62 protein-coding genes (2 of these 62 cut by a window edge) are annotated in these 55,004 nt (G+C 53.7%); 53 read left to right on the plus strand and 9 right to left on the minus strand.

The window, feature by feature from the left end:
* From ACL2XQ_RS09000 to pilV, 23 genes are all read left to right on the plus strand, one after another.
* Positions 1-1,608 carry the 3' portion of a ParB family protein gene (locus ACL2XQ_RS09000; protein WP_187514545.1) on the plus strand. It extends 129 nt beyond the left edge of the window, so 1,608 of the gene's 1,737 nt are visible here — the last part of the coding sequence; the start codon falls outside the window, past its left edge; its stop codon occupies positions 1,606-1,608.
* Positions 1,598-1,849 carry a TraR/DksA C4-type zinc finger protein gene (locus ACL2XQ_RS09005; RefSeq protein WP_072270529.1) on the plus strand — a complete coding sequence of 84 codons (252 nt, stop codon included), beginning with the start codon at positions 1,598-1,600 and terminating at the stop codon, positions 1,847-1,849. Before ACL2XQ_RS09000 ends, ACL2XQ_RS09005 begins: the two co-directional genes overlap by 11 nt.
* Positions 1,833-2,591, plus strand: coding sequence for a DUF2786 domain-containing protein (locus ACL2XQ_RS09010; protein WP_187514544.1), 759 nt, complete (start codon positions 1,833-1,835; stop codon positions 2,589-2,591). The genes ACL2XQ_RS09005 and ACL2XQ_RS09010 overlap by 17 nt, the downstream gene beginning before the upstream one ends.
* A gap of 84 nt (positions 2,592-2,675) precedes the next feature.
* Entirely contained in the window at positions 2,676-3,257 is a 582-nt protein-coding gene (locus tag ACL2XQ_RS09015) for a DUF2857 domain-containing protein (protein WP_060435768.1), read from the plus strand.
* On the plus strand, positions 3,254-3,487 hold the full coding sequence (locus ACL2XQ_RS09020) for a hypothetical protein (protein WP_187514543.1): 234 nt from the start codon (positions 3,254-3,256) through the stop codon (positions 3,485-3,487). Before ACL2XQ_RS09015 ends, ACL2XQ_RS09020 begins: the two co-directional genes overlap by 4 nt.
* A gap of 101 nt (positions 3,488-3,588) precedes the next feature.
* The gene (locus ACL2XQ_RS09025; RefSeq protein ID WP_413740298.1) at positions 3,589-4,848 is read left to right on the plus strand and encodes an STY4528 family pathogenicity island replication protein; all 1,260 of its coding nucleotides are present in this window, start codon (positions 3,589-3,591) and stop codon (positions 4,846-4,848) included.
* A 266-nt stretch (positions 4,849-5,114) separates the two neighbouring features.
* On the plus strand, positions 5,115-5,855 hold the full coding sequence (locus tag ACL2XQ_RS09030; protein ID WP_047609017.1) for a PFL_4669 family integrating conjugative element protein: 741 nt from the start codon (positions 5,115-5,117) through the stop codon (positions 5,853-5,855).
* A 10-nt stretch (positions 5,856-5,865) separates the two neighbouring features.
* The gene (locus tag ACL2XQ_RS09035) at positions 5,866-7,878 is read left to right on the plus strand and encodes a DNA topoisomerase III (RefSeq protein ID WP_187514541.1); all 2,013 of its coding nucleotides are present in this window, start codon (positions 5,866-5,868) and stop codon (positions 7,876-7,878) included.
* Positions 7,879-8,503: 625 nt separating this feature from the next.
* On the plus strand, positions 8,504-9,004 hold the full coding sequence (locus tag ACL2XQ_RS09040) for an STY4534 family ICE replication protein (RefSeq protein ID WP_047609019.1): 501 nt from the start codon (positions 8,504-8,506) through the stop codon (positions 9,002-9,004).
* 75 nt (positions 9,005-9,079) lie between these two features.
* Positions 9,080-9,628 carry a single-stranded DNA-binding protein gene (locus ACL2XQ_RS09045; RefSeq protein WP_187514540.1) on the plus strand — a complete coding sequence of 183 codons (549 nt, stop codon included), beginning with the start codon at positions 9,080-9,082 and terminating at the stop codon, positions 9,626-9,628.
* Positions 9,629-9,715: 87 nt separating this feature from the next.
* Positions 9,716-10,351, plus strand: coding sequence for a hypothetical protein (locus ACL2XQ_RS09050; protein ID WP_187514539.1), 636 nt, complete (start codon positions 9,716-9,718; stop codon positions 10,349-10,351).
* Positions 10,352-10,450: 99 nt separating this feature from the next.
* Positions 10,451-10,882: a DUF29 domain-containing protein gene (locus ACL2XQ_RS09055; protein WP_047609022.1), complete on the plus strand. Its 432-nt coding sequence runs from the start codon at positions 10,451-10,453 to the stop codon at positions 10,880-10,882.
* A gap of 235 nt (positions 10,883-11,117) precedes the next feature.
* The gene (locus ACL2XQ_RS09060; RefSeq protein WP_187514538.1) at positions 11,118-12,368 is read left to right on the plus strand and encodes a TcpQ domain-containing protein; all 1,251 of its coding nucleotides are present in this window, start codon (positions 11,118-11,120) and stop codon (positions 12,366-12,368) included.
* Positions 12,368-12,805 (plus strand): type IV pilus biogenesis protein PilM, encoded by a 438-nt coding sequence (gene pilM / locus ACL2XQ_RS09065; protein ID WP_187514537.1) that lies wholly within the window; start codon positions 12,368-12,370, stop codon positions 12,803-12,805. Before ACL2XQ_RS09060 ends, pilM begins: the two co-directional genes overlap by 1 nt.
* Before the next feature lie 11 nt (positions 12,806-12,816).
* Entirely contained in the window at positions 12,817-14,505 is a 1,689-nt protein-coding gene (locus ACL2XQ_RS09070) for a PilN family type IVB pilus formation outer membrane protein (RefSeq protein ID WP_187514536.1), read from the plus strand.
* The gene (pilO2, locus tag ACL2XQ_RS09075) at positions 14,505-15,797 is read left to right on the plus strand and encodes a type 4b pilus protein PilO2 (RefSeq protein ID WP_413725608.1); all 1,293 of its coding nucleotides are present in this window, start codon (positions 14,505-14,507) and stop codon (positions 15,795-15,797) included. The genes ACL2XQ_RS09070 and pilO2 overlap by 1 nt, the downstream gene beginning before the upstream one ends.
* Positions 15,784-16,305 carry a type IV pilus biogenesis protein PilP gene (gene pilP, locus ACL2XQ_RS09080; protein WP_187514534.1) on the plus strand — a complete coding sequence of 174 codons (522 nt, stop codon included), beginning with the start codon at positions 15,784-15,786 and terminating at the stop codon, positions 16,303-16,305. Before pilO2 ends, pilP begins: the two co-directional genes overlap by 14 nt.
* A gap of 13 nt (positions 16,306-16,318) precedes the next feature.
* Positions 16,319-17,887, plus strand: coding sequence for an ATPase, T2SS/T4P/T4SS family (locus ACL2XQ_RS09085; RefSeq protein ID WP_187514533.1), 1,569 nt, complete (start codon positions 16,319-16,321; stop codon positions 17,885-17,887).
* On the plus strand, positions 17,880-18,998 hold the full coding sequence (locus tag ACL2XQ_RS09090; protein WP_187514532.1) for a type II secretion system F family protein: 1,119 nt from the start codon (positions 17,880-17,882) through the stop codon (positions 18,996-18,998). Before ACL2XQ_RS09085 ends, ACL2XQ_RS09090 begins: the two co-directional genes overlap by 8 nt.
* A gap of 10 nt (positions 18,999-19,008) precedes the next feature.
* On the plus strand, positions 19,009-19,599 hold the full coding sequence (locus tag ACL2XQ_RS09095; RefSeq protein ID WP_187514531.1) for a type 4 pilus major pilin: 591 nt from the start codon (positions 19,009-19,011) through the stop codon (positions 19,597-19,599).
* 6 nt (positions 19,600-19,605) lie between these two features.
* A complete protein-coding gene (locus tag ACL2XQ_RS09100) occupies positions 19,606-20,082 on the plus strand; it encodes a lytic transglycosylase domain-containing protein (protein ID WP_047609031.1) in 477 nt (158 codons plus the stop codon).
* Positions 20,079-20,759, plus strand: a complete 681-nt coding sequence (locus tag ACL2XQ_RS09105) for a prepilin peptidase (RefSeq protein WP_413725607.1) — start codon at positions 20,079-20,081, stop codon at positions 20,757-20,759. Before ACL2XQ_RS09100 ends, ACL2XQ_RS09105 begins: the two co-directional genes overlap by 4 nt.
* 3 nt (positions 20,760-20,762) lie before the next feature.
* Positions 20,763-22,145, plus strand: a complete 1,383-nt coding sequence (gene pilV, locus ACL2XQ_RS09110) for a shufflon system plasmid conjugative transfer pilus tip adhesin PilV (protein ID WP_187514529.1) — start codon at positions 20,763-20,765, stop codon at positions 22,143-22,145.
* A 49-nt stretch (positions 22,146-22,194) separates the two neighbouring features.
* Here the strand turns inward: pilV and ACL2XQ_RS09115 are convergent, their stop codons facing one another.
* The gene (locus tag ACL2XQ_RS09115; protein ID WP_187514528.1) at positions 22,195-23,295 is read right to left on the minus strand and encodes an acyltransferase family protein; all 1,101 of its coding nucleotides are present in this window, start codon (positions 23,293-23,295) and stop codon (positions 22,195-22,197) included.
* A gap of 233 nt (positions 23,296-23,528) precedes the next feature.
* Here ACL2XQ_RS09115 and ACL2XQ_RS09120 point away from each other — a divergent pair, with 233 nt between their 5' ends.
* From ACL2XQ_RS09120 to ACL2XQ_RS09160, 9 genes are all read left to right on the plus strand, one after another.
* Positions 23,529-24,374, plus strand: coding sequence for a hypothetical protein (locus tag ACL2XQ_RS09120; RefSeq protein ID WP_187514527.1), 846 nt, complete (start codon positions 23,529-23,531; stop codon positions 24,372-24,374).
* Between the two features lie 12 nt (positions 24,375-24,386).
* On the plus strand, positions 24,387-25,106 hold the full coding sequence (locus ACL2XQ_RS09125) for a TIGR03759 family integrating conjugative element protein (RefSeq protein WP_187514526.1): 720 nt from the start codon (positions 24,387-24,389) through the stop codon (positions 25,104-25,106).
* A complete protein-coding gene (locus ACL2XQ_RS09130) occupies positions 25,085-25,720 on the plus strand; it encodes a transglycosylase SLT domain-containing protein (RefSeq protein ID WP_187514525.1) in 636 nt (211 codons plus the stop codon). The genes ACL2XQ_RS09125 and ACL2XQ_RS09130 overlap by 22 nt, the downstream gene beginning before the upstream one ends.
* The gene (locus ACL2XQ_RS09135; RefSeq protein ID WP_413725602.1) at positions 25,717-26,235 is read left to right on the plus strand and encodes an integrating conjugative element protein; all 519 of its coding nucleotides are present in this window, start codon (positions 25,717-25,719) and stop codon (positions 26,233-26,235) included. Before ACL2XQ_RS09130 ends, ACL2XQ_RS09135 begins: the two co-directional genes overlap by 4 nt.
* The gene (locus tag ACL2XQ_RS09140; RefSeq protein WP_187514523.1) at positions 26,232-26,819 is read left to right on the plus strand and encodes a restriction endonuclease; all 588 of its coding nucleotides are present in this window, start codon (positions 26,232-26,234) and stop codon (positions 26,817-26,819) included. Before ACL2XQ_RS09135 ends, ACL2XQ_RS09140 begins: the two co-directional genes overlap by 4 nt.
* Before the next feature lie 10 nt (positions 26,820-26,829).
* On the plus strand, positions 26,830-27,231 hold the full coding sequence (locus tag ACL2XQ_RS09145) for a hypothetical protein (protein WP_187514522.1): 402 nt from the start codon (positions 26,830-26,832) through the stop codon (positions 27,229-27,231).
* Positions 27,228-29,330: a type IV conjugative transfer system coupling protein TraD gene (gene traD / locus ACL2XQ_RS09150; RefSeq protein WP_187514521.1), complete on the plus strand. Its 2,103-nt coding sequence runs from the start codon at positions 27,228-27,230 to the stop codon at positions 29,328-29,330. The genes ACL2XQ_RS09145 and traD overlap by 4 nt, the downstream gene beginning before the upstream one ends.
* On the plus strand, positions 29,330-30,082 hold the full coding sequence (locus tag ACL2XQ_RS09155; RefSeq protein WP_187514520.1) for a TIGR03747 family integrating conjugative element membrane protein: 753 nt from the start codon (positions 29,330-29,332) through the stop codon (positions 30,080-30,082). The genes traD and ACL2XQ_RS09155 overlap by 1 nt, the downstream gene beginning before the upstream one ends.
* 116 nt (positions 30,083-30,198) lie before the next feature.
* Entirely contained in the window at positions 30,199-30,432 is a 234-nt protein-coding gene (locus tag ACL2XQ_RS09160; protein WP_187514519.1) for a PerC family transcriptional regulator, read from the plus strand.
* 1 nt (position 30,433) lies between these two features.
* Here ACL2XQ_RS09160 and ACL2XQ_RS09165 read toward each other — a convergent pair whose 3' ends face one another.
* Positions 30,434-30,631, minus strand: coding sequence for a DUF4113 domain-containing protein (locus ACL2XQ_RS09165; RefSeq protein ID WP_187514518.1), 198 nt, complete (start codon positions 30,629-30,631; stop codon positions 30,434-30,436).
* Between the two features lie 83 nt (positions 30,632-30,714).
* On the opposite strand from ACL2XQ_RS09165, the gene ACL2XQ_RS09170 reads away from it, so the two are divergent.
* The 3 genes from ACL2XQ_RS09170 to ACL2XQ_RS09180 all read left to right on the plus strand — a co-directional run bounded on the left by ACL2XQ_RS09170 (position 30,715) and on the right by ACL2XQ_RS09180 (position 33,078).
* Positions 30,715-31,014, plus strand: a complete 300-nt coding sequence (locus ACL2XQ_RS09170) for an ArsR/SmtB family transcription factor (protein WP_187514517.1) — start codon at positions 30,715-30,717, stop codon at positions 31,012-31,014.
* A 35-nt stretch (positions 31,015-31,049) separates the two neighbouring features.
* Complete coding sequence (arsH, locus tag ACL2XQ_RS09175; protein WP_187514553.1) at positions 31,050-31,760, plus strand: arsenical resistance protein ArsH; 711 nt, start codon at positions 31,050-31,052, stop codon at positions 31,758-31,760.
* A 136-nt stretch (positions 31,761-31,896) separates the two neighbouring features.
* Positions 31,897-33,078: an MFS transporter gene (locus ACL2XQ_RS09180; RefSeq protein WP_187514516.1), complete on the plus strand. Its 1,182-nt coding sequence runs from the start codon at positions 31,897-31,899 to the stop codon at positions 33,076-33,078.
* Positions 33,079-33,143: 65 nt separating this feature from the next.
* Here ACL2XQ_RS09180 and ACL2XQ_RS09185 read toward each other — a convergent pair whose 3' ends face one another.
* The 6 genes from ACL2XQ_RS09185 to ACL2XQ_RS09210 all read right to left on the minus strand — a co-directional run bounded on the left by ACL2XQ_RS09185 (position 33,144) and on the right by ACL2XQ_RS09210 (position 38,151).
* On the minus strand, positions 33,144-33,641 hold the full coding sequence (locus tag ACL2XQ_RS09185; protein WP_187514515.1) for an arsenate reductase ArsC: 498 nt from the start codon (positions 33,639-33,641) through the stop codon (positions 33,144-33,146).
* A gap of 63 nt (positions 33,642-33,704) precedes the next feature.
* The gene (gene arsC, locus ACL2XQ_RS09190) at positions 33,705-34,133 is read right to left on the minus strand and encodes a glutaredoxin-dependent arsenate reductase (protein ID WP_187514514.1); all 429 of its coding nucleotides are present in this window, start codon (positions 34,131-34,133) and stop codon (positions 33,705-33,707) included.
* A gap of 64 nt (positions 34,134-34,197) precedes the next feature.
* Positions 34,198-35,487 (minus strand): arsenic transporter, encoded by a 1,290-nt coding sequence (locus tag ACL2XQ_RS09195; protein ID WP_187514513.1) that lies wholly within the window; start codon positions 35,485-35,487, stop codon positions 34,198-34,200.
* A 48-nt stretch (positions 35,488-35,535) separates the two neighbouring features.
* Positions 35,536-37,293: an arsenical pump-driving ATPase gene (arsA, locus tag ACL2XQ_RS09200; RefSeq protein WP_187514512.1), complete on the minus strand. Its 1,758-nt coding sequence runs from the start codon at positions 37,291-37,293 to the stop codon at positions 35,536-35,538.
* Positions 37,294-37,322: 29 nt separating this feature from the next.
* On the minus strand, positions 37,323-37,688 hold the full coding sequence (arsD, locus tag ACL2XQ_RS09205) for an arsenite efflux transporter metallochaperone ArsD (RefSeq protein WP_187514511.1): 366 nt from the start codon (positions 37,686-37,688) through the stop codon (positions 37,323-37,325).
* A gap of 109 nt (positions 37,689-37,797) precedes the next feature.
* Positions 37,798-38,151: a metalloregulator ArsR/SmtB family transcription factor gene (locus ACL2XQ_RS09210; protein ID WP_187514510.1), complete on the minus strand. Its 354-nt coding sequence runs from the start codon at positions 38,149-38,151 to the stop codon at positions 37,798-37,800.
* Positions 38,152-38,717: 566 nt separating this feature from the next.
* On the opposite strand from ACL2XQ_RS09210, the gene ACL2XQ_RS09215 reads away from it, so the two are divergent.
* Genes ACL2XQ_RS09215 through ACL2XQ_RS09265 form a run of 11 tightly spaced genes read left to right on the plus strand, consistent with a single transcriptional unit; the run spans position 38,718 to position 47,126 of the window.
* Positions 38,718-39,035 carry an RAQPRD family integrative conjugative element protein gene (locus tag ACL2XQ_RS09215; protein WP_187514509.1) on the plus strand — a complete coding sequence of 106 codons (318 nt, stop codon included), beginning with the start codon at positions 38,718-38,720 and terminating at the stop codon, positions 39,033-39,035.
* Entirely contained in the window at positions 39,035-39,280 is a 246-nt protein-coding gene (locus tag ACL2XQ_RS09220; RefSeq protein WP_060435735.1) for a TIGR03758 family integrating conjugative element protein, read from the plus strand. The genes ACL2XQ_RS09215 and ACL2XQ_RS09220 overlap by 1 nt, the downstream gene beginning before the upstream one ends.
* Positions 39,281-39,295: 15 nt before the next feature.
* The gene (locus ACL2XQ_RS09225) at positions 39,296-39,646 is read left to right on the plus strand and encodes a TIGR03745 family integrating conjugative element membrane protein (RefSeq protein WP_061552882.1); all 351 of its coding nucleotides are present in this window, start codon (positions 39,296-39,298) and stop codon (positions 39,644-39,646) included.
* A gap of 9 nt (positions 39,647-39,655) precedes the next feature.
* Positions 39,656-40,030 (plus strand): TIGR03750 family conjugal transfer protein, encoded by a 375-nt coding sequence (locus ACL2XQ_RS09230; RefSeq protein ID WP_187514508.1) that lies wholly within the window; start codon positions 39,656-39,658, stop codon positions 40,028-40,030.
* Positions 40,027-40,686 (plus strand): PFL_4703 family integrating conjugative element protein, encoded by a 660-nt coding sequence (locus ACL2XQ_RS09235; RefSeq protein WP_187514507.1) that lies wholly within the window; start codon positions 40,027-40,029, stop codon positions 40,684-40,686. Before ACL2XQ_RS09230 ends, ACL2XQ_RS09235 begins: the two co-directional genes overlap by 4 nt.
* Positions 40,683-41,576, plus strand: a complete 894-nt coding sequence (locus ACL2XQ_RS09240; protein ID WP_321187218.1) for a TIGR03749 family integrating conjugative element protein — start codon at positions 40,683-40,685, stop codon at positions 41,574-41,576. The genes ACL2XQ_RS09235 and ACL2XQ_RS09240 overlap by 4 nt, the downstream gene beginning before the upstream one ends.
* Positions 41,573-43,099 (plus strand): TIGR03752 family integrating conjugative element protein, encoded by a 1,527-nt coding sequence (locus ACL2XQ_RS09245; protein WP_187514506.1) that lies wholly within the window; start codon positions 41,573-41,575, stop codon positions 43,097-43,099. Before ACL2XQ_RS09240 ends, ACL2XQ_RS09245 begins: the two co-directional genes overlap by 4 nt.
* A gap of 14 nt (positions 43,100-43,113) precedes the next feature.
* Positions 43,114-43,500, plus strand: coding sequence for a hypothetical protein (locus ACL2XQ_RS09250; protein WP_187514505.1), 387 nt, complete (start codon positions 43,114-43,116; stop codon positions 43,498-43,500).
* Between the two features lie 4 nt (positions 43,501-43,504).
* Positions 43,505-43,912: a TIGR03751 family conjugal transfer lipoprotein gene (locus ACL2XQ_RS09255; RefSeq protein WP_187514504.1), complete on the plus strand. Its 408-nt coding sequence runs from the start codon at positions 43,505-43,507 to the stop codon at positions 43,910-43,912.
* On the plus strand, positions 43,912-46,731 hold the full coding sequence (locus ACL2XQ_RS09260) for a conjugative transfer ATPase (protein WP_187514503.1): 2,820 nt from the start codon (positions 43,912-43,914) through the stop codon (positions 46,729-46,731). Before ACL2XQ_RS09255 ends, ACL2XQ_RS09260 begins: the two co-directional genes overlap by 1 nt.
* The gene (locus ACL2XQ_RS09265; protein ID WP_187514502.1) at positions 46,728-47,126 is read left to right on the plus strand and encodes a hypothetical protein; all 399 of its coding nucleotides are present in this window, start codon (positions 46,728-46,730) and stop codon (positions 47,124-47,126) included. Before ACL2XQ_RS09260 ends, ACL2XQ_RS09265 begins: the two co-directional genes overlap by 4 nt.
* A 747-nt stretch (positions 47,127-47,873) precedes the next feature.
* Here ACL2XQ_RS09265 and ACL2XQ_RS09270 read toward each other — a convergent pair.
* Positions 47,874-48,194, minus strand: coding sequence for a metalloregulator ArsR/SmtB family transcription factor (locus tag ACL2XQ_RS09270; RefSeq protein WP_187514501.1), 321 nt, complete (start codon positions 48,192-48,194; stop codon positions 47,874-47,876).
* Positions 48,195-48,654: 460 nt separating this feature from the next.
* On the opposite strand from ACL2XQ_RS09270, the gene arsL reads away from it, so the two are divergent.
* The 7 genes in view from arsL to ACL2XQ_RS09305 are tightly spaced (at most 13 nt apart) and all read left to right on the plus strand, a layout consistent with a single transcriptional unit that may run on beyond the window.
* Complete coding sequence (gene arsL / locus ACL2XQ_RS09275; protein WP_187514500.1) at positions 48,655-49,926, plus strand: arsinothricin biosynthesis radical SAM protein ArsL; 1,272 nt, start codon at positions 48,655-48,657, stop codon at positions 49,924-49,926.
* 13 nt (positions 49,927-49,939) lie between these two features.
* A complete protein-coding gene (locus tag ACL2XQ_RS09280) occupies positions 49,940-50,215 on the plus strand; it encodes a hypothetical protein (RefSeq protein WP_187514499.1) in 276 nt (91 codons plus the stop codon).
* Positions 50,216-50,225: 10 nt separating this feature from the next.
* Positions 50,226-51,431, plus strand: coding sequence for an ATP-grasp domain-containing protein (locus tag ACL2XQ_RS09285; RefSeq protein WP_187514498.1), 1,206 nt, complete (start codon positions 50,226-50,228; stop codon positions 51,429-51,431).
* Positions 51,400-52,620: an MFS transporter gene (locus ACL2XQ_RS09290; RefSeq protein ID WP_187514497.1), complete on the plus strand. Its 1,221-nt coding sequence runs from the start codon at positions 51,400-51,402 to the stop codon at positions 52,618-52,620. The genes ACL2XQ_RS09285 and ACL2XQ_RS09290 overlap by 32 nt, the downstream gene beginning before the upstream one ends.
* On the plus strand, positions 52,607-53,398 hold the full coding sequence (gene arsM, locus ACL2XQ_RS09295) for a putative arsinothricin biosynthesis methyltransferase ArsM (protein WP_187514496.1): 792 nt from the start codon (positions 52,607-52,609) through the stop codon (positions 53,396-53,398). Before ACL2XQ_RS09290 ends, arsM begins: the two co-directional genes overlap by 14 nt.
* Positions 53,399-53,408: 10 nt before the next feature.
* Entirely contained in the window at positions 53,409-54,506 is a 1,098-nt protein-coding gene (locus tag ACL2XQ_RS09300; protein ID WP_187514495.1) for a GTP-binding protein, read from the plus strand.
* A 3-nt stretch (positions 54,507-54,509) separates the two neighbouring features.
* Positions 54,510-55,004 carry the 5' portion of an aquaporin gene (locus tag ACL2XQ_RS09305; protein ID WP_187514494.1) on the plus strand. 168 nt of this gene lie beyond the right edge of the window, so the window shows 495 of its 663 coding nt (coding positions 1-495); it begins with the start codon at positions 54,510-54,512; its stop codon lies beyond the right edge, outside the window.

A 55,004-nucleotide genomic window follows, 5' to 3' on the forward strand; every position in this document is an offset into this window, starting at 1 on the left:
ACATTAGATCAGTTGCGTCCAAATCCTGATAATCCGCGCACGTCGCGCAACCCCCGTTTCGATGATATCAAAACCTCTATTCGCTCGCGTGGATTGGACTCTATTCCCAAAGTAACGTGCGATCCGGATGGTGAAGAAGTGTATATCTTCAGCGATGGTGGGAACACCCGTTATCAGATCCTTTGCGAACTTTGGCAGGAGACAGGGGACGATCGTTTCTATCGAATCCAGACCATTGTTAAGCCATGGCCTGGACGTCTCCAGTGCGTGATTGGGCATCTTGCTGAAAACGAAGTTCGCGGTGATCTTACCTACATCGAAAAGGCCTTTGGTATCCATAAAGCCCGGACAATCTGGGAGGAACAGCTCGGCAAGAGTGTAACATTGCGTGAGCTTTCCGATTTGCTTAATCAGCAGGGCTATCCGATACATTTCTCAGGGATTAGCCGGATGGAAGATACCCTGACCTATTTATACCCTTCTATGCCGATTCTTCTTGATTCAGGGCTAAGTCGGTCTCAGGTAACCCCTTTACTTAGTCTGCGTTCGACAGCTGAGAAAACGTGGAAAATATTTGCTCCTGACGTATCGGCTAAACGTGATTTTCATGAGGTTTTCGCCAATACCTGCTGTTTGTTCAATAACCCAGAACTGTACTCCTTTGAGATGTTTCGCGATGAGCTCATTGGCGAGCTTCTCAAAGCATTACCTCACCCATCTCTGAACTATGACCGCTGGCTGATTGAGCTTGACCCGAAAGAGCAGCAGCGTCGAGAGATGTTTGGTGAACCGCCAGCACCGCCCGTAATGAGCCCAGTTCAGGATACGTCCCTCTCAGTATTACAAGAAAAAGAAGTGAGGCAGTTACCACCGCAGCCTGATGATAAAACGCACTTAACCGGGCTGCGCTCCGGCACGCTGACAGGAACGCATAACCGACCTGAACCTGCTCCGGATAACAATGCTGAAGTAGAGGTTCCAACATTACCGGCTTCTTTGCAGTCTCTTACAGATGGTAGTCAGCTGCGCCCTGCGGAACGAACGGAGACACAGCCAGATCTTTATGGTGGGCCCGCTGTTCTCAGCGGTGAGCCGAGTGGGCAATCAGCATTTAATGATATTAGTTTGTTTTCCGCGTTGTCTGAGTCATCTGATGAGTCTGCTCAGTCGGTGGTTCATGAGTCATCTGTTGCTTTTGCCGCGACGGGGCTTGAGCCGGTCACTGATATCTGGCACATCCCGGTACTACAGGATGATATCGAGCACCTGCAGGACATGGCCTACCGTCTGGCCTTTGAACTCGCAGAGGCTATGGGATGTGAAGAGAGCATTTATGAAGATAAATCTAATCAATCAGCGGGTTACAACGCTTCCGAACAGAGCAGCAATGAGTTCGTCCTGTTCTTGGCGGGCATGACGGGTGATCTTCCGAAGCAGCCCTTCAATATGTTTATGTTCTGCCTGAATTTTTTCGGCTCACCGGTTATCAGCGACCAGCCCGTTTTTACCGATCAGCACGTCGTTAAAGTTATGCGCCTGATCCGCGTTTTACGTCGCCTGCGTGAGTTACAGCGTGATGCAGCGAAGGGAGGTTCCCATGACCTTTGATCTCAATGATGAAATGGCACAGGCAGTCACTGAGCAGCAGCTCAGGGCAAGTCTGAGTCTTATTCTTGACGAAGTCCGTTCTGATAAACCGTCACATCACTTTTGTGAGGACTGTGGAGCAGCCATCCCAGAAGCGCGCCGTCAGGCGGTTCGTGGCGTCCGTTTTTGCATCGGCTGTCAGGAAGTCCGGGAACATTATCAGCACATTGGTACGGGGAAACGCTATGACAGCCGGAGATAATGAAAAGCTCTTGCGCCGTATCCGTAAGCTTATGGCTTTAGGAACCCGCAATAACAACGCTTATGAGGCCGCGCGCGCCGTGCGTCTTGCACAGGTTCTTATGCAGCGACACAACCTCTCGCCAGAGGATTTAGCACTCGGCGACGTCCAGGAAGCGGTCAGTTATCAAATCTATTCCGATGCCATCAGTATCCCGGGGTGGCTGAATGCACTGGCTGCCGTGGTATGCATGGCAACGGGATGCCGTTGCTGGTTTAGCTGGCATCACTCCGCCACCCGAACCGGCCAGGCCCGCCGCCGGCGCTCACTGCACTTTTATGGACTGAATGAACGTCCTGAGGTGGGGTTGTACGTGTTCACTGTCCTCTCCCGCCAGCTCAGGGAGGCCACCGATTTGCACATGCACTCAGCCTACCGGCTTAAGCGCCTCAAGGTACAAACAAAGCGAAACCGGGCTGACCAGTTTCGTGAGGGCTGGGTAGTGGGAGTTTGGAACGTTCTTGAGTCGTTCGAACCCTCAGAGAAAGAATCGGGAGTTTTGCGGAACTGGTTGACACAGCGATGCGGAAATCAGGCGCTGTCTGAGCTTAATGTAAGGGAGGCACGCAGTTGCCGCGGTGACTCAAAAGCCCGCGAATCAGGGTGGATGGCCGGGCGGCAAGCCCAGCTGAGTCGGGGGCTTAATGGTCAGGCGTCGCATTTGAAAGCCTTGTCCGTGATCGGAGGAAAAGATGATGAGTAATGCGCTGATTTTCATAGCATGTACTGCCTGCTGGATGACGGATGCTTGGTTACTTGCGGATTTGGGGATGAACGGGGGGTTACTGTGAGCCAAAACTTATCTCAGGCAACGAATGCCATATTGACACACCTCCTTATGGAGCTGAAATCAGGGAATATTCGCCGGTGCGAGTCGTTAGGGATGACAATCGAAGAAGTGCGTCAGTTGAGTCAATTGACCGTCGACGACCTGCATTACCTGATGCAAAGCAGCGTGTCGGTACTGAATCTTAGCATCAATCATGACAATTTCTGGATCATCGTTCAGCAGTCCAGAACTGAGCAGAAGCGCATGCAGCGCATTGACCGGGCGTTAGCGCTCGGCGGTTCCATCGAGCTGATGCAGACTTACTTTGGCCTCAGTGCGGCAGAGGTCAGCGCCCGGCGTCGTCTCAAAGGGATTGATACCGCCCGTGGGCGGACGCAGGCACCGGATGAAGAGGCGGATGCCGGCATCTGGACGCAGTGGGACGCATCGGGTCTTAACTCGCCAGACTCTCATGACGCACTGGATGTAATGATGCTCGCCGCCGAACTCCATAATGTCTCACTGACTGCCGTCTGGACGCGCGTAACCACATGGTGTCGTGAACGTGAACGTAAGGGCAATAAACGGGAGGCGGTATGACTGAGCTTCTCGATTTCAACCCGCGTCAGCACATCACCCCTGCGGTGCGTCGTAAAGCCATAGGGATGGTGAACTCTCTTGAGAGCGGCCAAAAGGTATGCAAGCGTCTGGATGTAAAAGGCTATCTCAAAATTGATATCGGTCCATTCTGGCGGATGCTTAGCAAAGACGGCGGGCACCGCTGGTTCCTGATGAATCACGAGACCTATAACCGTGAAATCAAGAAATAACGCAGAAGGTTAAGCACAGTTTTACGATGACGCACACATCCAGAAACGGGGCCTTTATGGCCCCGCAGTGCTGTCACTGTCATGTATCAAGAGGACGCGAGATGGGATTACCGCCAGACAGTATCGTAGAGTTTACGCTGTCACGAATGCAGAACAGCCTTGCCAGCAGAACGCCGGAAAATGACGTCACCAGCGAACGCAGCGGCCTGCTTTTCCTGGGAAACGTGCATGATGCTTTTCCACGTCAGCTGTTTATGGATACGCGTCTTTCGCCGCTGGATAAAACGGCGTGGGTAATGATCCGCCTCTATGCGCAGCAAAATGAGGGCGCGGTGTTTCCTACCTACGATGAATTGCAACTCCAGCTCGCTTCGCCTCATGCGGAAAAGGCGTCCCGCGAAACCATCAGCAGAGTGCTTCTCATGCTGAGGATAACCGGCTGGCTGAGCCTGTGTAAGCGCGTCCGTGATGCGCGCGGTCGCGTAAGGGGAAACATTTATGCCCAGCACGATGAACCGCTCAGTTGCCGTGATGCGGAAACCTTTGATCCCGGTTGGCTTGACCTTGTTGCATCGAGTTGCCAGCACCGTAATAAGGCAGTCCGCTTGACAGCCATGGCCGTGCTTGCCGACATTAAGAATGACCCCACCATGCGTCACCGTCATTCGCGTTTGGCCATGATTGAAAGTCGGCTCGGTTCGCCATCAGCGCCGCGGGAGATGGCTAGCCTACGCCGTGCTTATCAGCCGGGTTCGGTTCCCGAACTAAGTATAAAAAACGCAGAAAAGCATTATGAGATACCGGGTTCGGATACCGAACTCAGTAAAAAAGAGGGAAGTGTTGAACCGGGTTCTGATACCGAACTCAGTCTAAAATCAGCAAGTTACGCCGGAGTTCGGAAATCGAACTGTAACGTACGTATTTTCACACAAGGTGTGAATAAAAAAACGTACGTACCGGATGAGAACGGTGGTAAGGGCTTGTCGGTACCGGAACTGCCTGAGTCGCTGACCAGCAAGATATCAACTGAGGATGCGGCAGCGCTGTCTGCTCAGCTGGCTGCCTTGCCTGAGCCGGAGTCTTCTGCGCTTATGGGTATGCTGAAAAAACAGCTGCGTAAGGGCCAGTTAACCAACCCTATGGGCTGGATGCTGGCCATGCTCAAACGGGCCCGTGATGGACACCTTGTGATGCCCGACGCTGTCACTTCGTCCCAGACTATCGGACAGGCAAACGCCGCCTTATCACCGATGCCAGTATTTCAACGGCCTGCACAACGGGCCTCTGCCGAAAGTGTTTCAAGCGTTATCGCTGACATTCGGAATGCGATGTTGCGGGGCACAGAGGTGGTTAAAAAGTAATCTTGTTGCGGCCCGCAACAAGATTAAAAAATAGCCAGATATTTTAGTGGTTCCATAAAGTGATTATTAATTATCGCTGGTTGCCTAAAAAATAACCTTGTTGCGGGGCGCAACAAGGTCAAAAAATGCACATTAACCTATTTCGCAACCGGCTTTGGGATAGTGTGGCCTTATATTCAGAAAATGAATGAAGACTTTTACGTTGTTGGGACCTCTGTATTTTCAGGACTATCAGCTCCTTCTTAACTGATAAGACGGTGACAACGATGGCGGATAATACCGAGAAAAGAACGGGTGCATTGCACTCAGAGTTGAAAATTGAACTCCACAGCCACTATGCGATTGGGTTATGGCAGGGCAGGCGAGCAGAGAAAGGAGTAGAGGGGAGTAAAGGCAAGCCTGCCATCATGGGAATGCCGCGTTTTCTCAGTCTGGCATCCAAAATCAATCAGGACTCTCTTAAGAATAATCCTTGGGCAGATGCCACAATGTGGACGATGGAGGTGAAGCTCAATGCCGCGAATAAAAAGATGCAATCGCTGATCGAAGGTCTTGAAAAAGACATGCAATGGTTACCGAAAGGGGCAACGTTAAGTGAGGCTTCCGTTTCTGAACCCCTTGATATCCGGGTGTTCAGTAATACCCCCCTTGGTTACCGCTGTGTTTTTCTGCTTCTTGGTTTTGATCAGTTTGCCAAGCAGGTCCTTCAGGCTTCGCACTATGGAATGATTTCACGTCAACAACGTTACGACATGTTAAGTGAAGGAAGTCGCCTCCTTCGTGAGATTTATGGTACTGCGATGAGTTATCGCTCAGTAAATGTTTCCAGGCAGGACGCAGTCGAAAATAACCCTGTTTGGAAGCAGGCCGTTTTGGAGCTTGGTGAACCTGATGTTGACGTGCTGCTGGGTAACCATCGGTCTGCTTTCTCCCCGCCCGTTAATGAGGCCAGTGTTAACCTCCTGCGGATCCGCTACCGGGCTAATAATAGCGATAATGCTAAATAAAGGAGGGAGAATGCGCCTATTCCTTTGTGAAAAACCCTCTCAGGGGAGGGACATCGCTGCCATAGTCGGTGCCACGAAAAGAGGCACCGGCTTCCTTCAGGGGCCTGGGGTGACGGTCACCTGGGCAGTTGGCCATTTACTAGAAAACGCCTCTCCGGAGGCGTATGGTCCTCAGTTCGGGAAACCCTGGAACATTTCAGCCCTCCCGGTATTGCCAGCACAGTGGCAAATGACAGTGAAGAAGGACACGGAAGATCAGTTTAAGACGATCGCAAAATTATTGAAGCAGGTTGATGAAGTGGTGATAGCCACCGACGCAGACCGGGAAGGCGAAGTCATTGCCCGGGAGTTGCTGGACTTTTGCCAGTGGCGGGGACCGGTAAATCGGCTATGGCTATCAGCGCTGGATGAACAGAGTATTCGTGATGGGCTCAATCACATCAAACCCGGTAACGAGACTCAGGCTTTATACTATGCGGGACTGGGGCGCGCCCGTGCTGACTGGTTGACGGGTATGAATCTTACCCGCCTTTATACATTAAAGGCCCGTGAAAAAGGGTTTGATGGGGTGCTGTCGGTAGGTCGGGTACAGACACCGACGCTGGCACTTCTGGTAACCCGGGACAGAGAGATTGCCGCTTTTGTCCCGAAACCCTACTGGCAGGTCAGTGCGGTTTTGCATGCGGGTGATGTGACGTTTGCTGCCCAGTGGGTAGCTGCGAAAATGTACACCGACGAGGAAAAACGCTGTGTCCATCAGGGCATTGCCCAGCAGGTGGCCCAGCTGTGCCGTCAGACGGGGCAGGCTCAGGTTCTTGAGCAGGAGAAAAAGCGTGAGACACAAGCGGCTCCGCTGGCCTTTTCATTAGGTGCTTTGCAGCAGGCCTGTGGGAAACTCTGGGAAATGTCACCTCAGCAGGTGCTTGATACCGCCCAAAGTTTGTATGAGACCCATAAGGCCACGACCTACCCCCGTACCGACTGTGGTTTTTTGCCGGAGTCGATGCGTGAAGAAATCCCTCAGGTACTTGCCGCCCTGACCAAAACTGACCCTTCCCTCACACCTGTGATTGCAACCCTGGATCCCCGTTTTGCTTCACGTATCTGGAATGATAAAAAGCTCACGGCTCACCACGGGATCATTCCGACTAAGCATGCCTGCGACCTGGGAAAAATGAATGACGCAGAGAAGCGGGTGTATGAACTCATTCGTCGCCACTACCTCGCCCAGTTCCTTCCTTTGCACGAGAGCGATGTGACACGCCTGGACCTCAGCATCGGGGGACAGCTTTTTCGCACAACTGGCCGGGTGGTCGTAGTGCCCGGTTGGAAAATATTGTTTAACTCAGTCACTGACGGGAAAGAGAACACCGGGGACGAGCAGGACAACGCGCTCCCCGCGCTGAACAAAGGTGATGTGTGCACAGTGACGGCTGCTGAGGTCAAGAGTCTTAAAACGAAAGCACCGCTGCATTTCACGTTCGATACGCTGATAGCCGCGATGATGAACGCGGCGTCTTACGTGACAGATTTGCAGTTAAAAAAGGTCCTGAAAGAGAATGCGGGTCTGGGAACAGAAGCGACCCGCGCCGGTATCATCGACACGCTCCTGAAGCGGGGATATATCGTCATTAAGGGCCGCTATCTGCGGGCCACCGAAGTGGCGATGGATCTGATAGATGCCTTGCCTGCCCCTTTGAAAGAGCCGGGTATGACAGCACTATGGGAGCAGGCGCTCGATGAGGTTGCTGCAGGTCGGATGCGACTGGAAGACTTTATGGCGCGACAGACGGGCTGGACTCGACAACTCGTTGCTCAGGGGCAGGTTCAAAATGTCACTATCCGCGTGCCCCCGACCCCGCAATGCCCCCTTTGTGGCAGTAAAACCCGGCTGAGGCACGGCGAGAAAGGGACGTTTTACAGCTGTGAGAAATACCCGGCCTGCAAAGGCGTCGTCAACGCCACTGACCAGGCGAAGAAAAAGCCTTCTAAGCCTAAGTCACGTAAGTCAAAGCAGAATTAACCGATTGCGGGTGGGGCATGTATTTTGCTATGTTTCTCGTGGCTCTGAAGCCGCACCCCGTGACTGCGGTCTGCCAGAATGCTACATGCATTGCGTTCTGGCCGAACAGTCTGACAGACCGCTCCCACACCTGAGAGAAGAGTCTGTAAGGCACATAACCTCCGTGAAAACCGTGCCGGGTCCTGAACATGCCCCGGAGCTGCTGTGCAAACAGCTTAACCTCAGATCGATGGTGCAGATCGCAATGGCGGTACCTTAGGGTGCCGCTGTTTATTTATGCCTCTCCATTTTCAATTTTTTAGACCCGCTATATTGACTTCTCCCCGCCGCGGTTTAAAACTGAACAGGCCAATCGTTGTCTCTGACAACTGCCAATGTTCCGGTGATTTGAGAGGAACGCCTTCGGGTAATCACATGCCAATGCCATCACAACCTGAGAGATGGCGCTTTCGGGCGGTTACGTTAAATCTGTTAACCTTTGTAAACAGAGACCTTCGGGTTAAGGCCACCTTCACAAATTCAGCCAGTCAGTGACCTCGTTACTGACTTCCCTGCGGGAAACACTCTCCCGCACGGGATGATTGTTTCTCCGCTACCTGTTTATTTTCACTCCGGAGAGAACATCATGACTGCTACTGCAAATACCCCTGCTTCAAACAACGCTTCACATTCTTCCTCTCAGCCTAAGGCTGAATATTTCAATCTCAATGTTACCGGCATCGGATACCTTAAAAACATCCGCAAAGTGGCTGGCACCACCGGTGAATTCACCTGTGCCGTTATTAATGCCCTGACCGGCCCTACAGACAATGCGTCATACACCCGTTTTGACGTGACTGTTGCAGGCAAGGAAAGTGTTTCGCTCATCAATCGCTGCCAAAAGTCAGTGGATGAAGAGAAACAGGTGCTGATTGGTTTTGTCCTGAGCGGTCTTACTGCTGACGTATTTACCTTGTCTAAAGGAGATCACGCCGGTGAAAGTCGCCCAAGCTTAAAAGCCCGGCTTATTGCGGTCGAGTGGATAAAGATTGGTGGCGAGATCGTGTTCAAGTCCGAAAAACCGACCTCTACTCCGCCGGGACAGAATGCAGAGCAGCTGAAAAGCTACGCTGACAATTCATTCTGACCTGACACGGATACACACCCAGCTGGAACACACCAGCGGGTGTGTTCCTCTCACCTTTTTTAAGAGGAATTCAATATGTCCAGTCGCGGCGTAAACAAAGTTATCCTGATCGGTTTTTTAGGGCAGGAACCTGAAGTTCGTTATCTTCCAAACGGTATGGCAGTGACGAACATTTCATTGGCCACGTCTGAATCCTGGCGTGATAAACAAACAGGCGAAGAGAAAGAGCGTACTGAATGGCACCGCGTGGTGCTGTTTGGCAAGCTTGCTGAAATCGCCGGAGAATACCTGCATAAAGGTTCTCAGGTTTACATCGAAGGCCAGTTGCAAACCCGTAAGTGGACTGACAATGCAGGGGTCGAACGCTGGACAACTGAAATCGTGGTCAAACAGCAGGGCACAATGCAGATGCTGGGCAGCAACAATCGCACCAACACCAGTGGAAGTGGTCAGCCTGCAAATAAACAGCATTCTGCTGCAGCGCCTGCGCAGAGCGGGACACCTCAGTCACAGTCAGCGCCGCAGTCTATGGGCAATGAACCGCCGATGGATTTTGAAGACGACATCCCGTTCCTTGGTTATGGATATGGAGTATGTCGCGGCGCGCTTTACGGTATTTCCTGAGCAGTATTTTTACTCATTGCTTGTAAGCATCCACCCTGTGGGGAGAACTCCCCCAGGGAGATTCTCCTTTTTTATCGGAGAATATTTATGACTCACCTTAACCCTCAGTTTATCCACACGCCTTACGAACCCGGCGTTTCGCTTCGTGCCGATGTCTATGCTCGTCAGTTTTCGGTCGTTGTTGCAGGTACTACAACGTATCCGGAAGATGATCTTAACTGCGGGACTTACACCCGTGAAGAGACATACAGTGTTTGCACCGGTGCGACGCTGAGTGAGGTTATCACTCAAATTACTGACATCAGTCAGCGGAAAGCCTGGGCTTTCCGGGACGATGAGAAAGACTACTATGACGCTGAGTTAGGTCATGATTGTGGTCCGGTAAGCTTCTTTGCTCAGTCTGTTTGCATCAGTGACAGACTGGGTCGAAAAGTCCTCGGAGGGTGTATCCGTAACGGTAAAATTTTCTGGATCATCCCGGTAAAAGACAACGCTGCGGCAGCAAAACTTCATCAACAATGTGATGCCTTGCTTGCCGAGGCTGCTTTTGAAAGCGGGTGGGATAATTTTTCCACAGCTAAAACGCTCAGGCGTGAGGCCAGACAGCTTCTTCTTGCCGATGTAGCCCCTTTTTGGCGTCAGCATCCGGAAGTGTTAGCCCTTATGGAACCTGAACTTTTTGATGTTCAGGACCCGGAGGTTTTAGCCGCTTACGCTGTATGAAGCCTTGTGTACATTACTCTTCGCCAGTTTTGACTGGCGTTCGATTCTCTGACAGACTCACCTTATCGAAGGTAAAGTGCGCTGTTGGCGGAGGACACTATGACTAACCGTTATAATACTGATTTTTATGGCTGGACTAAGGAGCAGGCAGATTTGCTGCGTTCCGGCAGCCTGGGTCAGTTAGATACACAGAACCTTCTGGAGGAAATCGAGAGCATGGGCAATAGCCAACGAAGCGAGCTGGAGTCACGCCTTGAGGTTTTGTTCCTTCATCTTCTTAAGTGGGCTTTCCAGCCTTCCCATCGAGGGCGCAGCTGGCAACTGACCATTGCAGAGCAACGTCGTAAAGTTGCGCGTCGTCTTTCAAAAAGTCCAAGCTTAAAGCGTGAGCTGGATGAGATGACGACAGACGCTTACGGCGATGCCATTTTGTCTGCAGCAAGAGAAACAGGGATGGATGAAAACACGTTCCCAAAATCATGTCCGTGGTCGTTTGAACAGATCATGGACAGTGAATTTTATCCTGATTAATCCCATCAGTTTTTCTGCACGAAACGCCGGCTTGTCCGGCGTTTTTTTTATCCTTCTGCTGTAAAAAACTGTCTCCTCATGCACTCCCCGCTAATGCTCACGTCCTAGCTATCACTTCTGCTAACCCGGTTACAGGGTTTTTCTTCAGTTTTCAGAAAGAGTTTAACGTTGTCCCACTTTATGCCGTCGTCAGAATATCCGTCTCTCATTAGGAATACTCTTACGGTGAACATTGATGGCACAACTGACCCAGCATCCCGGGCGCAAACTGGCATGGCTTACGCTGTCACTGCTGACCGCCGGATGCACCAATAACGGCACGTCCACTGACGTGTTGCCGCGTATTTCCGCCAATCCCCGTGTCAGCGATATCTACCAGGGCCAGTCGCCCGAGGTGGTGCGCTATGACAAGTACACCCTGGTCAGCACCCGGCCAGCGGATGCGCAGCGTGATCCGTTAAACCAGATGGTCGATATTACAATGCCGGCGCAGTTAGTGCGCTCCGTCGGGGATGGTTTCCGCTACCTGCTGCTGGAGTCTGGTTACTCTCTTTGCCCGGCATCCTCTTCCGTATTTACCGAGTTGCTCAGCAGCCCGTTACCGGCCGTGCAGCGCTCGATAGGTCCTGTTCGTCTGAGCGAGGCGTTGCAGGTCCTGGCCGGCCCCGCATGGCGTTTACGCGTTGATGATGTCAACCGCGAGGTGTGTTTTACGCTTCGTGATGCTTATCGTGATTTCGCTCCACGCGCATCGACGCCCGTATCCTCCCGTGCACTGACTACAGTGACGGCTTCCCCGCGACTGTCGGGTAATCCCTTCACCGCTGCGTCAGTTGGAGTCTCAGACAATAATCCGGCTACATCTCTGCTTCCCGTGACCGCTGCGGGACAGCCAAAACCCGTGCTGAAACCGGAAAGTGTCCCGGTACCCTCTCCGGTGCTGACAACCGTGAAGAGCGGAACACTGGGAAGTAAATCAACCCCCGTTGGCTCGAAATATTCGCCTGCTGTGTCACCAACCAGGCAACCAAGGCTGACGGTGCAACCCCCAGCAAAAACGTCATCACCTTCTGTCGCGGCAGCGGGCACGACGTCTTTATTAACTTCCCAGACTTCCCCGGTGCCTAAAGCACCTCCTTTACAAAATCCCTCGACCTCTGCCTCAGGCCCGCTGTTTGTCCCAGGCACGCCGGTAACCGCAGCCCAGTCCGGGCAGCTGTGGCGTGCCGAGGTGGGGTCCACGTTAAAAGAGACGCTAACCCGTTGGGCAAGTTCGGCGAAGTGCGACAACGGCGGGAGTTGGGTCGTTATCTGGCCGGTATCACTCGATTACCGCATCGATGCGCCTCTGACGTTTCACGGCAACTTTGAGTCGGTGCTGGTTCAGGTTTTTGACCTGTATCGCCAGGCTGACAAACCGCTTTATGCCGCCGCCAGCCGACTGCAGTGCTTGGTATCGGTCAGTGACCAGCCCGGTCGTAACTAATGGGATACGCCATCGCCGCACTGGCCCTGATTTTTTTGCTGATAGTCGGCAACGTTCAGATCCGGGAGGCCTCCCGCTTTGAGCGTCAGGGGATCCAGGTGAATGCCAGCCGTCTCGCCTCGGACATGCTTCGGTTGGCCAGCGCGGTGAATGACTGGCGATACACCCGCCAGTTAGCCGAGGGGGCGCTTGCCGTTGGTCAGTTTGGCATTGTTCCGGTCCCTGACAGTCACATTCAGGCAGCAATTCAGGGAGGGAGACTTTGGGTCTGGTCTGGGGATAGCCCGGGCCTGGTCGACTCCCTGAACAGCCAGTCAGTCGGTTCAGCCCTGGTATGCACAGTATCGGGCGGACGTCTGAAAATGTCTGATGGTACCGATATGAATTTGTCCCTTCCCGCCGGCGTGGCGGAAGGCAACGTTGTTTATCTCAACTGAAGGAATCGAGAATGCTGAAGTTTTGCCTTTCCCGACCCGTTCTCCTCGCTGCTATCACGGCCGCATTGGTGATGCTGGCCGGATGTTCTCTCAAAGAAATTAATCGCATGGACCGCCAGGCGGGTAGTGATGCGGATACCGCACAACGGATCACCCAAAGCCGAACGAATTTACAGCAAGCACCGGTGACCTGGACGGATAAGCCCTGGGTAAATCTCCAGCCTGTCATCCCTGTCGTGTCAACCCCAGAAGACAGCGCATTCCCTGACTGCGATATCTCCATTAACCGGCCTGAAGGAATGACCCTGCCTGAGATTGGGCAGCGCATCACGGCAATGTGTGGTCTGAGGGTAACTATTACACCTGATGCCTTGCAAGCGCTGGTCTCAACAGGTGGTGGGAGTATCACTACCCAGCAGCTGACGGGCAAACTGCCAGCACCGGATGATAATGGCAGAGTTCCTCTGCCCAATATTGGAGGACAAGCGCAGCAGGCCGCTTCTGTCTCGTTGACAGACCCGGTACTCACCGGCCTGAAATGGCAGGGCAAACTTCGCGGGTTCCTGGATATGGTGTCCAGCCGCCTTGGACTGTCCGCGCGTAATGACCACGGTACGATTGTTTTTTATCAGCTCGATACCCGTACATATCAGTTGGTGATCCTGAATACCAAAATCGACAGTACTGCGTCGGTTAACTCAGGTTCCGGTAATCAGTTGGGCAGCAGTGGCGGGGGAAGCTCAGGTACCTCAGGGGATATCAACTCGGCGCAAAAAACAGCCTATGATCTCAGCAGCAATCTTTATGATGATATCCGTAAAACCATCGATAACATGATCACCCCATCCAAGGGGCGCTATTGGCTATCGTCTGCCAGCGGAACATTAACGGTAACGGATACACCGGTCGTGCTCGACCGCATTGGTCGTTATATCGATTACCAGAACAAAGTTTTAAACCGCCAGGTGCAACTGAGCGTACGTGTACTCAGTGTAACGCAGACCCGTAATGAACAGATGGGACTCGACTGGGGGCTGGTGTACAAATCTTTGCATACGGCCGGCGCGACGCTTTCCGGTAATTTCACTAACGCTGCTGACAATGCCGTCTCATCAGGATTCTCCATTCTGGATACGGCCAGCGGCAGTGCGGCGCGTTTTTCCGGCTCACAGCTGCTGATCAAGGCCCTGTCTGAGCAAGGTAACGTCAGCGTTGTCACCCAGCTCAATCGTGCGACCACAAACCTTACACCTGTTCCTTATCAGCTCTCCAATCAAAAAGGCATTCTGACCAGCTCAAGCTCGACAGCGACGGCGAACGTCGGGGTCACATCCTCTATGCAAACCAGCATTCTGACGACTGGCCTGTTCATGACCATGCTGCCGTATATCCAGGAAAACGGTGATGTGCAGCTGCAGTTTGCGTTCAGCTATTCCAGCCCCCCACAAGTCGAAAAGTTTCTCAGCAAAGACGGCAATACCCGCAATGATGTCCCGACGTTCCAGCAGGAAGCGCTGACCCAAAAAGTCAACATGCGTGCCGGGGAAACGCTGGTTTTGACAGGGTCTGACCAGGTCACCACCTCAGCAGATAAACAAGGAACATTCACGCCGGGCAACTTCATGTTTGGCGGAGGGCAAAATGGCAGTACTACGCGCACCACCCTGGTCATTTTAGTTACACCAGTATTGCTGAGGTAATGATGAAAAATCCTAAAGAAAATCGTCCTTCACCGGCGACACAGCCCGTTCTTCTTAAGGGGCGCTGCGGATGGCTGGCAGGAGTACGCTGGGCAGATGAAAAGGGCGCCGGGATTGGTTTTGGACGCAATAACCGCGGCGATACCCATCGGATCCTGACGGGCAGAAAACCCAACAGGATGGTTGGCTTCGCCAGACCTGCCCGGGTCAGGCGTGGCGTTGGCCTCTTTTCGCTGGCTGCTGCATTTTTAATACGCGAAGGGGACAACAGCTACGGCATTTATCGTGTTGAAGAAGGCGCTGACCGCTGGGTGTTTTTTGCGACGGTCGGGGGGCGCCTCTCCGTCATGGGAGACGTGGTCGGAACATTGCAAGAGGTGAACGCTGCCCAGGAACGTTTCATTGAGTTCAATGAGCCGGGTGATGTGCAGCGCGGCTGGCAATGTACTGCGACGCCCGAAGCCCCTCAATCCTGGCAAAGCCTGAGCGGTTCATTAACTCGCCAGCAGCGTCGTCGCGTTCAACTGCGTCAAATCCCCTCTTTGCCAAAATTAGGCGCGCTGGTATTGCTGGTAGCAGGTATCTGCGCCGCGCTCTTTTACTGGCGTGATGATGCGGCCTTGCGGGCCAGGCAGGCGGCTGCGCTGGCCGAGTATAAAGCGCAGGCCCTGACGGCGACGAAGCCCAGTATTCCAACAAAGGCTGCACATCCGTGGGCCTCTTTATTGCCATCCTCTGTTTTTCTGAGTCAGTGCTGGTTTACCCGCGAGCCCCTGCCTGTTTCGGTGGTGGGATGGCGGCTTACCGCCGGCGAATGTACCCAGACGGGGCTGCGCTTGCGGTATGTGGCGATGCCCGGTACCACGGTGGAGGATTTTGCCCGCCGGGCTAAACAGATTTTTGGGCAGAGCGCGGAGTTCAACCTGAAAGAGGGCGGACAGAACGGGGATGTCAATGTGCCCTATGCTTCCAGCACTCAGCCCGTGAGAGATGAGGACGTACCCGACGGCAACGCACAACTGATGCGCTTTGTTTCTCATCTGCAGCGGCGCGACATCCACGTCCAGTTTACCGAGATAAAACCGCCGGAAGTCATCCCCGGTGCAGCCAATCCTCCTCCCCCTCAGGACTGGCGTGAGTTTACCTTTGCGGTCAATGCCCGTCTGGCTCCGGAGTGGATGCTGGCCGGCTGCGATGATACCGGGCTTCGTCTCTTCAGTATTGCCTTTACGCTCAGCCCACAGGGGCAGTTTGACTACACCGTTAAGGGGAGTCTCTATGCACAACGTTAAGCCCGCCTCCCGACTCTGGCTGCTGGGCATTTTTGCTGTCTTTAGCCCACCGTGCCTGGCGGCAGAAAGCCCGGTCTCTGCCGATACGGGGAATGTCACGATCGGCCAGCTCGAGGCCATTCAGTCCCGCAACTTCCTGCTGGAACAGCAGGTGCAAACCGCCAGACTCACGCGGCAGCTGCGTGAGAGCGAAAGTGAAATTCAGATGAGTCAGGCAAGCCCTGTGGCCAATGCCCCCGCGTCGCTGCCTTTCATCCCTTCAGGCTCCCCGACTGCGGGGGCGGAGCAGCAAGCTACCCGAGCACCGTCAGAGAAGAGTGTCCCGGCACCTGTCCGCCTTCAGGAGATTTATGGAAAGGGCGCGCAGCTGCGTGCCCGCATTGTTCTGCCTCAGGGTGGGGTGACCGAGATTTCTCCAGGCGATCAGTTGCCGGGAAGCAAGCTGACGGTCAAATCAGTCACCCTGAATGCAGTGAAACTGAGTGACGGGACAGAACTGTCCTTCTGATTAAGGAAAAACCATGCAACCGGACAGTGAAATTATGGATTTTGTGCTGGCTGAGGAGGTTCCCGACAGTCATGGGGCCGTCAGGCTGGTCATTGACACCAACCGCCGAACGGATCCTCGGGTTCAGCGCTGGGTCATGGATAGGGTCAAGGCCTATCCGTTGGCCACAAAAGAGTTTGTGTCACTCAGTGAGCTCAATGCCCGGCGTGACAGGCAGGCAAATAGCGGGGCCAGCGCGCGCTCTACCGGTCCGCAGATGCAGGATCTCAGTGCAACCCAGCAAAAAGTGCTGACCTATATGGGTGCCGCGGGACGGCTGGCGTCCTCGGATATTCACCTGACACTGAGCAAGAATGAAAAGATTACCGTCATTGAAATGCGCATACACGGTGAGCTGGAAGTCATTGACGAGCTGACCTATGACGAAGGCTTGTCTCTGGTATCAACGATTTACCGCTCCATGTGTGACTTGCTTTCGACTGACTTCCTTGAACATATTGCGCAAAAGGGCAGGGTAGCCTCGGAGTATGCCCGCCGTGCCGGGGTGTTTGGCGCGCGTTATCAGCATATGGCGACACCGGACGGGCTTTACGTCGTGCTGCGTATTATTCCGGACGACAGTGATAAAGTGCCTACTTTGGAACAACTTGGCTTCCTTCCCGAGCAACAGGCATTGATTGAAAAAATCCTGAGAATACCGGAAGGCATGGTGACGCTGACGGGGCCAACGGGGTCCGGGAAAAGTACGACGTTGCGCACCTTTAGCCGGCTCTGGCTCGATCGTACAAGGGGTAAAAAACGCCTGCTGACCATCGAATATCCCGTTGAGGGTCGCATTGCCGGGGCTATTCAAACCTCAGTAACACCCAAAAGTAGTGCCCGCGAAGACGTTGTTGAGGCCTGGGAAGACTCCAACGCCGCTGCTCTCCGCTCAGATCCGGACGGTATCGTGATCGGGGAAATGCAGGAGCGCAATTCCGTCATGGCGGCTATTCACGCCGTTGAGTCTGGCCACGTCGTTTTCGATACGCTGCATGCGCCCAGCGCAGCCGGTGCTATTCCCCGTATAAGTTCGATGGGTGTTAATCTTCAACTCATTGCCGATCCGCAAATCATGGTTGGGCTGCTGAGTCAGCGCCTTGTTCAGACTCTGTGTCCGCATTGCCGCGTTTCCTGGTCTGAGAAGGCCCCGACCCTTACGGCGCATGTCAGAGAAAGACTGGAGAAATACTGCAATGAACCCGACATTTGCTCACCGGAGCAGCTTTGGTTTCGTCACCCCGACGGCTGCGAGCATTGTCAGAAAAAGGTCGAGCTTACCGGACGCATCGTCAGCCGCGGCGTGACCGGCCGTACCGTACTGGCCGAAGTGATCCGACCCGACGCCCGTTTTATGAGCCTGTTACTGTCTCATGGAACCTCTGTCGCGCGGCAATACTGGTTGCAGCATCTTGGCGGGATCAGCCGGCGCACACATCTTCTGAGACGCCTGGCCGAAGGGCTTGTAGACCCGCTTGACGGCGATCTCGTGTGTCCGCTCGATGAAGATGAGCTGCTCGCCTGCGAGGTGCCTCATGTCTGAGTATTCCACCGTAACCTACCGCGCACAGGAGATGAACCTGTTAGAACGCGTTCGTTACGAGCTTGTGCGCAGGACCTTCACCGGGAGATACCGTCAACCCTTTTACGAGACGCTGCGTTTTCTGCTGGAAAACAAGAAATCATTCAAAGAGGCATTGACGATGATCGGGGAGGTGCATACCGATTTTGGCCGTCGCTGGCATCCTTATATCGAACTGGTGGAGGATTGCCTTGAAGCGCTTGCAGATAACAGCGCAGGCCATTCTCTGTCTGACGTTCTGGCCACCTGGGTTCCGCGGGAAGAGGCCGCGCTTATCAGCGCCGGTATCCGCAGCGGCAGCGTGCCTCGCTCTCTTGAGCAAGCCGACAAGTTGATTGTCGCCCGGCGGCGGATTATGGCACAGGTAATGATGGCCTCCGTCTATCCGATTTTACTGCTCTCCCTGGGCGCCGGCCTGCTGACAGTCAATAACCGGCTGCTTATTCCGACGCTCAGCAAACTGTCTCCTCCTGAGTCCTGGACGGGCTCCCTCGGATTCATGAACCAGGTGTCAGCGTTCACCACGGCTTACGGCAGCGTGGCTGCTATTGGTAGTGTGGCATTAGTGGGACTCGTGTTTTGGTCACTGCCGCGCTGGCGGGGCCGGCTGCGTCGCTTTGCTGACCGGCTGATGCCGTGGTCCATTTACAAAGATCTGCAGGGTGCCGTTTTTCTCATGAACATCTCTGCGCTGCTTGAGGCGGGCGTGCCGCATCTTGATGCCGTCAGAATATTGCATGATTTTGGCTCCCCCTGGCTACGTGAGCGGCTTAGTGCCGTGATGGACGGTATCAGCATGGGCAGCGGCCTTGGCAGGTCGCTGCGCGATTGCGGATACCAGTTCCCCAGTCAGGAAGCGGCCAACTACCTGTCGATTTTGGGACAGGGCGACGGCGCATCCACGCTTATCAGTCGCTACGCTGACCGCTGGCTTGAGCAGGTGCTGGTAGTGGTTGGCCAGCGCGCCAATGTCGCAAAACTTTTCTCTCTGTTTTTGATAATCACTTTCTTCTTACTCATGTTGGGCATGGTGATGCAAATTCAGGACATGACCCACACTTCTCCTCATTAAAGGACCTCTTATGTCAGCTAATCCGTTATCCCTTTCAGTTCGTCGTCAGCCTCATCGCGGGTGGGGCATTATTGAAAATGGAACGCTCGCCATCTTGGCCATTATTGTCATCGTGTACGTCGTCAGTAAGCTGTGGGGGTTGTGGACGCAGAAGGATGTGGCCATGGAGGTCACGAATTACCAAAGCATCATCACCTATGTCCGGGGCAATTTTAAACAAACGAGCGGGTATAACTTCACCAGCGCAGCCACAATGACTGGTACCGTGATTGCTGCTGGCGGGGCCAAGGGCATGACCATTCAGGGGGACGAAACCTCAGGGACTGCCACAATGACCAACACCTTCGGTGGTCAGGTGGTAATTACGCCTGTCGCGGCCAATGGCTTCAACAACGGATTCTCCCTTTCTTCTGCCAAAATCCCGCAGGATGCCTGTATTTCTATCGCGCAGCAAATGGGTAACGGTGCGTATACCAGCGTGAGTATTAACAGCTCGGCACACACAGACGGCAACGTGTCTGCTGAAACGGCGACTAAGGAGTGCATTAAAGACAGCGGTGGTACGGGGCAGAACACGCTGACTTTTACGGTTAACGGGTAAAAGTGCATGGCACGCGTTCTTTTCTTCCTGCTTCTGGTCGTGTGCCAGCCGGCGGCCGCATTTTGTTTTGATGCGGCCGGTGCCAAATACCACATCGATCCTCTTTTGTTAAAGGCCATTGCCCGGGGAGAAAGCAGCCTGAATCCCTCCGCCATTAACATTAACCGTGACAAACGGACCGGCCGTGCCCTGAGTGAGGATTACGGGCTGATGCAGGTCAACTCAACGCATATCCCGGAGCTTATTCGCGACGGGGTGATTACTCAAAAAAGCGATCTCCTGACGCGCCCCTGTCTCAATGTGCAAATCGGAACGCGGATTCTGGCGTCACATTTTCAGGTCTGTGGCATCAGCTGGAACTGTCTGGGCTCCTACAATGCCGGTTTTCGTAAAGACCGCCATGAAACGCGTGAGTCCTACGCCAACCGTATTTATGCCATCTACAAACGGATCCTGAAACAGGAAAAGGGAATAGTCATATGACCGAACCTGTCACAGTATTGACGATAGTGGGCCCCTGGCCGCTGTCGCTCCCGCTGTTTTGCCTTGCACTACTGTTCTTGCGTTCTGAGAGCGCTCAGGTAACGGACGTGATGAAGGATTACGGGCATCAGGCATTTTCTGAATCTGATGCGCGTGCTATCAAACAGCACATCTGGCTTCACGCCATTGCCCTGTGCGCAATAGTCATGTTGTCTTCACTCAGCAAACCGTTTGAGCTGATGACGTCGGTTCTTTTTGTCGTATTTATCTTTCGGATGAGCCTCATCGACGCCCTGACGGGATGGTTACCTCGGGATTTTACCTGGCCGTTTACTGCAGCAGGTTTTTGCGTTGCCTGGGGTAATCAGTGTCTTCCTGCCCATGCGTTAACGTCCTTCATTCTGTTCAGCTTCGGGTGGCTCATCCGCGATCTGGGAGAGCGTCTCGCTCAGCGGGAAGTGCTTGGGCTGGGCGACGTCTGGCTGGCTGCAGGTCTGGGTGCCTGGTTTGGTTCACCCCTCACGCTGTTTACTCTCATGGTGGGGCTGGTCGGTTTTATTCTCTGGCACGCCGGATCGCGGGAGGCCTCCCGCGGTGGTCCCCTGGGACCGTGGCTGGGTTACGGGGCGCTGCTGTGCATGGCGCTCAACGTTTCAGATCCTTTATTCATGTGGTGACGTATGGCGACAAATTCTAAACGTGTTCACCGCGGCTGGACGGTGATGAGTACCGGTATCGGACTGCTTATCCTCCTGGCGGTGGCGGTGTGGTCCATGGGGTATTACAACGATTATATCCAGCAACGCGGCTGGCAGGTCACGGCATCCCAACTGACCCGCTTCCGATCGTCGGTGAAAGCCTATGTGGGCCGCTACTATGACACTCTTCTGTCCGCTGCAGGAACCACTGCACCGGTGATTATTACCCCGCAGATGCTTAAAAATACGGGGCTTATCGAACCCGGATTCAGTAATACCACGGCTGACGGGCAGCAGATCAGTGCAGCGGTCACGCGCAATGCGACGAACACTGACCAGCTGCAGGCGCTGGTGATCACCCAGGGCGGAGAAAGCCTACCGTATGCCGCACTGCGACAGATCTCCGTGGATATTGATAGCCAGGGTGCGTACGTCTGGAAAAGTACCAATGTGACCGGCGCGATGGAGAGCTGGAGCGTGCCCTTAGCCAGCTTTGGCGTCAGTACATCCAGCGGGCACGTCGGAGCGCTTATCCCTTCTGATGAGCTGGGTGTTGCCCGGGAGGAGAGTGACCGTCTGTACCGTTTTTCGGTGACAGGAAAACCTGACCTGAACCGCATGCATACGAGCGTTGATATGGGGAGTAATAACCTCAACAATACCAATACGGTCAACGCGCAGACGGGAAACTTTAGTGGCAATGTTACTGCTGCTGGTACAGTTCAGGGGGGAAATGTGAATGCTATCTCCAACGTAACGGCCAATAATAGCATTACCGCTGGAAACGCCATCACCGCAGGCGGTGATATTCGCAGTAATAACGGGTGGCTGATAACCCGAGACAGTAAAGGTTGGCTCAATGAGACCCATGGGGGGGGCTTTACCATGACTGATAATGACTGGGTACGAGCCATCAATGATAAAAACATCTACACCGGTGGTCAGATCAGAGGGGGGAGCGTTCGTGCAGATGATCGTCTTTCTGCAGGGGGTATCCTGCAGCTTGACCAAATAAACAATGAGGGTTGGGGATGTGATGCGGGAGGTGTTAGTCATGATTCCACAGGGGCCTTGCTTTCATGCCAATCTGGAGTGTGGAAACGTCAAACTCCAGCATTTGACATTCAAACCGTGATTAGCCCATCTGCGTGCACTAACCTAACGGTGGCTTATGCGACTTGTCCAGCAGGAACTAAATTAATTTCTGGAGGGTATCAACTGACGAAGTGGACTGAAGGTGGAGCTTACAACTCTCCAGACTCAAATTATGCAGATAATCCTGGAAATCGTTGGGTAATAACAACGCCGAATAATCAAGGAAGGCCATCATGTTATGCCGCAGTGGCATCCTGTGTTCGACAATAAAATGGCCTTGTGATTATCAGGCAGAAGGCCATTTTATTATCTGCCGACTTCACTGGTCGGCAAGTAAATTATCTGCTTTTCTATTTTGATCGCCTTTTTTACTTCTGCTGAAAAATAATGCTTCAATGTATCGATGTGAAAGAGTTGCTAATATCAACGAAATAAGAGAATAAACCACAAACCCAATTACTCCATCAGTAAGACCAGTCCACGCAAGCCTTTTTCCAAGGCCTGTGTTCATTAATGTATGGATTAAGTACAGTGAGTACGAAATGTTCCCAATGAAAATTAACCATCTCGGGGTGAGTCGTCTCAACCATGTATCATTCATAACCACCCCACTCATAAGGAATATCAGAGCTAAGCCAGATGATAACAACCCATGACCAATTTGCTTAAGGAAAAACAAGCTATATACGGCATAGAGGGTTACACATGCTAAGTAGGTTACTCTTAGTGGTGCCGGTAAGCGTTGTGCAAGAGGTACTAACTGAGCAATAAGCACACCGGAAATGAACATCCAACTTATTGGATTTGTGAGAAGATTTAAATAAGGGTTATTGAATTGATACCCTTCTGAGGATAAAGTGAATTGCTGTCCACTTATGATGGGTATAATAACAAGTGCGGTCATGAAAAATGACAGTAAACATAATAATGGTCTTTTAGTTAAAAGACAGAGCGAGGAAATTAAATAAAAATAAATCTCGTAATTTAACGTCCATCTAACACCATATACGCCGCTGTCATTAATATAGAATGGTGCGTTAGAGGTATATATTGGGCGGAAGGATAGCGCGCTGACAAAATTAGCTAATTTATCTGAATAATGAAATATACTCATGCCGCCAGATAATATGAAAACTACCAGAAGAATGATAAAGTAGGTCGGCATTATCCTTTTTAATCTACTTTTAATAAAGGTCAAGGATGCTCTTATTCCAGTGCCTAGTTTTTGTGCGGAGAGTGTAATGACAAAACCGCTGATAATAAAAAACAGGTCAACGCCGATCGCTCCCCACCCAAAAAGATAATTTCCGGTATTAGGGAATTCATTGTTTATGAGATATCTGAAATGGAAGAGCATTACGGCTAATGCGGCAAGTCCCCTAAAAGCTTGAATCGAATCATACGTCTTAACATTGTACATGGTTTTTAAACTGCTATGTTGGCCCTAACAGGGTAAGGGCAATTTGGAGAGGCCATTATCTTACGAATACCCAACACTTCTTACAATAAAATTACATAGATTTTGATCTTTGCGGTTAAGTTTTGAAGCTTAACCCTGGAAATTTTTAGACAGTAATATTGAGTTAAGCATCGCCTTATTTCCTTGGTTTTTGCACCTTACACCTTTCTGAACCGTTGTAAGGATGATGTGCAATGACCTTCGAAACATTGCCAGAACACGAACCTGTCCCAGACCCCGTTATAAGTGAAAGCGTTGGTGAACGAAATGCCACTGCCGTTCGACGTTCCTCGTTCTCGCTTAGTCAGTCAGCCCTGCTCAAACGTACTGCCATCGGTTTCGCTGCCCTCTTTGTTATTGCTCCGGGCGTGCTCAGCGTCGTGTTGTATCTTCAGCTGAATAACATGGACATTCGGGTTAACTCTCTCGAAGCCGCATTCCGCAGCGGCCAGATCAGCCAGCTCTCATCGTCAGTGGCCGCGCTGGAAAAGCACGTTGCTGAGCAAGATGAACGCTTTGCGCTAAGAGCCGGCGTGCTGAAAGGAATGAGTGAACTCGGTAAAGTGCTGGACGGTCAAATCGCTGACCAGAACAAAAAAATTGACCTATTAGACAGTCAAATCAGTGAGCAGAAAAAAGCGCTTCAGTATGAGCTTGATAATGGTCAGGCGAGCGCTCTCGAGTTTTCCTCCCTCAAAGCCACTGTTGACGCCCTCAAGGCAAGTCAGGCTCAGAAACCACCCGCTACCGCTTCAGGCGGTGCGGTGACCGCTGGAAAAAAACATAAAACCAGTGTCTCAAAAAAGTCTCTGCGGTCAGCCAGAACTGTGCCACTGGCTGCGCCGTTTATTCTGACGGGCATTGAGCAGCGGGGCGGTCAGAATTTTGCTGTCATTGCGCCGCAGGGCGCTACGAACTTATCTCAGATGCAACTTTTGTCGCCGGGCGATTCTGCCTGGGGATGGCAGCTGCGCAGCATTGAGAGCAATCAGGCAGTGTTCTCTGTTAACGGTATACCACAGCGCCTCAGCGCGCAGTAAACAGGAGTCGTGATGAAAATCAGTCGCTTAGTGATGCTATTCATATTGTTGGCAACGTGTGCCGCCAGAGCGGATACCGTTAACAGCGCAACCAGCACCACGTCAACCGCAAGCAGTCTTCAGGATAAGTCTCTCCAGTCTCAGTCTCAGCAATCCTCCCAGCAATGGGGGCTAAGTGATACAGAGTGGCAGAAGTATCAGCAACTGAAACAGGGTAAGCGAGGGATCCAGTCTCCCGGGCTTGATCCGCTGACCACGCTGGGTGTGGAAAGCGACAGCGTTTCAGAACGCCGTCGGCTCGCAGAACTGTGGGTGAAAGAAGAATACCAGCGCACGGAAAAAGAACTGGCGTTCCAGCGGGAAGTTAACGCGGCCTGGAGCCGTCTGTACCCTAATGCGCTGTCGGTCAATATGGGGAACGCCTCTGGGCTTGCTCATGACACTAACGGCCGCATGGCGTTGTTTGTTCGCGACAACTGTGAACGCTGTGATGCGCGTCTCGCCGCCGTCCTGGCGGACAATCGCCCGGTTGATATCTACCTGGTGGGCAGTGATGGCAAAGATGACACGGTGCGCAAATGGGCGGTCAGCCACAACATTCCGGTGGACCGGGTCAGAAGTCGTCAAATCACACTGAATCACGATCGCGGCTTGTGGCTGACCTACGGTCAGGGGCAAATGCCGGTGATCCTGCAGCAAGGGGAAAACGGATGGCAACTCGCCGCATTCTGATGTCAGCACTGTTAATGCTGCCGCTGTGCGGCGTTGCGAAAAGCGTTCAGCCGCTTCAGCAAATTCCGCCCGCCTATCATCAGATTGCGGCAGCGGCACGGGTGCCGGCAGAATCCTTATATTCCCTGGCCCTGACCGAAAGCTCCCGGCGGCTTTCGTATGGCGAACGCCCGTGGCCCTGGACAATTAATGTGGCGGGCAAAGGCTATCGTTTTGAGACCCGCGAAGCCGCCTGGCAAGCCCTGCTGCAATTTGTCCGTAAATATCCGCTCAAACGCATCGATGTCGGTATTGCCCAGGTCAACCTGGGGTGGAATGGTCATCTGTTTACCTCCTTTTATGAAGCCTTCGACCCGTACACCAACCTGCGCGTCGCGGCCAATATCCTGCGAACCTGCTATGACGCCAGTCCGGGGAGCTGGATTAAAGCGGCTGGGTGTTACCACCACCCAGCCGGCGGTAAAGCCGCGGCTATCTATATAGCGATCGTGCGCCGTAAGCTCGACACCCTGGCCCCCGTTCAGCAGGCCTCTGACACACAATATCTGATGCCGACGCCGCTTAAGGGAGTTGCGCTGGCCAGTAATCAACTCACCTGGATAGAGCCCAAATGAAATTCTTAAAAATGATGGTATTGATGTGCGCTGTGGGGTGTTCAACGGCGGGGTATTCGGCGTTGACTGTGGTGGGAGACCTCGGGGGAGAGCCGACGGATACCTATTTTGATGCGGTGAATGACCAGCCCGGTGAATTTACGCCGCCGGAATCAGTGGCGCAGGCTCAGGTACCCGCGCAGGTCTCGGTGGCGACTGCATTACCTGTCCGCACGCCTGAGCTTTCACCCGGTGCCGTGACGCCCAGAAAGCTCACCCTCCCTGGGATGCCGCCCGTTTTTATTATCGGCGATGATGACCTGTCCAGACAGTGGCTGGCTCAGCGCAGGGTCGAGCTTACGCGTCTCAATGCCACGGGATTTGTGGTGAACGTTGCCGACCAGGACCGCCTGAAGGCTTTGCAGGCATTGCTCCCGGGAAGCGATATGGTGCCGGTTTCCGGCAGCGACCTGGCTCGCCGTCTGCAGATAACCCACTACCCGCTGATCATTACCGAGAAGGGGCTTGCACAATGAGTCCTGCACTTACAGGGGGCGAGTTTCTCAGTGCCCTGCGACAGGGCGCGCTGGGATGGTGGTTGAGCGTTCTGCTACTTCCTCTGGCATTCATGCTGCTGCCGTTTCTCTTCGGCACGGCAAGTCAGCGCCGCCACCGGCGTTATCAGCGTCAGGCCGAGCGTATTCTTGCCCGTCTCCCGCAACTGAGGGATGACGCTGCCAGGCTGGTTTACCTTCGAAAAATCAATCCCTATGTTTTTGAAGAAATGCTTATGACGGCGTTTGCCCGTCAGGGATGTCGGATAAAGCGAAATGCCCGCTACAGCGGCGACGGCGGGGTCGATGGTCAGGTCTGGATTAATGGCCAGCGCTGGTTAATACAGGCAAAACGCTATTCCAGCTGCATTTCATCCGGGCATGTCCTGGACTTTGGGGCGTTGGTACGTCAGGAGCGCTGTCGGGGATTCTTTGTGCATACCGGGCGAACCGGGGAGGTCAGCCGCGAAGCGTTGCGCGCCGTTCCCGACGTTTCGCTTATCAGCGGCAATCGTCTGTTAAAACTGCTGTCCGGTAACGCCGGCTGGCAATACATCGATCAGTGAGAGGCCGGTTATGACATCCCCTCAATCCTTTATTTCAAAATTCAATCGACTGCGACAGCTGGGCTTTGGTCGTCTTGAAGCATTTGCATTGCTTATGGTCGATCCATTTCGTTATGGGCTTAGGCTGTTTTGGCGGGTGTGTGTCGCAGTGCCTTTCTTCTTAATTGGTGCGTCGACGTTCGGCTTCTGGCTTTTCCTTCCTATGGGACAACTTGTTGACTTGGCCAGAATGGTTCTGGGAGATCACTACCTGATGAATCAAATAGGGAAGTGCGTCCTTCTCTTTAGCGTGCTGCTGGAGGGAATGCGCTACGTCTGGAGTATGAATGCGTCATTGCTAAAACCGGCAGTAAGTGCGGTAGAAACAGCAGAGGAAAAGGTCAGCAATAATCTGAAGGATAAGCAGCGATGAGCGACCGTTATGTCATGGAATCCCTTTTGCGACCTGCGGTAGAGCTGTATACGGCAGGGACCGCCTGGAGTGCAACCTACATCTGTCTAACGGCACCCTGGGCCGTTGCCCTGGCCCCTTCTGTCAGTTGGGTCACTGCCGCCGGCTTTGGCGTGTTGGCTCTTCAACGTACGCGGCAAGGGCTGCGTATCCTGCGTTATCGTCGTAATATTAAGCGGTTGCCGCGCTATGAGTTGAGCAGCCGGCAAATCCCCGTCAGCCAGCGGTATTTGTTTCTGGGGCGCGGATTTCATTGGACGCAAAAACACACGCAACGTCTGCTGGAGGCGAGGCGGCCTGAAGCGGAACATTATGTTCAGCCTTCCGTTATCTATCGCATGGCTCGCGACCTGGAGAAACGGCTGGAATACAGCCTGCCGTGGCTGTGTCGTCTTACGCAGACCGACTCAATATTCAATCCCGCACGGCCTTTACCGCCAGTGGGAGGCAGTCCTGTTTATCACGGTGTCGAACCTGATGAAAGTGACGTGCTGTATGACCTGGGTGAGCGGGTGGGGCATACGCTGGTGATCGGTACCACCCGTGTGGGTAAAACCCGTCTGGCCGAGGTGCTTGTTACCCAGGACATTCGTCGCGGTGATGTTACGGTAATGTTTGACCCCAAGGGGGACGCAGACTTGCTCAAACGCATGTATGCAGAAGCTCGGAGAGCGGGAAGGGAGAATGAGTTTTACGTCTTTCACCTGGGGTGGCCAGACGTCAGCGCACGGTATAACGCCATCGGCCGCTTTAGCCGCATCTCTGAAGTGGCCTCACGCGTCGCAGGGCAGCTGTCCGGTGAGGGGAACTCGGCGGCGTTTCGTGAATTCGCCTGGCGTTTTGTGAATATCATCACCCGGGCGCTGGTGGCACTTGGACAGCGTCCTGACTACACCCTTATCCTGCGCTACGTCACCAACATTGGTGAGCTCTATGAAACCTACGTAGAAAATATGCTGGCCTCGAAGGCGCCTCACCTGCTGATGCAGGTAGAAAATTTGCTGTCTTCGGGCATGCTCAAAGAAAAAGACTTGCCACGCAACATGCAGGGACAGGCCAACGCGCTGCGGGTATGGGCCATTGAGATGACATTGAGCACGGATGAAGGGAAGAAACTGTGGGATCCGGTACTGGACGGACTGCGGAGCGCAGTTCGCTATGACCGAACCTATTTTGATAAAATCGTGGCCTCCCTGTTGCCCCTGCTGGAGAAGCTGACCACGGGCAAGACGGCGGCGCTGCTGGCTCCGGATTACAACGATATGGACGATAAACGTCCCATCTTTGACTGGCAGGAAGTGATCCGTAAAAAAGGGATTGTGTATGTCGGCCTCGACGCACTCTCGGATTCGGAGGTCGCCTCGGCCGTTGGCAACAGCATGTTTGCAGATCTGGTTTCTGTCGCCGGCCATATTTATAAATTTGGTCTGGCAGATGAAACCGGCTCCGCTTCGCAAAAGAAAGTCCCTATCAATCTGCACTGCGACGAATTCAATGAGCTGATGGGGGATGAGTTCATCCCGCTTATCAACAAGGGGGGCGGTGCCGGTATCCAGGTGACGGCGTACACCCAAACTCTCTCTGATATCGAGGCCCGCGTAGGGAGCCGTGCGAAGGCGAACCAGGTTGTCGGTAACTTCAACTCACTGATTATGCTGCGGGTACGTGAGAACAGCACGGCGGAGCTACTGACCAAACAATTGCCAGAAGTCGATGTGTACAATAAAACCCTCACCTCCGGCGTGACCGACGTGTCGCGCCCTGGTGAGGGAACCGATTTTAACAGTAACGTGCAGGATCAGGTGACACTGGCCAGAATGCCGATGATCACACCGGCGGATATCATCAACCTGCCTAAGGGGCAGGCATTTGCCCTGCTGGAAGGGGGGCGGTTGTGGAAAATCCGGATGCCGTTACCGGGGAGCGGTAACGACCCGCTGATGCCGGAAAGCATCAGCCGCATCGCAGAATACATGCAACAGAATTATCGCACCGGCGAAACCTGGTGGACGGGCAGCGCCTTACCTTCTGATGCCCTGGCGGCATCTGCGGAGGGATAATGGCCGAGGAGAAAGTTCAGCAGAGACAGCAGACGGCTCCGCCCAAGCAGCCCGGTCTGTTCATTACCCTGTTCTGGCTGATGCCCTGGAAGGTGATTGGGATATTACTGGCCTCTCTTCTGGTCAGCCTGCTTATCGAGTATGCCGGCATGACGTTTATCTGGGCGGGTGAGGGGGCCGAACACAGCCGACAAGTCATGCTAACGGAAAGCGGTTATTTGTCTGAAGGCTTTACCCGCAGCCTGATACTCTCACAGCCGGTGACAGTCATCAGCGCGTGGATACAACAGGCGTACCAATGGATTTTTGTGGATACCGGATTTATCAGCTGGGTGAACACCGCCCGCAGTGTGCACAGTCAGGGCGGTACAGTAGAGACGCTTAGCCGGGCTGGTAGCTGGCTGGCGAGGGCATTGTGGGAATATTTACAGGCCACGGTGTATGTAACCATTATCTTCGCCATTCGCGTGGCTATCCTGGTGTTGTCAGTACCGCTATTTATCATGGTTAGCGTTATTGGCATTGTTGACGGCCTCGTTCGTCGGGATTTACGTCGCTACGGCGCTGGTTATGAGTCCAGCTTTGTTTACCATCACGCGAAGCGTTACGTGAAACCCGCAATGTACGGCCCCTGTATGCTCTATCTAGCCTGGCCAACGGCGGTATGGCCTAATTTGCTGCTGTTACCCTCGGCGATTATGTTGGGTTTTGTGCTGACGGTTGTTACGGGTGCCTTTAAAAAATACCTGTAAAAAACATCGCGTATTTTGGGTGAGCGTCGCGTGCTGAATCCGACGGGCTTCTGTTACCTTGTAATGAATGTTTCTTCCCCGCCTCTCCCTGAGGCAGTTTTATTAGTGAGAAAGGAATGAGAGTAAAAGACGACATCGCAGAATCACTGGAGCATAAAGGATGGTGGCACCGTGCAGCTCGTCGTTGGCTGGAAGTGCTTGACCTGACTGATGACGATTGTGCTCGAGAAGCTATTGCCAGGCGTCGAGATCATTGTTTTGGCATGGTAGGAGTTATATCTCCCGAGCAGCGCCGTAGGAAAAACCGTAAACAATATAAACAACAATGTCGATTTAATGAGGGATACTGATTTACCGTATAACAGCCAAGGGAAGTTCCTTCCAACTAGTTGTGTAAGCTGGCGATAATATCTCACAGCGCATTTTCCAAAAGGTTTCAACCAGTGAGCGAGATCCAATATCTGTGCTAACGAATAGTGTTTCTTCTTCAAAGGATCCCTGCATGCAAGCAACTTTTGTCCATTTTGACTGATTAGTATACATAACCATTCTAACTCAGTACTTAAAATTCCGGGGTATTGATTTATTCTATATTTCTATTATTCTAGAAATATAGAATTATGGAGATTGTAATGGAACTCAATGACGTCGCCAACGCGCTAAAAGAGCTTGGCCACCCAACCCGTCTCACCGTGTATAAGTCGCTTGTGAAGTCGGGGCATAAGGGCCTGCCCGTGGGTGAGTTGCAAAAACGCCTGGACATACCTGCCTCCACACTCAGTCATCATGTCGCTGCCTTGGTTGCGGTGGGGCTGGTACGCCAAAACCGGCAGGGCAGAACGCTGTATTGCTTACCGCAGTATGAGGTTCTGAACGAAATTATAGTCTTCTTTATCGACGAATGCTGCGCCGAGAAGGACCAAACCTGTTGAAGACACTACACAGAGAACGAAATATGTCAGATTCGATGAACGAACTTATCAACATTCAGCCTGAAATTTTCGATACCCATATCAGCACGGAAAGGCTCTCCCTGACCGCATGCCGCCATGCCCCGCGAATTTTGATGCTTTACGGTTCAGTACGAGAACGGTCATACAGCCGGTTAGCTACAGAAGAGGCTGCCCGCCTGCTTACGGCGATGGGCGCCGAGGTGAAAATATTCAATCCTTCCGGGCTCCCGCTTCCCGATGATGCGCCGGATACGCACCCAAAAGTCCTTGAACTGCGTGAGCTTGTGATGTGGTCAGAAGGTATGGTCTGGTGTTCACCTGAACGCCACGGTGCGATGACCGGCATCATGAAGGCCCAGATTGACTGGATCCCGCTATCGGTAGGCGCTGTTCGTCCTTCTCAGGGGAAAACCCTTGCCATTATGCAGGTCAGTGGCGGTTCACAGTCGTTTAATGCCCTGAATCAGATGCGCATTCTTGGCCGATGGATGCGCATGATCACCATCCCGAATCAGTCCTCCGTCGCCAAGGCGTTTCTGGAGTTCGATGAAAACGGCAGGATGAAGCCTTCCGCTTATTACGACCGCATTGTCGACGTGATGGAAGAGCTATTGAAATTTACGTTGTTAACCCGTGGTAATGCTGAATACCTGGTTGACCGTTACAGCGAACGCAAAGAAAGTGCCGCCGAATTGTCCGTCAGAGTTAACCAGAAAAGCATTTGAGAGCGTCACATCCTGCATGCAGTGGCGCGGCTGTGTAGCACGCGCAGCCATAGCCGGATAAATGCCTCAGATGAGTAAATAGAGGTGTAATAATTCTCCTGTAATCTCCCGGTCTTTTCCCCAAGGAGCATTCCCGTTGGAACAGGTCATTGTAAAGGGCAGGGTGACGTTATTCGTGGGGTTAACCCAGCTGATTAACTGGGGCATTACCTTTTACCTGCTGGGCGCATTTGGTCAGGCTATCGGCAGAGAGCTGGGATGGACGCAGGTGATGACCTATTCCGGGCAGACGTTGTCCATGGGCATAATGGGGCTCACCTCGCCATTTTCCGGCAGAATATTGAAACACCTGGGCGGAAAAAAGATGATGGTCAGCGGCATCGTGCTGAACGCCACCGGATGTCTTTTGTTAGCGGCCAGTCAGGGGCCTCTGAGCTACTGGGCAGCCTGGGTTATCATGGGCGCAGGGATGCGATTGTCTCTTTATGACGCTGCCTTCGCCGTTCTGGTGGATATCGCGGGTCCATCGGCACGAAAATCCATGACGCAGGTAACGCTGCTGGGCGGTCTTGCTTCCGTGGCCTTCTGGCCGGTAGGTGCGTGGCTCTTAACGGTGATGGGATGGCGTGCAGGTACGGTTTGCTATGGGCTGTTTGCGCTGATGAGCCTTCTCTTACTCCGTTGTCTGCCCGATAAAATGTCATCGCCAGTGACTTCCGGTACCCAACCAGCCCCGTCACCCTGTGGGTTAGTCGACGACAATAACCGGTGGTCTGGCTGGATTTACGCCGCTCTGATGGCCTTGCTGAGCTTTTTATCCACGGGGATTTCCGCGCATCTCCCCGCCATGCTTGCAGGCTTCGGCGTACCGGTATTGATTGGCACACTCTGGGGTGTCGGTCAGGTCAGCGCCCGCCTGAGCGACGTTTTTATGGGCGCAAAAGGCTCGCCGCTTGGGCTGAATATGCTGGTGGGGGGAATATTGCCATTCTGTTTTGTGTTCAGTCTGTTCAGTTTCCACTCTACCGTAAGCGCTGCTCTCTTTGTATTAAGTTATGGTGCAGCCAACGGCCTGTCGACGCTGGTTAGGGCTACTTTACCTCTCGTTCTGTTCGATAAACATCAGTATGCAGACAAACTCGGTACACTGCTGATGCCAAGCTTTTTCCTTTCCGCTCTGGCACCGGCCATCTATGCCAGCCTGCTGGACGCCATGGGCATTTATGACACCTTGTTGTTTTCTCTGTCTGTGTCACTGATAATTACGGTCCTGAGTGTTGCTCTTTCGTTTAGGGAACGGTACAGGCAGGGTGCATGAGGTGAGAAAGCCGGGGAGAACAGGGCGTGGGTCTCAGCAGACTGTCTCGCAAGCAATGCTGAGGATTAATCGTCGCTTCCCCATTGTCGAAGCTGGACCTGAAGAGACATGCGTTCAATTTTATCAACGGGCAGGCTGACGAACAGCCGCAGCCGTGTGGCTATTTGTTTCTCAACCTGGATAAAACCCCGCATCTTCTCCTCTTCAGTGCCTTCAATAGCTGTGGGATCAGGAAATCCCCAGTGAGCTGTTATCGGCTGCCCAGGTATAGCCGGACAGCCTTCTCCGACGGTTTTGTCGCAAAGCGTAAAGATAAAATCCATGTGCGGGGCATCACTGCCGGTAAAATGCTCTAATCCCTTGCTGTATAACGATGACGTATCCATACCCTGCATGGTCAGCACCTCCAGCGTCAGCGGATGAGGTGCGTCCATCGGAGCGCTCCCTGCGCTGAACGCCTCAAATTTATCGCCGGCAATCTTATTGAGCAGAGCTTCGGCAAACAGGCTTCTGGCTGAGTTGCCCGAACACACGAACAGAACCCGATGTTTTTTCATAGCCATTCTTTAACCCCTTATGGAAGAGAGGCACCCCTTTGATGGGGTGCCTCTCTGTTTCACTCTGGTTTATTTAGAAACCCGCTTTCCCTGGGCGTCGACTACGGCTTCACCGTCTTCTTTGGTGAAGGCACCCTGCTGCGCGTCCGGGAGAATATCCAGAACGGCCTCCGACGGGCGACACAGCTTGGTGCCAAGCGGCGTCACGACAATAGGGCGGTTAATGAGAATGGGATATTGCAGCATGTAGTCCACCAGTTGCTCATCGCTGAACTTATCTTCAGTCAGGCCCAGTTGTTCATAAGGTTCGACATTTTTTCTCAGCAGTGATCTCACTGAAATCCCCATGTCGCCGATCAGCTTTATCAGCTCATCGCGGCCCGGTGGCGTTTCAAGATAGTGAATAACGGTTGGCTCAACGCCGCTGTTGCGGATGAGTTCAAGCGTGTTGCGCGAGGTGCCGCAGGCAGGATTATGATAAATCGTGATAGAAGTCATAACGGTGCTCTCTTGTGAGTAAGGCCCGCCGTGCCGTCACGGCAGGCGGGTAGCCAGGGATGAATTAATGGGCGAAAGATAAGCGTAAGGCAAGGGCGGCCAGCGTCACAAACAGTACCGGGAGGGTCATGACAATCCCGACCCGGAAGTAATAGCCCCAGGTGATCTTGATGCCTTTCTGCGACAACACGTGGAGCCATAGCAGGGTCGCCAGGCTACCAATCGGGGTGATTTTTGGCCCCAAATCACTGCCGATGACGTTGGCATAAATCATGGCCTCTTTGATCACACCCGCCGCGCTGCTGCCTTCAATGGACAGCGCGCCGATCAGTACCGTCGGCATGTTGTTCATGATGGAGGAGAGAAAGGCGGTCAGGAAGCCCGTGCCCAGGGTCGCCACCCACAGACCTTGCTCAGCAAAGCGGTCGAGGATCATTGACAGATAATCAGTCAGGCCAGCGTTGCGCAGGCCGTATACCACCAGGTACATACCCAGAGAGAAAATGACGATTTGCCATGGGGCGCCGCGGAGCACTTTGCCGGTGTTGATCGCATGACCGCGCTTTGCCACAATAAATAGAATAAGTGCACCCACCGCTGCGACGGCACTGACCGGCACGCCCAGCGGCTCAAGCCCAAAGAATCCTACCAATAGCAGCAGTAACACAAACCAGCCCGTTTTAAAGGTCAGAGGATCCTTGATGGCCTTGTGCGGCTCCGGCAATTTAGATACGTCGTAGGTGGCCGGAATGTCTTTACGGAAGAACAGGTGCAACATGACCAGCGTTGCCACGATAGACGCAATGTCGACAGATACCATGACGGATGCATAGTCGTTGAAGCCAATTTTGAAAAAGTCGGCCGAGACAATATTCACCAGGTTTGACACGATAAGCGGCAGGCTGGCACTGTCGGCGATGAATCCCGCAGCCATCACGAAGGCCAGCGTCGCGCCGCGGCTGAAGCCCAATGCCAGCAGCATGGCAATCACTATCGGCGTGAGAATGAGCGCGGCCCCGTCGTTGGCAAAGAGCGCGGCAACGGAAGCGCCGAGTAGGACAATGTAAGTAAACAGCAAACGCCCGCGACCATTACCCCACCGTGCGACGTGCAGCGCTGCCCACTCGAAGAAGCCTGACTCATCCAACAGCAGGCTAATGATGATGACCGCGATAAAGGTGGCTGTCGCATTCCACACAATGTTCCACACGACGGGAATGTCGCCAACGTGGACCACGCCGGAGACCAAAGCCAGCGCGGCGCCGATAATGGCGCTCCAGCCGATACCCAGACCTTTAGGCTGCCAGATAACTAACACAATCGTCAGAACAAAAATCGCTCCTGCTAACCACATACTTTCTCTCCTGCGCGGAACTGTTATGCCCGCACGCAATGCCGTTTATTATTGTTTTCCAGCGAGAATGCTAAGACGGTCAATACCGACCGGCTCATCTTCCTGTAGCGGGATCAATGCCAGACGTGTCGCAAGGCCTGACTGAACTTTCCTGATTTGCTCTACTTCATGTGCCGCGCGTATTTTGAGCAACGGGGACGTCGTACGTGCTGCGGCAAGGCTGTTGTTGATGATCCACGCCCACGGCTCAATACCCGCACGGCGAAGATCCTCCTGCAAATTGGCCGCCTCCAGCACCGGTGTCGTTTCAGGTAGCGTCACCAGCAGCACTTTAGTGCGTTCCGCATCCTGTAACTGCATCATCGGCGTAAGATAATGGCCGTTTTCGCCCATGCGCTTCGCCACTTCACGATGATACGCACCGGTGGCATCCAGCAGCAGCAGCGTGTGGCCCGTCGGTGCGGTATCCATCACCACAAAGCGTTTGCCGGCTTCGCGTATGACGCGGGAAAATGCCTGAAACACGGCAATTTCTTCGGTACACGGCGAACGCAGGTCTTCCTGCAGCAGGGCTTTGCCCTGCGCGTCCAGGCCCTTGCCTTTTGTCGCTAACACCGTCTCGCGATAGCGCTCGGTTTCGGCCTGCGGATCAATCCTGCTGACCTGCAGGTTTTTAAGCTGACCATGTAGCGTGTTTTCCAGGTGTGCGGCCGGATCTGACGTGGTGAGGTGAACGTCCAGCCCTCTTTCAGCAAGCCTGACCGCCAAGGCGGCGGCAAGCGTCGTTTTACCTACCCCCCCTTTCCCCATCAGCATGATCAGGCCGTGATCCTGGCGGGCGATGTCCTCAACCAGTGCATCGAGAGAGGGAATATCCGGAACCGCTTCGTCCTGCAGAAAAACTGTTGCGCCCCCGGATTTTTGTGTCTGGAAAAGGCCACGCAGCGCGTCAGGGCCCACCATGTTGACCGGCTGAAGCGCTAAGGTTTCGTGCGGTAAGGCCGCTAATGCTGGCGGAAGGCTTACTAACACGCGCTGCTCGCGTTGATAGAGAGACCGGGCCAGCGCATCTCCCGTGGTTGCGCTTTCAGGCAGCACGCCGTTGATGACCAGGGTCTGATTCTCCAGCCCAACCTGATGAAGCTCATCATGCGTGCGGGCGACCTCAAGCAGGGCAGAGGCCTGAGGACGAGCTACCAGAATCAGACGAGTCTTGGCGGAGTCGGCCAGAACCGACAGGGCATGTGCATAACGCTCACGCTGTTTTTCCAGCCCGGCAAGGGGACCGAGACAGGAAGCCCCCTCCGGATTTTCTGCAATAAAACTGCTCCAGGCACCGGGCAGTTGCAGCAGCCGGATAGTGTGCCCGGTAGGTGCCGTATCGAAAATAATATGGTCGTACTCCAGCAGCAGGGCGTCGTCCGTCAGTAAGCCGGTGAACTCATCAAAGGCGGCAATCTCCGTCGTACAGGCACCGGAGAGCTGTTCTTCAATACTGCGCACCACGTCGTCGGGAAGCACCCCCTTAACGGGATCGACGATGCGTGCGCGATAGAGCTGCGCGGCGGCTTGCGGGTCAATCTCAAGTGCAGTGAGGCCCGGTACGCTATGAATGTCGGTCAGTTGGTTACCAATGGTTTGACCAAAGACCTGCCCCACGTTTGACGCCGGGTCGGTGCTGACCAGTAAAACGCGTTTTCCCTGATCCGCTAGCGAAATGGCCGTCGCGCACGACAGGGAGGTTTTCCCGACTCCGCCTTTGCCGGTGAAAAAGAGAAACGTGGGGGGATTATTCATGAATTGCATGGAGGTATCCTTCTTCCGAATTAATGAGCTCAGCAGCAGTTCGTCTTGCCGCCGGTGCAGCAACCTGATGACGCGGCTTGTTCGCCCTCCAGGGCAAGGCCACACCATCGAGCCAGCTCCTGACGCGTCGGATAGCGGCCGGCCAGTGCAACGTTATTGTCGAGCAGAATCAACGGTAAAGATGAAGCCCCGGAATTCTCAAGAAAAGCTTTAACCTGAGTGTTATTTGCGAACGCCATAGGTTGCTGGGAAAGATTGAAGCGATTTACGGTGACACCTGCCTGTTTAAGCCAGTCACAGTCCGCGGAAAAGTTGACCAGGGCCTGATCAACTTCGCTGCCGCACACGCCCGTGTTACAGCACATTGCTGGATCAAAAACTGAAATGGTTTTCATGACCTTTCCTCTAAATGTCATTTAATGAGTGCGGTCAGCGTGGGCCGCACTTCTCATCGGCTGTGGTGGGGTTTAAATCTGGTTTATCGAATGTATTTTTCGCCTGAGATTACAGACAGACGGCCTTACCCCCGGTGGTATTCTGCTTGCGGGTAATGCTTTTTACCTGTGCAGTGATTTTGTCCTGCTCGCTCAAAAAGGCCTGCTCAATTATGGCCGCTGCCCATGCAGGCATATGCGGAGACAGGCGGTAGTAAATCCATTTTCCGTCCCGGCGATCTATGATGAGCCCGGTTTCTCTGAGCATGGCGAGGTGTCTTGAGATTTTTGGCTGCGACTCATTAAGCACACCGATGATTTCACAGACGCACAGTTCCCCGGCTTCTCTGAGCAGCATGACGATCGACAGACGTGTTTCATCGGACAGGTTTTTAAACAACAGAAGTGAAGACAGACTCTTCATAAGGTCTCCTTTGCATGATGGCGCCATGGTAGGGCTTGCTCAAAAAATGTCAATTACATATTTGAAATTTCGAATGTGTAATATCAGGCTTATAACAACTAGAATAATGAACCGAAGGAGCGGTATTACGGGAAGCGACAATGAAAAATCTATACAAAAGAGTGTGAGATAACATGGTGGAATAGTTCTTTTATCCACTGAGCGGCCAATCTTTTCACGAGTATGAAGGGAAAGCGTCCAAGCAGTTGGCTGCAGTAGTAAAAAACCGATCATGAACCACTGTGTTTTTTACACCGATAAAGCAACAGCATAATCTTGTTTTATGCAGAGGAGAGAAAGCGGCGTTATAGCTACCCATCATCACCGAGGTTGAGGCTACACGGAGAGCGCTCCTACTCTCGACCACCATAGGGATCCTGATCACGGTTTTGTTTGTTTCGTTACTTAAATTAAATTCCTTCACTTCTTTTTTTAATTTTCACCCCGCCATAAACACTTTCCTGCTGCTCTCCCTGTTCGGTTGCGTCAGTCTTTCCCCCGCAACCTTAAACACACAGGAGAGCGTCATGCGCCCAACCCCCGGACTCTGCGTACTGCTGCTGGCTATGTGCAGCTTCAGCACGTTCCCGACGCAGGCTTCCGAAAAAGACGAACTGGCCCTGGTGATGCGTCAGCTTGATCAGGTTCAGGCCGGACTGGACAGGGCTCGCGTCGTGGCCAACCAGAATGGTCAGGATGCCCGTTTCTACTTCGACTACCTCAGCGCAACCCGCGACATCACCACGATGAAGCAGGGCATAGCGCGCTATCTGGAACCTTCCCGCGCTCAACCTTCGATACCGATGTCAGTCACTGGCCAGTACCGCGGCGAGGAGGATCGCTGATGTCTATGACCTCTGCTCAGCAGTCTGGCTGGAGTGCCGGCACCGGCGGCGGCATGGAGCCGTCGGCGCTCAATTTGCTGATTTTAGGTCTGCTGGGGGCGGTACTGTTTCTGTTCGTTGCCTGGGTGCTGGTGACGGCCTATCGCGGCGTGTCTGACAAATCCATTCCCATGAGCAAGCTGCCAGAGTCGGCTATCCGCCTGGTGGTTCTGCTGCTCGTAACACTCTTCCTGTTTTTCCACTGAAGTAAGGATAATTCTATGAAATTAATGACATTTTTCCGTAACAAATTTTCCCTGCTGGCAGGCAGCACCCTGTTTTATATCGGTAATGCCCTGGCTGACCTGCCGCCCATTGAGCAGCCTTCATCAGGAGGCGGGAGCGGTACCTATGCCACCATCAAAGGCTATTTGCGCGACGGTCTGACGCTGGGCGGTCTGATTATTGCTGCCGTGGCCTTTATCGTTGTCGCTAATGCGGCAATCAGCTGCTTCCATCACGTCCGTCAGGGTAAGGCGACCTGGACGGAATTCGGCACCTTCGTGATTATTGGCGTCATCTTGCTGGTCGTCGTTATCTGGCTTGTCACCAAATCCAGCGACATCATCTGAGGAGGCGGTATGGCCGTGATCGAGTTTTTACCTGACCGTCTGAATACCCCGCCCGTCGTCTGGAGAGGCTTCACCGCCGGAGAGTTTCTTCTGGCGGCCGCGGTGGGTTTTGTACTCGGTATCCCGGTCTCTCTTCCTCTGGTCTTCATCCCCGCAGTCGGCTGGATTGCAATCCCGACCTGCATGCTGATTATGCCCATCATCGTGGTATTTATCGGCGGGCGCTGGGTCAGTAATTACAAACGCGGAAAACCAGACAACTATCTGTGGCGTCGGCTGGAGGAGCTGCGCGCCCGCGCCGGCCTTTTTCGGGGGCTGATCGTCCACAGCCAGGCATGGGCGCTGCGGCGTACGCGCCCGGTTAAACGGGGAGTTATTCAATGAGCCGTTTTCGCAATGCGGTGAGCGCACGCGACAATCATATTTTTACCCTTCGGCTGGTGTGCGGCATGTTGTTTGTCGCGCTGCTGACAACCAGCACCGGCTGGATGCTGGCACCCCGTAACCTGACCATCCACAATCCGCCCGATCTGCGGTCGGGCAGTACCAAAAAATGGTGGGAAGTGCCGCCGTCAACGGTATACAGCTTTGCCTTTTACATTTTCCAGCAGCTCAATGCCTGGCCAAAAGACGGGGAGGTGGACTATCCGGCAAAAATTGCCCAGATGAGTCCTTTCCTGACGCCTGCCTGCCAGGATTTTTTGAACAAGGATGCCGAATTTCGCACTAACAGCGGCGAGCTGAAAGACCGCGTGCGTGTGGTTTACGAGATCCCCAGGCGCGGTTACAGCAGTAAAAGCGTGGAGATCAAATCCGAGGATGAATGGGTGGCCCGCCTTGATCTGGTGGCGGACGAGTATTACCACACCGAACCGGTTAAGCGGGCGATGGTGCGTTATCCGATAAAGGTGATCCGCTGGGAGGGGGACCCTGAGCGTAATCCGTTTGGGCTGGCCATGGACTGCTATGACGGTGTGCCGCAGCGTCTGGAGGCGATGCCTGTCCAGGCACCGGAGAAGAAAACGGGGGTATTCCAGTGAAATTAAACATCCTGGTAGCCGGTGGGTTACTGATAGCAACGGCCGGTGCCGCCCATGCCGTGGAGCTGATGAAGTGGGAGCGGATCCCTCTGCAGATACCCCTCAACGTGGGGCAGGAGCGGATCGTGTTCGTGGACAAAAACGTGCGGGTGGGTTTTCCACCTTCCCTTAACGGCAAGCTGCGGGTGCAGAGCAGCGGAGGGGCGGTCTATCTGGATGCCACCGACGCTTTTCCTCTGACGCGCCTGCAGTTGCAGAACAAGGAAAACGGCGAAATTATCCTGCTCGACGTCAGTGCGGCGGCGGGGAAAGCAACCCGTGAGCCGGTTCAGGTGGTCTATGACGGTGAGGTGTCGTCAGCCTCTGCCAGCGATAAAACCCAGGTCAGCGGTGCCGGCAACAGCGGGCAGCCGGCAACCACGCAGGGGGAGGGGACAACAGAACGACGTAAACCCGCGAAGCTGAATGCGCCGCTACCTGTGGTGCTGACCCGCTATGCCGCGCAAAGCCTTTATGGGCCGCTGCGGACGGTTGAAGCGGTGCCGGGCATCAGTACAGTCGCCCTGAAATTACCGTCCCGGGTCACGACCCTTTATCCCTCAGCGCCGGTGATGGTCAGCCCGCTGGCCGCCTGGACCCTCAATGGTTACAGCGTGGTGGCTCTGCAGGTACGCAATACGTCGGCGGCAAAAGTCATTCTCGATCCCCGTGAACTGAACGGGCAATTTGTGTCGGCGACGTTCCAGCACCGGTGGTTAGGAAATGCCGGGACGCCGGAAGATACCACGGTATTGTATCTGGTGGTTGAAGGCCGTCCTGAAGGGGCTTTCCTGGCCGAGCCCGCCTTGACGCCCATTCATGCCAAAAAGTCCCGGAGCTCCCGTCAATGAAAATCAAATCCAATGGTTTAGTCAAACTCATGGTGCCTCTGGCCATCCTTGGCGCGGTGTTTATCGGCGTCAAATCCTGCTCATCAGGCGGTGGCGAGAAGAAAGCGCAGACCACGGCCGGAACGGTTGTGCCTGACCTGACGCCGGAGGACATGAAGGCCATGGGCATCGAGGGGGACACGCCGCAGGATACCCTGAGAACGCTGGTCGGCAGCCTGAAGACGGTGACCAAACGGCAAAATCAGCTCGATGCGGACAACAAAAGCCTGGCGGAGGAAAACAAGAACCTGAAGCAGACTAACCAGAACGTCGATGAGCGCATTAATCAGGCGGTGGTCAACGCGCAGTCCGTGGCTGACAAGGAGCAGAGCCAACTGAAGAACCAGGTGCAGGATCTGACGTCGAAAATTGGCGGCCTCATGCAGCAGTTACAGGAAAAAGGCAGCCGTACCCAGGAGACGGTGACAGGAAATTCCTCCACGGTCGGCAGCGATATCCCTGTGGGATTAGGCCTCGAGGGTGGCGGCACTCCCGCCTCCGCGCCTGGCAGCGACGGCCTCCAGTGGATTGAGCCGAAAGACGGCGTTGCCGTCGATGCCAGCGGCAAACCCGTGGGTGAGGGAAACACCAATGCCGCCAGCGGGTTCTCCTTTGCCACCTCTTTTATGGACGACAACGCCATTACCCGTCAGAAAGCGGAGCTGGCCAACAAAACGAATACCGGCCAGACGCTGAGCGGCAATAAAGCCGCCGAAGGGCCGGTAGACCCGGTGTATACCCTGCCTGAGAACTCTACCTTAATCGGCAGCCGGGCGATGACCGCGCTGCTTGGCCGCGTTCCCATCGATGGGAAAGTGACTGACCCTTACCCCTTCAAGGTGCTGATAGGAAAAGACAACCTGACCGCAAACGGCATCGATCTGCCGGATGTGCAGGGGGCTGTCGTATCCGGTACGGCGACGGGAGACTGGACGCTGTCGTGCGTGCGCGGCTCAGTGACCAGCATTACGTTTGTGTTTTCAGACGGTACCGTCCGCACCCTGCCAAGGCCTGCCGGGCAGGCTGACAGTCAGGGGGGAGGCCAGGGCGAAAGCAACGGGAGTGCGAGCAGTATTGGCTGGCTGTCTGATGAAAACGGTATTCCGTGCCTTTCCGGAGAGCGTAAATCCAACGCCTCGACTTACCTTCCGACGCTCTTTGCGCTGGGGGCCAGCAGCGCGGCGGGTGATGCCCTGGCTCAGAACCAGAACAGCACGCAGACCAACGGATATGGCGGGGTGACCTCTACGCTGACGGGGGATGCCGGGCAGGCCGTGCTGGGTAAGGCCTTGTCCGGGGGCATGCGGGATACGGCGGATTGGGTGAAAGCCCGCTATGGCCAAACCTTTGATGCCATTTACGTGCCGCCGGGTATGAAGGTGGCGATCCATATCACCAAACAGCTTGCCATTGATTATGAAGAGAAGGGCCGCAAGGTGAACTATGGCTTTAGCCTGAGCCAGGCCGGTACCGGTCTTGATTAATGGGGGATGTCGGGATGGTTTCAGACTCAGCACAGGCGTTGTTTCTCTCGCTCATCACGCATCAGGTCACGCCCTGGCAGTCTGTCTGCCACGCCCCGGCGATGCCAGGCTTTGGTGCGAAGGAGGTGAGTGCACTGCTGTTTTCTGGCGTGCTGCAACCGATGTGGTGGTGCTGTCGTGGACCGGGGCCGGTCGCCCCCCGCAAAAAGAATTCACTCAGCTGGATGGTCGCGCTGGTCAATGACCCGACGCCTGCGGCGGCGCAGCTTTGGCTGCCCGCTGCGGCATTACGGATCCCGCGTGTCACAGGAGAGCGTCAGCGAGAGGCGCTGGACAGATTTTTACTGCGTTGTTTTCAGGACTTTGCTTCAGCGGATGAACTCTACAAGAAAGGCGGGTAGGCGGATGAAAAAGAGAAGAACATTTCTGATGTATGCAGGGGTACTTATGCTGCTGAGCGGCTGCAGTACCAGCAAAGATACGATGTTACCCCCGGGTGACAGTACCATGCTGGAGTTGTGGAATGATGGTGCATCAACGACGCACGCGACCGGGGAAGGACGCACTACACTTCGCCGAACGCTCAACGATCGCGAACGCACCGCGTCAACGCAGGTGGCTGAAAGTTACAGCCGAACGCAGGAAAATGAAATACAGCAGACGTTTCCACGCCTGCCCAATCCGGACATGGTGATGTACGTGTACCCGCACATCGCCGATGGCAATGCGCCGGTGCCGGGATACAGCACGGTGTTTCCGTTCTACAGCCAGATCCAATATGCCCTGCCGGGCGAACGCACGGGAGAGTTGTAATGTTTTCACTGTTTCGTCGTCAACCCGATACCTCAGACGTACAGCTTAGTGGCAACGGACCCTTCGCGGTTGAGGGGCATGAGCCGTTCAGCCGTGAGGGGCGGTTCACCCACAGCGATGAGGCCAGAGCCTATGGCCTACAGCCGTCGATTATTGATTATATGCCCTGGGGCGAATATCTCCCGGAGGGGCGCTGCCTGCTTCTCGATGACGGCGTGTCCGTCGGCGCCGTGTTTGAGGTGATCCCGGTGGGCACGGAGGGGCGTCCGGCCGAACGTCTGGAAGAAATCCGCGACGTAGTGGAGGATGCGCTGCAGGACAGCCTCCCGGAGCTCGACGGGAATCAGTGGGTGGTGCAGTTTTACTGTCAGGATGAAACTGACGTGACGGCCTATATGGATAAGCTGCGGGGCTATGTCAAACCCTGGGCACAGGGGACGCCGTTTACCCGCGCCTGGCTGGCCGAAACTGAACGACATATGCAAAGTATTTCAGTAGAAAAGGGGCTTTTTGAGGACAAGATTGTCACCGGCGCGCCCTGGCGTGGTCAGACCCGCCGCACGCGCATGGTTATTTATCGATATGTCGAGAAGAATGCCCGTGATCCGCTGCCGCCGGCCGTCCTGCTTAATCAGGTGTGTGACCGGCTGACCTCGGCGCTGGCCGGTGCCGGCATTCGCTGTGAGCGACAAAACGGGGAGCAGATCCACAGCTGGCTGCTGCGCTGGTTTAATCCGAGTCCACAGTGGGTGGCGCCCGAGGTGCTCTACCGCGCCGCACGGCACGACGACGGTGAACCGGACAGCCTGCCTATTCTGAATGATTTCAGCGAAACCCTGTGGTTTACGCGCCCGCGCAGCGATGCCGAGCGGGGCGTGTGGTGGTTTGATAACGTCGCTCATAAGGCCGTGCCGGTTGAGCGTTTACGCCGCGCGCCGCAAACGGGCCATCTGACCGGCGAAGTGCGGCGGGGGGAGAACATCAATACCCTGATGGACCTGATGCCGGAGGGTACCATGATCGCTATGACGCTGATTGTACAGCCTCAGGACGTGCTGGAAGAAGAGTTCAGCCGCCTTGGCCGTAACGCTATGGGGGAAAATATTGAATCCACCCGCGCCCGTGAAGATGCAAAAAAAGCACGTGAATACCTGGGCGACCAGCATAAACTGTACCGGTCTGCGCTGACGTTTCTTCTGCGCGCGCCCGACCTTAACAGCCTCGATAAGCGTTATCTCGATATCAGTGCCAAACTGCTCAATGCCGGGCTGCAGCCGGTAAATCCTGAGCACGATGTGGCTCCGCTGAACGGATATCTGCGTGCCATGCCGATGTGCTTTAACCCGTCGGTGGATAAAAACCATTGGTACAGCCGGCTGACGTTTGTGCAGCATTTTGCCTGCCTGTTGCCGGTTTTTGGCCGCGATACCGGCACCGGTAATCCGGGGTTTTCCTTCTTCAACCGCGGCGGCGCTCCGCTGACCTTCGATCCGATGAACAAAGATGACCGCACGCAGAACGCGCACCTGTTGCTGTTCGGTCCAACCGGCTCAGGTAAATCGGCCACGCTTTGTGCTTCGCTGTCTCAGCTGATGGCGGTACACCGTTCCCGGTTATTCCTGCTGGAGGCGGGAAACTCGTTTGGGTTGTTTGCAGATTATTGTGAGTCGCTGGGGCTGACCGTCAATAAAATCAGTGTGAAGCCGGGGAAAGGTGTCTCGCTGGCCCCCTTCGCCGATGCCCATCTGTTGCTCCAGGCCTCACCCGATGAGCTGGTCATTGATGAGTCAGCCCTGCCAGAGCTTGATGCCGGCACGGGCGATGAGGAAGACGATGAAAAACGTGACATCCTGGGGGAAATGGAAATTGCGGCGCGTCTGATGGTAACCGGCGGGGAGGCGGCCGAGGAGGCCCGCATGACGCGGGCCGATCGCGGGATGTTGCGTGAAGCTATCCTCGCGGCGGCGCGCACATCCTTTAATGAGAACCGGCAAATGTTGCCTGAGGATCTGATGCATGCGCTGGAAAATATTGCACGCGATAACTCAAAAGATGCCGACGGCCGCGAACGCAGAACGGCCAGCCGGCGGGCACGTGCCGAAGAAATGTCAGAAGCACTGCGGATGTTCACTGAAGGCTTTGAGGGAGAGCTGTTTAACCGGCCAGGTACGCCGTGGCCGGAGGCGGACGTCACACTGATTGATTTGGGAACGCTTGCCAGGGAAGGTTATGAAGCGCAGATGGCGGTGGCGGTCATTGCCCTGGTCAATACGGTGAACAACATTGCCGAACGTGATCAGTATCTTGACCGCGAAATCAATATGGTGATTGATGAGGCCCATATCGTGACCACAAACCCTCTGCTGTCGCCTTACATGACCAAGGTGGTGAAAATGTGGCGTAAGCTCGGTGCCTGGCTGTGGCTGGCCACCCAGAACCTCGCGGACTACCCGGACACGGCGGAAAAAATGCTCAACATGGCTGAATGGTGGCTGTGTCTGACCATGCCGCCGGATGAAGTGGAGCAAATTTCACGCTTTAAAAAGCTCACGGTGGAGCAAAAAGCCATGCTGTTGTCGGCGACCAAACTCCCGCGTTGCTATACCGAAGGTGTGGTCCTGGCCAAAAGGGTAGAGGCACTGTTCCGGGCGGTGCCGCCCAGCCTGTACCTGGCACTCGGGATGACAGAGAAAGAAGAAAAAGCGGAGCGGCGCGCACTGATGAATGAATACCACTGTAGTGAACTGGAAGCGGCGTTCCACGTTGCCCGAAAGCTCGATAAGGCCCGGGGAATACTCACTGAAGCGAGGGCGGTATGAGACGACTGGGAATGTTACCACCTGCCGTAGTCAATGATAATGAAGTGAGTCTGGCCGTCATGTTTGATGTGCCACCGCAGGGAGAGGCCCGTATCGGTGTTACTGATCATGGTCAGCTTATGACGCTCTGCGACCATATCCGAAAGCGCCTGCAGTCTACGGCCTTTCTCTCGATGCGGCCGCACCGGGTGGGCTCGCTCAACTGTGTCTCCGTACACCTGAAAGATAAGGCAGGGGCCACTCTGGATTTATTGATCACCATTACGGGTAGCACTGTCTGGCCAGATGATAATGAGTATGTACGGGGAGCCAGATGGTATATCAATGTTGCGGATGCCACTGACATGATGTGGTTGCTGAAATCACTGGATGTGTTGACGATCAAAGAAGGATAAATAGGGAAACTGGCGACGGCTGCTCAAATCTTTTGTGCAGACGACGCCAGTTGAACAAGCCGCAGGCGCGTTAGCTATATTAGCTCAGACTTGACCTGACACAACTACGGCACAAGCCAAAGCTAATCTGACAGGCAGGTCTGTGCCAGTTACGGACATTGCTCACGCATTTGTCACTTAATAATATGGGAGCAGTTACCTTACTTGATTATTTTTGCAGCTTCTAATATATCCACTCAGGGATTTTTTTTAACGTCTGTAGGATGAATATTATTGGTCTAAAACCAGGTCCTAAACGAATTGCTGATTCGACAGGAAAGCCCGATCAGTGCCAGCGGGATAATAAAAAAATCCCGTTAATAATCCGATGGTTAAACCCTGTAAACCTAAAGAAAAATAACAAACTCAGGGCACAGATGATTTATGTGCCCTGACATCCCATCAGCCGGATAACTGCGAGTTTCCCTTCCAATAAAGTCTGTCGCGGTGATCATGGGGATCATTACGATGGCATCCCAAAAAAATCAACCAGCCGTAATCATTCTTAACAACTGCAGCCTCAGGCAGCACAAGCACACTGCTTGTTTGCATCAGGCTATACAGCCAGCATCTCTGTAAAAACATACCAGACTGAAGCTTACAGGCCCCACTGCATGCGTTTCATGTATTCTGCTGTTAAGCAGTTTACGGGCAGGGAACAGCTCACCCCCGCCCCGACAGCCGCCAGCATACCGTTTGCCGTCAGGGTTAATTCGAATGAACCGGCAGGTCCTGCCGTACCTGGCCGGATATGTGCTGGTTTTGTCGTTGCGTTATTTCAAGAATATCGTGCATCCACACCGGTAATGACTCACAGAGCCGGTAGTAAACCCATTTTCCGTTGCGGCGGTCGGTCAGAACGCCGGCGCCTTTCAGCATGGCGAGATTACGGGATATTGCCGGCTGGGAGCTATCCAGCGACGCGCAGATGTGGCATACGCACAGCTCACCGGACTCCCTCAGGAGGAGAAGGATATTCAGGCGACTCTCGTCTGAAAGCAGCCGGTAAAAGGCAGATGGTGGGATCATATTGTCAGGCCGGTAGTCAGATTTGATAAAAATTAAAACATATCATGCCTTCTGTCGCCAGACATCAAACCGCCCGGGATAAGTCCTTTCCGGAATTGAAATTCTGAGTTCAGGCAATGGAAAAAATACCATAAAACTGACTGTCATTCACCCGAAGTCCAGTTTTTAGGCAAGGCGGCTGAACGAACTGAAAACATTTATTCTGGTGCAGAATAAATTAATTAGCATGATGCTCTGTGCGGAAAGACAAAATTATTAGCCGGATTTATGCTATTTCTCAGTCATCTGTATTCACCAAGATTTAATGTTATTTAAAATCAATTATATATACAATACATTACGTTCTTTGACAATAATTTGCGCGGGGTGGTATAAGTAAGTCGAAACTATCCAGCGGGTTATCATCCGCTAACACATAAAACATTCGCCATATGTTATATAACTTCGCGCAGGTGAACGGATGAATGTATTGCTTGTTTCCATCTTTGAAGGCGGCTACCAGCCGATAACCATCTCTACGGCCTACCAGGCGCTGGCAGGGGAAGCCGCTGTCACTAACATTGACGTCCTGGATACCTACGTACACGGGCCGGATGAATCAAAAATCAGAGGGCGGGATCTCATTTTTATTTCACTGCCGCTGTTCGATGCGGTGATGCCGGGGGTTGAGTTGCTCGCAACCATAAAACGCCTGAATCCGGCCACAAAAGTGTGTTTCTATGGCCAGCATGCCACCATTCATGCGACCCGACTGACAGAGAAAGGAGCGGATTTCTGTATCCTCGGCGACTGGGAGTTAACCATGAAATCCCTGATTAACGCCCTTTTTACCGGCGCCCGCATATCATTGCCCGGCGTTATGAATCAAGGCGATCTCACTGAACCGGCGCCCTTTTTTTCCAAAAAAGGTTTCAGTGTGCCCAACCGGAAAATCCTCCCTTCACTGGATAAATATCCCAATAAGCAGCTAAACAAGCTGCTCGGAAAAGATGTTACTGTCGGGTCAACAGAACTGGCAAGGGGATGTAAGCATAAATGCCTGTACTGCTCGGTCTACGCCGCTTATGACGGTCGGGTGATAAAAATTCCCGCTGACATTATCATCGACGATGTCAAAAACATGGTCGACGGAGGCATGACGCACCTGACCTTTATTGATGCAGACTGGTTCAGTACCCGGCATTACGGAATAGAAATTCTCACCGATCTTCACAAAATCCACCCTGAACTGACATTCGATATTACGACCCGGGTGGATCACATTATTGAAAATGAAAGTCGCATGGCGCTTCTGAGGGATCTGAACGTAAGGATTATCACTTCCGCGCTGGAGTTCCCCAGCGACAATGTCCTGAGGATATTCAACAAGCAGGTCACCGTCCGTGATACGGAGAAGGCCATCCGCATAATGAAGAGCTCCGGCATCATGCTGAACCCCACATTCATTATGTATAACCCTTGGGCGGGACTCAGGGACATGGAGCATTTCCAGGAGTGGATAGACGGCGTCAACCTGCGTGACGATATTGACCCCATTCAGTTTGAAACCCGCCTGTCGCTCTATAAAGGCTCGCCCCTGCTTCTTTCGGATGACATAAAAAATGTCAGCCTCACTGAATACGATTTCCACTATGACTGGTCCCACAACGATCCGTGGGTTGATGAGCTTTACGCTGCAAGTGTCACCCCGGCTGAAGAAGGCGTGTTCAAGCGCTGCTGTCTCAAATGCTGACAGGATAATCAACATGTTTATTAATGAATTTTCAAAGCTGACTGCCTTTGCGCAGGAAAAATCCACTCTGGAAGCTGGCACGCTGGGCCTGATCAAAATGGCCGTGCTGCTGGCAATGGACAAACCGGAAGAGGCAAAAGCACTGATGCTTGAATATAAAAACGCCGGAGGCGGGCAGGATAACATTGATGCCGTCTTTGCCATTATCGCCAGCGTAAAGCTTTCGTATATCTACAGTGAAACCGTCAAGAATGAGAAGCCTTCGGGTTCTTCTTCGTGCTGTTCATAAGGGGGTGAGAATGGAACACGGTTATGTTGTTCTTATTGGAAGCAGAGACCCTGAGCAGGAAACGCGCATCATCAGAAAGCACGGTTACAGGGTGCTGCTGATCAATACCCGTATATCCCTGAAAGAACTCTGCTTTGTGGACAGAGCCATTGAGGCAGACCTCAATGACAGTGACGGTATTACCAATCAGATAGCTGCTCTCCTGCAGGACGGCATGCACCTGGTTTCTGTTCTTACGCTGAATGAGTACCGTACCGAGCTGGCAGCGAAAATCGCAACCCTGGCGGGTACCTGCTTTCTGTCTGAACAGGCGGCGGCCATCTGCAGAAACAAATCCAGCGTCAGAAACGCGCTCCGGGGAACGCCGCTCGACACCGTGCCTTACGTTGTGAATGAAAACATTCGCGCGCTGCTCAGTGACACCGAAGGTATGGATTTTCCGGTAGTGGCCAAACCGGAAAATGATGCCGGCAGTAACCACGTCTACATCTGCCGGAACACAGAGGAGCTCTGGGACGCGGTCAGCATCATCGGTAATCTGAAAAAGAACCATGTCCTTCAGGCGATGGGAGGCCGGACGCTGATTGAACGGTATCTGGAGGGCCGGGAGTTCAGCGTGGAAGCATTATCTGACATGTCATCCACGCGCGTTATTGCCGTTACTGAAAAGTTTACTCAGGGCAGTGTTGAAAAAGCTCACCTGGTACCGGCACGCATAAGTCCGGAAGAGCGGAACGCCATAAAATCTTTTGTTTCTTCCCTTCACAAACAGCTGGACATCCGGCATGCCGTTACGCATACCGAAATCAAGCTGCACGAAGGTGTGCCCGGCCTGATAGAAATTAACGGCCGGATCGGAGGAGACAATATTGCCGATCTCGTCCGGCTCACCACCGGGCTGGATTTGTTCGAGGCCGCGCTGCTTCTGTCGCTGGGGCATTCCGTGGATGACGTTCTTACCGCACTGGGCTGTGTCACAGAAAGCCCGGCATCGGCCATGAGTATCTTTCTGTTTGCCGCTGAAGACGGGTATGTCCGTTATAAGTCCTGCCCTTATCCGGTGCAGCGGGCTTTTCCGGCGGGTTCTTTCGTCACCCGGACGACCAGCAACTACACCCGACTGGGTTCGTACATTATCTCCAGTGCATCCTCTTTAGATCCGCTTGAAAGGATTACCGAGTCAGATGAATACTTCACCGTTGAATGCTGTCAGTGAATCCACCCGCGATAATCGCAGGATGCAACTGCTCCTCTGCACAGCTGTTTTTCTGCTTGTCAGCGGAACCGGGATTATTGCCCCGTTGCTGGCTCCGTATGCCGGCACCATGGGTATATCAACCTATGCGATCGGCTTCCTTTTCAGCGGCTTTTACATTGTCAGGCTGATAATCGGCACGCCCGTAGGGTTTTTCTCAGAAAAATACGGGGCGAGAACGACGCTTATCGTCTCTCTTGTGGTCTATCCCTTTGTCTCGCTAACCTATTTTTTTGCCGGTGATGCCGTTACCCTTCTCGGCGCCCGCCTGTTGCACGGTATCGCCTCCGCCATGATGTTGCCCATGGCCATGGCTTACATGGGTAATATCAGCCTCAGGGGAAGGGAAGGATATTACATCGGCATACTCAATACGGTTATCCTGTCCGCCGGCGCGTTCGGTCCGGTAGCGGGCGGTTTCATAGCCCAGTACTGGGGCTTTCGTACAGCCTTTTCGTGTCTTTTCTTTCTCTCACTTATCTCCCTGCTGGTTGTGATCCTGCTGCCACACGAGCACCCGACGCAGAATACGTCACAGAGCAGAGCGACACCGGACAGTGCACGGCAGACAAGCGTCACCCTGACCCGCGGCGTCATTGTGCTGGCACTGTTCAATACCGTCATTGCCGTCTTTGATATTTTCATCATTTCCTTCTTCCCTCTGTATGCGCTGAAGATGAATCTGTCTCCCTCCGTTCTGGGAACCCTTATTGCCGTAAACAGCCTCATCATGGCTGGGCTTCAGATCCCCTTCGGGCGACTCGTCGATCGGCACTCCAGGCAAACTTGTATCCTTATCTCGGTCGTCAGCATGTCGGCAAGTCTTCTGCTCACCCCGGTGATTAGCGGATACGCGGCTTGGGCTGGGCTCTGCTTCTTTGTCTGCACGACTGCCGTCAGTGTGGCGCTGTGCATGGCTGGCGTGTCGGCTTTGTCTGTGGAAACCGGTAAGAAGAACGGTATGGGCAGGATCATGGGTTTCCTGGGTTCTGCCAGCAGTTTTGGTATGGTGATCGGCCCGATGCTGAACGCATTTCTCGTCGATCGCGTGTCTTATAACTCCATCTTTTATGTCACCGCCGCCCTGTGGCTGCTCACAGGCGCTGTATTTGTTTGCGTAACCAGAGGCTCTCATCATGACCACCACTAACTGCTGTGCCCCGGCAAAAGCGCCGGCGCTGAATCCCATCAGGGAGTTTTACAATCAGGCTGCCCTCGGGGGATCGGGATATTCTCAGGGAACGGATAAGTTTTCTCCCGGCGCCCCCACGGAAAGCATCCTCCGCTACATTGCGGCCCGGCAGCCATCAACCATCCTGGATATCGGCTGCGGGATGGGGACCACTCTTTTCGACGCCGCGCCAGTTCTGCATCAGCCGGAGAAAATAATCGGCATCGACTTTAGCGACAATATGATCAAGCTGGCCCGTCAGAGAAAAGCTGAAACGGACGCCCCCTTCACGGAGAAAATGGCATTTTTCGTTGCAGATGCTCAGGATCTCCCCTTCATGGATAACGCTTTTGATTTCATTTACAGCGAATGTGTCCTCAACCTGGTGCCGGACAGGAATAAGGTTCTGCAGGAGATTCATCGCGTCCTGTCACCAGGCGGCATTTTCATTTACACGGACTTTGTTGCGTACGAAACCGTTCCGCAAAACATCCGTGAAAACATCAACCTTATGAGCGGATGCCGCGCAGGCAGCCTGCTACTGAGTGAAAACCTCACCTCTCTTGAGCAGAATGAATTTACCTCTTTCGTGGTGGAAAACCATACGGATGATAAAAACCTGCGTTACGCCCAGATGCTTGAAAACAGCGAAGAATATAAAAAGCAGTATTTTGAGCTGCAGGAAAAAGAGCCGGAGGCTTCATCATTTATTGAACACAAACTGGGTTATTACCTTGTGAGCAGTCTCAAAAAATAAGGTGGCCACAATGAAAAAAGTAAAAATATTACTGCTGAGTGGATTTCTGGGGGCCGGAAAGACCACGACGGCCCTTAGGCTGATTTCACATGTTGAAAGAAAAGGACTGTCCGCAGTATACATTGCCAATGACCAGGGAAGCCTGCTGATTGATACCGAAATGGGTGAAGGTAAGGGCATAGTGACCAGGCAGGTCGGGAACGGGTGTTTTTGCTGCCGATTTGAAGATCTGATAGAAGCGGTACAGGGCCTGATTGCAGAAAAACAACCGGACGTCATTATTGCAGAAGCCGTGGGCAGCTGTACGGATCTGGTTTCAACGGTCATCAGGCCGCTTAAAAAGTACTACGGCGCTCAGTTGGAAGTGCTGCCTTTTCCGGTGGTGCTGGACGGCAACCGCTACGCTGATATGCAGCGCCTGCTTGGAACCCGTCTGAGCTACCTTTTTACAAAGCAGATAGAAGATGCGCAGATAATTGGCCTCTCCAAGTCAGACAGTATTCCTGACGACGACCGGGCAGCGTTTATTGCGGCGTTGCATCAGCAATATCCGGCCAAGCCGGTTATAACATATTCCTCGCAGACCGGTGACGGCATCGCTGAATTTGCCGATGCGCTCATCTTCACGCCTCAGCTGTCTGCAGATACCCTCACGCCTCTGGAGATTGATTATGAAACCTACGGGGCCGCTGAAGCCGATATGGCGTGGGTGGATATAAGCCTGGACCTGACGGCCAATGACCGGCTTATTGCGCCTGATGTCTGGATCCGGACCTGTCTTGAGAATCTGAGATCTGCCCCCTCACTCAGTAACCGGGTGATTGGTCATATTAAAATAGCACTGGGTAACGGCGTGACACTCACAAAAGCAAGCCTGGTCGACATACATAAAGAAATCCAGTTTGATGAGCGTTGCTGCGATCCGGCAGAAGCCTGTGTTGCACTCATCAATGCCCGCGCTGAAGGGCAGCCGGCTGAAATTTATGCGATCGTGGAGGCGGCGGTCAAACATACGGCCTCACTGACAGAATCGCAGGTCATCTTCCGGGAACATAATGCGTTCAGTCCCGGTATGCCGACACCCGTTCACCGCATCCTTCAGGACTGACCCATGAAGACTTTATGCAATTGTAAATCCCGTGATGTGCTTTCGGAATGTCTCGGTACATTCATGCTGGTTATGATTGGTGTCGGTTCCATTTCTGTCAATGAAATCAGCGAGGTAATTGGCAATTTCGGTATAGCGCTCAGTTTTGGTCTGGCCGTTTACTTTTGCATAAATTTGTTCTCGGCCAGCAGCGGGGCACACCTGAATCCAGTGGTCACCATGATTTTTTATCTAATCAGGGCCTGCTCTCTGCGCTCGGCAATGAGCTACGTCCTGGCTCAACTGCTGGGCGCAAGTGCTGCAGCCTTGTGCCTGAAGGCCGTGTTTGGTCATGCGCTGCTGGCAGGCGTAACCCGGGTTCATATGGACGTATCCCTATATAACGCGTTCTTCATTGAGGGGATCATGACGTTTTTTTTAATCATGAGCATCCTGACAACACGGAATGCCGCCATCATCAGCATTGCGGTCTTTCTGGATGCCTTTATCGGCGGCCCT

It is taken from the genome of Sodalis sp. RH14 (genome assembly GCF_047324285.1).
Lineage (GTDB): Bacteria > Pseudomonadota > Gammaproteobacteria > Enterobacterales > Enterobacteriaceae > Acerihabitans.

Coding starts and splice junctions, on each gene's coding strand:
- ACL2XQ_RS09005 (WP_072270529.1), top strand. CDS start 1,598: ATGACCTTTGATCTCAATGATGAAATGGCACAGGCAGTCACTGAGCAG.
- ACL2XQ_RS09010 (WP_187514544.1), top strand. CDS start 1,833: ATGACAGCCGGAGATAATGAAAAGCTCTTGCGCCGTATCCGTAAGCTT.
- ACL2XQ_RS09020 (WP_187514543.1), top strand. CDS start 3,254: ATGACTGAGCTTCTCGATTTCAACCCGCGTCAGCACATCACCCCTGCG.
- ACL2XQ_RS09025 (WP_413740298.1), top strand. CDS start 3,589: ATGGGATTACCGCCAGACAGTATCGTAGAGTTTACGCTGTCACGAATG.
- ACL2XQ_RS09030 (WP_047609017.1), top strand. CDS start 5,115: ATGGCGGATAATACCGAGAAAAGAACGGGTGCATTGCACTCAGAGTTG.
- ACL2XQ_RS09035 (WP_187514541.1), top strand. CDS start 5,866: ATGCGCCTATTCCTTTGTGAAAAACCCTCTCAGGGGAGGGACATCGCT.
- ACL2XQ_RS09040 (WP_047609019.1), top strand. CDS start 8,504: ATGACTGCTACTGCAAATACCCCTGCTTCAAACAACGCTTCACATTCT.
- ACL2XQ_RS09045 (WP_187514540.1), top strand. CDS start 9,080: ATGTCCAGTCGCGGCGTAAACAAAGTTATCCTGATCGGTTTTTTAGGG.
- ACL2XQ_RS09050 (WP_187514539.1), top strand. CDS start 9,716: ATGACTCACCTTAACCCTCAGTTTATCCACACGCCTTACGAACCCGGC.
- ACL2XQ_RS09055 (WP_047609022.1), top strand. CDS start 10,451: ATGACTAACCGTTATAATACTGATTTTTATGGCTGGACTAAGGAGCAG.
- ACL2XQ_RS09060 (WP_187514538.1), top strand. CDS start 11,118: ATGGCACAACTGACCCAGCATCCCGGGCGCAAACTGGCATGGCTTACG.
- pilM (WP_187514537.1), top strand. CDS start 12,368: ATGGGATACGCCATCGCCGCACTGGCCCTGATTTTTTTGCTGATAGTC.
- ACL2XQ_RS09070 (WP_187514536.1), top strand. CDS start 12,817: ATGCTGAAGTTTTGCCTTTCCCGACCCGTTCTCCTCGCTGCTATCACG.
- pilO2 (WP_413725608.1), top strand. CDS start 14,505: ATGATGAAAAATCCTAAAGAAAATCGTCCTTCACCGGCGACACAGCCC.
- pilP (WP_187514534.1), top strand. CDS start 15,784: ATGCACAACGTTAAGCCCGCCTCCCGACTCTGGCTGCTGGGCATTTTT.
- ACL2XQ_RS09085 (WP_187514533.1), top strand. CDS start 16,319: ATGCAACCGGACAGTGAAATTATGGATTTTGTGCTGGCTGAGGAGGTT.
- ACL2XQ_RS09090 (WP_187514532.1), top strand. CDS start 17,880: ATGTCTGAGTATTCCACCGTAACCTACCGCGCACAGGAGATGAACCTG.
- ACL2XQ_RS09095 (WP_187514531.1), top strand. CDS start 19,009: ATGTCAGCTAATCCGTTATCCCTTTCAGTTCGTCGTCAGCCTCATCGC.
- ACL2XQ_RS09100 (WP_047609031.1), top strand. CDS start 19,606: ATGGCACGCGTTCTTTTCTTCCTGCTTCTGGTCGTGTGCCAGCCGGCG.
- ACL2XQ_RS09105 (WP_413725607.1), top strand. CDS start 20,079: ATGACCGAACCTGTCACAGTATTGACGATAGTGGGCCCCTGGCCGCTG.
- pilV (WP_187514529.1), top strand. CDS start 20,763: ATGGCGACAAATTCTAAACGTGTTCACCGCGGCTGGACGGTGATGAGT.
- ACL2XQ_RS09115 (WP_187514528.1), bottom strand. CDS start 23,295: ATGTACAATGTTAAGACGTATGATTCGATTCAAGCTTTTAGGGGACTT.
- ACL2XQ_RS09120 (WP_187514527.1), top strand. CDS start 23,529: ATGACCTTCGAAACATTGCCAGAACACGAACCTGTCCCAGACCCCGTT.
- ACL2XQ_RS09125 (WP_187514526.1), top strand. CDS start 24,387: ATGAAAATCAGTCGCTTAGTGATGCTATTCATATTGTTGGCAACGTGT.
- ACL2XQ_RS09130 (WP_187514525.1), top strand. CDS start 25,085: ATGGCAACTCGCCGCATTCTGATGTCAGCACTGTTAATGCTGCCGCTG.
- ACL2XQ_RS09135 (WP_413725602.1), top strand. CDS start 25,717: ATGAAATTCTTAAAAATGATGGTATTGATGTGCGCTGTGGGGTGTTCA.
- ACL2XQ_RS09140 (WP_187514523.1), top strand. CDS start 26,232: ATGAGTCCTGCACTTACAGGGGGCGAGTTTCTCAGTGCCCTGCGACAG.
- ACL2XQ_RS09145 (WP_187514522.1), top strand. CDS start 26,830: ATGACATCCCCTCAATCCTTTATTTCAAAATTCAATCGACTGCGACAG.
- traD (WP_187514521.1), top strand. CDS start 27,228: ATGAGCGACCGTTATGTCATGGAATCCCTTTTGCGACCTGCGGTAGAG.
- ACL2XQ_RS09155 (WP_187514520.1), top strand. CDS start 29,330: ATGGCCGAGGAGAAAGTTCAGCAGAGACAGCAGACGGCTCCGCCCAAG.
- ACL2XQ_RS09160 (WP_187514519.1), top strand. CDS start 30,199: ATGAGAGTAAAAGACGACATCGCAGAATCACTGGAGCATAAAGGATGG.
- ACL2XQ_RS09165 (WP_187514518.1), bottom strand. CDS start 30,631: ATGGTTATGTATACTAATCAGTCAAAATGGACAAAAGTTGCTTGCATG.
- ACL2XQ_RS09170 (WP_187514517.1), top strand. CDS start 30,715: ATGGAACTCAATGACGTCGCCAACGCGCTAAAAGAGCTTGGCCACCCA.
- arsH (WP_187514553.1), top strand. CDS start 31,050: ATGAACGAACTTATCAACATTCAGCCTGAAATTTTCGATACCCATATC.
- ACL2XQ_RS09185 (WP_187514515.1), bottom strand. CDS start 33,641: ATGGCTATGAAAAAACATCGGGTTCTGTTCGTGTGTTCGGGCAACTCA.
- arsC (WP_187514514.1), bottom strand. CDS start 34,133: ATGACTTCTATCACGATTTATCATAATCCTGCCTGCGGCACCTCGCGC.
- ACL2XQ_RS09195 (WP_187514513.1), bottom strand. CDS start 35,487: ATGTGGTTAGCAGGAGCGATTTTTGTTCTGACGATTGTGTTAGTTATC.
- arsA (WP_187514512.1), bottom strand. CDS start 37,293: ATGCAATTCATGAATAATCCCCCCACGTTTCTCTTTTTCACCGGCAAA.
- arsD (WP_187514511.1), bottom strand. CDS start 37,688: ATGAAAACCATTTCAGTTTTTGATCCAGCAATGTGCTGTAACACGGGC.
- ACL2XQ_RS09210 (WP_187514510.1), bottom strand. CDS start 38,151: ATGAAGAGTCTGTCTTCACTTCTGTTGTTTAAAAACCTGTCCGATGAA.
- ACL2XQ_RS09215 (WP_187514509.1), top strand. CDS start 38,718: ATGCGCCCAACCCCCGGACTCTGCGTACTGCTGCTGGCTATGTGCAGC.
- ACL2XQ_RS09220 (WP_060435735.1), top strand. CDS start 39,035: ATGTCTATGACCTCTGCTCAGCAGTCTGGCTGGAGTGCCGGCACCGGC.
- ACL2XQ_RS09225 (WP_061552882.1), top strand. CDS start 39,296: ATGAAATTAATGACATTTTTCCGTAACAAATTTTCCCTGCTGGCAGGC.
- ACL2XQ_RS09230 (WP_187514508.1), top strand. CDS start 39,656: ATGGCCGTGATCGAGTTTTTACCTGACCGTCTGAATACCCCGCCCGTC.
- ACL2XQ_RS09235 (WP_187514507.1), top strand. CDS start 40,027: ATGAGCCGTTTTCGCAATGCGGTGAGCGCACGCGACAATCATATTTTT.
- ACL2XQ_RS09245 (WP_187514506.1), top strand. CDS start 41,573: ATGAAAATCAAATCCAATGGTTTAGTCAAACTCATGGTGCCTCTGGCC.
- ACL2XQ_RS09250 (WP_187514505.1), top strand. CDS start 43,114: ATGGTTTCAGACTCAGCACAGGCGTTGTTTCTCTCGCTCATCACGCAT.
- ACL2XQ_RS09255 (WP_187514504.1), top strand. CDS start 43,505: ATGAAAAAGAGAAGAACATTTCTGATGTATGCAGGGGTACTTATGCTG.
- ACL2XQ_RS09260 (WP_187514503.1), top strand. CDS start 43,912: ATGTTTTCACTGTTTCGTCGTCAACCCGATACCTCAGACGTACAGCTT.
- ACL2XQ_RS09265 (WP_187514502.1), top strand. CDS start 46,728: ATGAGACGACTGGGAATGTTACCACCTGCCGTAGTCAATGATAATGAA.
- ACL2XQ_RS09270 (WP_187514501.1), bottom strand. CDS start 48,194: ATGATCCCACCATCTGCCTTTTACCGGCTGCTTTCAGACGAGAGTCGC.
- arsL (WP_187514500.1), top strand. CDS start 48,655: ATGAATGTATTGCTTGTTTCCATCTTTGAAGGCGGCTACCAGCCGATA.
- ACL2XQ_RS09280 (WP_187514499.1), top strand. CDS start 49,940: ATGTTTATTAATGAATTTTCAAAGCTGACTGCCTTTGCGCAGGAAAAA.
- ACL2XQ_RS09285 (WP_187514498.1), top strand. CDS start 50,226: ATGGAACACGGTTATGTTGTTCTTATTGGAAGCAGAGACCCTGAGCAG.
- ACL2XQ_RS09290 (WP_187514497.1), top strand. CDS start 51,400: ATGAATACTTCACCGTTGAATGCTGTCAGTGAATCCACCCGCGATAAT.
- arsM (WP_187514496.1), top strand. CDS start 52,607: ATGACCACCACTAACTGCTGTGCCCCGGCAAAAGCGCCGGCGCTGAAT.
- ACL2XQ_RS09300 (WP_187514495.1), top strand. CDS start 53,409: ATGAAAAAAGTAAAAATATTACTGCTGAGTGGATTTCTGGGGGCCGGA.